Here is a 51,137-nt window from a genome sequence, read left to right on the forward strand (position 1 = left end):
CAGAGGTTTCGGCGAGGTTTCAAAGGTTTTCATACAGAACCTAATCCACACCATCATCAGCGCAGAGCGTCCTGCCCCACATTCAAGTGTAGGGGGACAGTCAGGGCGCTCTGCGGTGTTGATGAATTCTGCCGCCATGCAGCGAGCTTCCATCCAGCGAGGCCCCGAGGAATGAACGGGGCCGATGCCGGTATTGGCACCGGCCATCAACACCATCGCAGGCGAGTCCGAGGGCAACAGCTGGCCAGACTTGACGCATCCCGGGTAGCGCCGGGCGCCTGCCCCTTCCCTTCACTTCGACCGCATTGGACAGGTGCCAGCGAGCTTCACGGCTCGGGTTTGGTCACCTGTGCTGGCATCTGCCTAATGCGGTTGCTCAACCAAACAAGAGGTCGCCATGGGTGCACTTAGAGCCGCACAGTTTGAGTACGACAACCGGATGCCGGCGGCGGTGATCGACGATGATGCCGACCAGCTGGAGTGGGTCGAAAAGCACGCTGCTCAGTTGGTGCTGGGCTATCGGATTAGCTGGGGCTACCGCGGCGAACGCGGCGAGATTACCCAGGCCGACTTCGCCCAGGCTGTGCAGGATCACCTGAACAACCGTCAGATCGACGGCCTGGACACTCGTGACGCCTTTGGCCAGTTGGTCATGGCTGGCATGGGCACCGGCAGCGCGGGCTTCATCATGGAGCTGTGCACCTACCTTCTCGGCGGCACCAAGGTGCTCAAGGAGATCGCCGCCGACCTGGTCAGGCCGGTGGCTGCCAAGGCTGTTGCAGCTGAGCAGCAGCGCGATCAGGAAGTTCAGGAGTGCGGGTTTTGAGCCCGCACGTCCTGATCGACCGGCAGCTGGACGCCCTGGCGCATCCGGCAACGTCCATCAGCTGGAGCGCAACGGTCCAGACGCAGCTCACCGAAATGCTGGCCGACCAGCGCCTCACTATCGAAGAGTTCAACCACTACTGCGGGCGCCTCAACAAAATCGTTGATGGGCGCAAGGAGGTTGTATGACCACGCCAATCGTTCAAACGCTCATCGACGAGCAGGTCGCAGAGTTACCCGAGGCACAGGCCATGCCGGCCGACCGGGTGCTGATGCTGTTCAAGGGGCCGACCTTCGAAGCTGCGGTGCACGAAGCAGAGCTGGCCAGTATCGAGAATCCGCAGGCTTGGAAGTGCCGGGCCTGCATCTGCGGCGAGTGGACGGTCGGGTATGAGGTGCGAGCATGAGCTACTCGCGCACCGACTACTACACCGAAGGCTTGGCGGAAGCCTTCGAAGAGCACGGTGTAGCTGCAACACCCGAGCAGATCCGAGCGATCGCCGATGATGTTGCTGGCTGGACCGAGAACATCGGCATGACCTTCCACACGCCTGTAGGAGACCCGCGCGATAGCGAGCTGGGCGATCTTCGCAAACAGCTGGAACGCGAGCGCAACAAGGTAGCCTGCAAGGCGTGTAATGGCTCAGGAACCCTTCACTTCTCAGGCCCCTACCACGGCTCGACGAGCAGCTGCAACAAATGCAATGGCACAGGCAGGCACGACCCATGACCAACCATCAACGCGGCCGCCGCTTCACCACCTGGCGCGGCTCCTTCATCGCCCTCTTCTTCTGCACTGCCTGGATGCTCGCAAGCGCATTGGCCGGCAGCATCACTTCCTGAATACACACCCGAGCACGGCGGGCCGCCTCGCGGATAGCCGTACCCTGAGTGGAGCGTAAGCCGGCAAGAGCGCGCAACCATCACCGGCAGCCAGGGCGTCCAGTAGACACCCACGGGCGTGACCTGGCATTTCCCTTTTTCAATTGACGGCGCCGGCCTGGCGCGAGGTGTTCACCAATGTCCACTACCAACATGCGCATCTGGGAGCAGGTGCAGACGACCGATACCCGCTTCACCAAGAACGCCGAGGTCGGCGGCCAGAAGATCACCAGCCTGAACGGCACCGCGATGGTCATGAAGGCCACCGAGATGTTCGGCCCGGTGGGCATCGGCTGGGGCTGGAAAGTGCTGGAGGAACGCTTCGACGACGGCCATGAGGTGTTCGCCGGTGAAGGTGACAAGCGCATCTGCTTGGGCCGCGAGATCGGCCACACCGTGAAGATCCAGCTGTGGTTCATGCAGGACGACCGGCGCGGCGAGGTCGAGCAGTACGGATGCACCCGGTACCAGTACAAGACCAAGTACGGCATGACTACCGATGGCGAAGCGCCGAAGAAGTCCCTGACCGACGCCATCAAGAAGGCCCTCTCCATGCTCGGCTTCAGCGCCGACGTGTTCTTGGGCATGTTCGATGACCAGAACTACGTCGAGCACCTTCGCGCCGAGGAGGCAATTGAGCAGGCGGAGGACCGCCAGGCCGAGGTCGAGCGCCAGAAGCAAGAGCGCCTGGACTTCATCCGGGACACCATCGAGACCATGAAGCGCGCGGTCACCCCGCATGAGCGCAAAAAGATCCACGACCACGCAGTGCGCAAGCTCATGGTACGCAAGGACGAGAAAGGCGCCGCCCGCATCTCGCTCGAACTGCGAAATATCGAAGCCGGCAAACCACAGGAGACTGCAGCATGACCCAGCTCTACGCACTCACCGGCCAGATGGCCGAACTGGCCGCCATGTGCGACACCGACGACGAAGGCCTCAAGCAGGCCATCCAGGACACCATGGCGGGCATCCAAGGTGAGTTCGAGGTTAAGGCCGACAACATCGTCATGCTTCGCCGGAACATCGAGGGCGACATAGGCGCAATTGACGCCGAGATCGACCGCCTCAACGAGCTCAAGCGCATCAAGGCCAATAGCGTGACGGCGATCACTGAGTACCTACGCAAAAACATGGACGCGGCGAACATCAAATCTATCAAGCGCCCGCTGTTCACCATCAGCCTGGTGGTCGGCAAGGAAAAGGTGATCGTCGACAACGAGGAGGCAGTTCCCGACGAACTGACCTCGGTCGCCACCAAGATCACGCCGGACAAGAACGCCATCGCCGCCAAGCTCAAGGCAGATCGAGAGCACAACGATTCCGTCCGCAAGCGCATGACCGCCGGTGAAGACTGCGAACACGAACTCATCCCAGAGCCAGGTTGGGCACACCTTGAACGCGGCGAAAGCTCAATCCGAATCAAGTAAGGAGGCCGCATGGCTCGTGGTATCAACAAAGTCATCCTGGTCGGCACCTGCGGCCAGGACCCAGAAGTCCGATATGCCCCCAATGGCACCGCGATCACCAACCTCAGCCTTGCCACCAGTGAGTCGTGGAACGACAGGCAGACCGGGCAGAAGGTCGAAAAGACCGAATGGCACCGCGTCACCCTGTTCGGGAAGGTAGCCGAGATAGCCGGGGAGTACCTGCGCAAGGGCTCCCAGGTTTACATCGAGGGCAAACTGAAAACCCGCGAGTGGGAGAAGGACGGGATCAAGCGCTACGTCACCGAGGTGCACGTCGACATCAACGGAACCATGCAGCTGCTCGGTGGCCGCCCACAGAACCAGCAGCAGAGCGGCGACCCGTACAACCAGGGCGGACAGCAGCAGTACAACCAGGCGCCGCGTCAGCAGGCACAACGCCCGCAGCAGCCGGCCCCGCAGCCAGCCGCCGAATTCGACAGCTTCGACGACGACATCCCGTTCTGAGGTGCGCCATGAGCCGACGAATTCGACGATCGCTGCGGCTGCATAAGCGCCGCGACCAGTTCAACTTGCCGCCCAGCGGATTGAAGGAGGTGCCGTATGGCGATGTCACAGCAGGCTCGGGACGAGAAGCGACGAGCCAAGGCCGAGCGCCTGCAGGAAGAAGACCTGCGCTTGAAGGTTCGACCAGGGACTAAACAGGCCCTGCTGGAACTGATGGAGTGGGCCGGGATTGAGGAGCAGGGCGAGGCGATGACACTGATGATTCATCGGCTTCATGAGCTGGCCCGCGACGAAGCAGTCAAGCTGCTAAAACCTCCGCGCCACAAGATTGAATTGAGCCCTTCTGTGGCGCGAAAGCTAGATCGGTTCCGAATCAGTCGGGAGCTTCGCACGCCAGACCTGCTGCTTGGCGACGACCCGGACGATACCGGCCTGATCCTCCTCGCAGAGCGGGCCTGAACCAGGCGGCCCCTTTCACCGGATCAGCATGCTGATGATTCAGCAGGAACCGGGGTAGGTGGTCTTCCCTGTTCTATCTTAGCAGCCAACTGCAGCGCAGTTGAATTGTCTCCATAGGCCGCCTTCTCCATAAAGACAACGTGCTCTTCCGCAGCAAGAAGGGTAACGTCTAAGTTATCGAACAGCGCATGCGCAACGGCAAATCTCTTGAATTTCTCACCATCACCAGTTAAACAATTATAATACAGCATAACCAATTCATAGTCCGAAAGCAGAGAGCGAACAACTAGCGGAAAACCTTTTTTATCAGAATAATCAGAGCTCTCAACAAACCTAAAAATAGAATAGAGACTCCTATAATAAAGACCTAAGTCCCCTTTGTTTTCCACCATGATAGACCCATAAGCCTTCACAGCCCTTTCTTGAGAATCAGCAAAATCAAATTGCTTACCCCAACCTGAGTATTCTTTTTTAATTTTGTTAACCCATATCCTGAAGCAATCTCGACCAACCGCAACTCGGCCTTTGTCGCCACGCCCATGCAAGTCAAAAGCCTGCACAATTTGCTGCTGCAAAGAAAGCATATTATAGAACTGTGACTCAATCTGCTGCCTAGCGCTCTGCTCTCGTGCTTCAAGCAAATCTTTCCGTTGAATCAGTAGCGTTATCAACACGCCTGAAAAAGCCAAGCCTGAAAAAAGAGCATTTAGAGTTCCAAAGCTATCCCCAAACTCCCCTTTCCGTAGGGAGTCAGGAACATCTACAAATGGCACATTCCAAACCAAAAAACAGAAAAACATCAAGTAACCAGCAAGAACCGCCGATAAAACCAAGGCCACCTTCAGGAAACTACTAGCTTTAAAGCCCATCCTTTTGATCAGCCATGACGACACCAAAGCCAAAGCCAAAGCCAAAGCCAACAAAACTACCGACACAGGCACTATCCGCCAGCCGACACCTGAGAGCGACTGATAAGTAGGTTCGGACAAAATCGACTCGGCAGCACTAATGGCATCTCCGAGATATCTACCGTTTTGGTCAACATCTAATTTCAAACTAAACCAACTCATAAATTTTATACCCTTGCGTCCACGAACAAGTTGTAGGTGGGATACCAAATACTCCACCACAATCCAAATTGCCACCATGCCGCCACCAGCACGGAGGCCAGTGTATTCAGACCAGGATGTATCGGCCATGACGGAGCAGAAGAAAGGAGCCGCCAAGCACTCAGCGGACTACCGCGAGCGCGAGAAGACGAAGGCCGCGAAGCTGGGCATCGAGAAGGTGTTCTTCAACATGCCTGCCGGGATCAAGTCTGCGTTGGCTGCCGAGGTCGAGCGTCACGGCTACGACCAAGTGCAGGAGCTCTGGCAGGACCTGGCCCTGTCGTGGATCGCGCAGGATCCTGTAGAGCGGGCGCGCCGACTTGAGCGGCCTGACGCGCCAGCTTTTTACATCTCGCCGAAACTAGCGCGACAGTTCGAAGAAGCCAGCTTGGCGGAACTGAGGCGTGATCCTAGCGATTAGGCACAGAGACCTACGCCAGTTTTCTGACCTTCACAACTGCGCCCTCAACTTCGTTCCACGCGTTTGAAACATGAGGATGCTCTGCCTGCCGATACTTCGAGTTGTCGAGTATCAGGGTCTTGGCCTTTTGGCTGATGTTTACCAGGTCTAAATCAAGATCCTGCGCAGCCCCAAGCACCGCAACGAGAGCCTGCTCCAACGCGATTTCGCGATCAGTTGCCATTTTCACTCCTTGTGCCCGGCCTCATGCCGGTCACCCGTAATACCCCATCCCACCCCAAAATGCCACCATGCCGCATCCAAGCAAGAAGGAGGCCAAGCTCCAAGTGCTGAATCAGGTAATCGGCGACACAAATCAAAAAGGCTTCAGAGTGAACATCAGCGTGCCTCGAAGCGTTCGCCCCTCTATGCCGTGAAACACCCCGACCAAATCACCGTTGTGGGTTTCGTCGGTTATTTGCTCACCGCAAATGTCATAGATCACTTTCCCCCGATGCTTGACGTGTCGCTGGTTCTCGATTGTCCCAATCTCCCTGCCGGTGTCGCTGATCACTCTGAATCGGCCTTTTGGGACCTGAACATCAAACATATCCATAACTACTCCTTGTGAGCCTCACGCAAAACCTAATCGTCCAATTTACCACCATGCCGCCACCAGCACGGGGAGCGACGCATGCAGTGAAAACATAAATCACAAATATTTCTTCTCAGCTACCAGACTTGAATCCCCCGCAATGCAGTCCCTACAAACCTCAAACTGTTGCCACCCAGAAGTACCATTTAACTTAAGATAGGAGATATCAAAGTCATAGTAGATATTATCAATAAACGTATCATCGATTTCAAAACCGAACGTCTCCGCGCTGGCAAGTCCAGGACACCCCACTACTGAAACCTCATCTCCATTCAGACTCACACGGATAACAAGGTTCTCACAGCATGCTCCTAAGTTACTTAGAACGAATTCATCTCTATCGACAAAACCTTGCCTAGTCATTACAGGGTGCGAGGACTTAAAGACCAGCTGCAATATTGGTTCCAATGCCTTTTCGTTGTTCCTCAATGACAGCTTTGTTGCCTCTGCCATTTCAGTTTGCTGACGAACCGACTCTTTAAGCTCCTGAGCCTGCAATAGAAGCGCCTCAGTGCCTTGTCTAAGCTCCTCGCCTTGCTGAAAGTATCCAAATACCAACCAGGCAAGCGCTAACGGCCCAAAAGCACCAGCCAGAAAGTCACCCAGCTCATTTAGGGAAAGGCTGGCTAACTCATCTTGTCGATAAATCGCGATAAACAAAAAGCCGCACATATAGATAAAAGTAAAAAGCAAAGCCAAGACTGTTCTGAAACTCATGCGTTGGCGCCCTGCCTAAATCAATTTTCCTAATATAGCGGCGAGGAGCCACCATGCACAATCGAATCGTCTGCCAGTTCAGTTGCGGTGCCGCTTCGGCGGTGGCCACCAAGCTGGCCTTGGCTGAATACAGCGACACCCATGACGTCCAGATCGTGAACGCCTTCATCGCCAACGAGCACGAAGACAACCGCCGGTTCGCCCAGGACTGCGAAGCCTGGTTCGGCCAGCCGATCACCGTCCTGCGGGACGAGAAGTACAGCGCCGATGCCCATGAGGTGTTCCGGCGCGAGCGCTACATGAAAGGCCGTTCCGGCGCACCGTGCACCAAGATCCTCAAGAGGCGCCTCCTCGACACGTGGAAGCAGCCGGGTGACGTAATGGTGTTCGGCTACACCGCCGAAGAGTCCGACCGCCTGGATGACTTTCGGGAGCGCAATCCAGACCGCCCAGTGATCGCCCCGCTGATCGATCGCGGCCTAGGCAAGGACGACTGCAAGGCCATCCTGTTGCGCGCTGGCATCGAGCTTCCGCTGATGTACCGCATGGGCTACGACAACGCCAACTGCATCGGTTGCGTGAAGGGTGGCGAAGGCTATTTCCGGGCTATCCGTCAAGATTTTCCCGATCAATTCGAGGCGCTATGCGCCATTCAGGATGATCTGGGCGAAGGCTCCTACCTATTCCGCAACCGCACCACCAATGTTCGTTTCTCCCTTCGCGAACTCGGCAACGGTCCGATTCGCCGCAACGAAAAACTTCCGGCCTGCTCGTTCTTCTGCGAGCTTGCCGAAGCCGACATCATCGCTCGCGCCTGACACGGAAATCACAATGACAACAGCAATCGACCTGTTCGCCGGCCTCGGCGGATGGAGCACCGGCGCGCGCGCCGCAGGTGTCCAAGTTCTCTGGGCGGCAAACCACTGGCCTGAGGCAGTGAAGTGGCATGCGGCCAATCACCAAGATACCGACCACGTATGCCAGGACCTGCACCAAGCCAACTGGGCAGCAGTTCCGCGCACCGATATCGGCATTGCCTCCCCATGCTGCCAAGGCCACGCAAAGGCCCGCGGCAAGAAAAACGGAAACCCAGAGCATGATGCGTCGAGATCCACGGCCTGGGCTGTGCCTTCAGCGGCCGAGGTGCTCCAGCAGGACGCTTGGGTGATCGAGAACGTGCCCGAGTTCGTGAACTGGGTGCTCTACCCCAGCTGGGTGGATGCGATGCAGCGCCTAGGCTACCAAGTCGCGCCGCACATCGTGGACTGCGCCGACCTCGGCGTGCCGCAGCATCGAGTGCGTCTGTTCCTGATCTGCACCAAGAGCAAGGCGCCGATCCAGCTTCAGCTCCAGCAGTGCTCGCATGTGCCGGCGAGCAGCTTCCTCGACTTCGACGCCGGGCGCTGGTCGCCGATCGAGAAGCCTGGTCGGGCCCAAGCCACGCTCGACCGCGTTCGCAACGGGCGCCAGCGCTTCGGCGATCGGTTCATCATGCCCTACTACGGCAAAGGCTCCGGCACTACCGGCCGAGACATCAACCGGCCGATCGGCACCATCACAACCCTGGACCGCTGGGCACTGGTCGACGGTGACCGCATGCGGATGCTCAGCGCCGAAGAGGCTTTGGCCGCGATGTCGTTCCCGGCAGACACCCTGCGGCCGGACAACCACCGGCTGACCATGCACATGGCCGGCAATGCGGTCCCGCCCCTTGCGGGCCAGCGCGTAATCGAGGCGCTGCTGAAGGCCGCTTGACATCAGCGTGGGTCTTCCGGGTCTCGCTTGAATCGCCCTTCTCCAAGTTGATAGCTGATCAAGTCGGAAACCTGACTCCGCAGTTCAGACACCTCACCTTGCAAGCTTTGCAATTGCTCTTCACGGTGATTGTTGAACCAGGCGCGATCAACTTCAATTGCATCGATACGGTTCGACATCTTACGGATATTGGTGAGAACTGATATCCCAACGGCTAACGCCCCCAGCGCGACGACAAAGGTCAACAGCGGCAATAAATCGTCCATTCCGAGAACTCCATCTGTTTCGCGCGAATGTAGCGCAGAGGTATCCCCATGCCCACAGAAAACCAATCCAGCATAGAGCCGAGCGCAAAGCAGATCTTCCGCGACTACTGCGACCGCTGCGCCGAGAAAGTGTCGACCTGGCCGGCTTGGAAGCGTGAGGCGATCAAGTCGCCCCCCGTGCTGGCGGTCGTGTGCAGGGGTGACGAGGCGCTGGGCACGGCATGCGGCAGGTGCATCAGGTGCGAACGCATCGCCCGGGAGAGCAAGCCATGAAAATCCATTGGGCGGCCCACATCGACTACGACCACGACGGCAACGACGACGAACACTTCTCAACATGCGGTGTTGGCCGTGGCCAGCGCGACGGCGAAGAGTGGGAGTCGGCCAGGTTCAAGTCCGAGGTGACTTGCAAGGCCTGTCTTAAAGCCATCGCCAAACAAGAGCGCAAATCCTGACAGGAGCACATTTGTACTCCACCCCGCTGTAACCCCTCTCCCCTCTATTCACTGCCGCGATATGGTGGCCAAGGAATCGTCATGCCTGAAGAAATCAAGCTAATCCAACGTGTGGTCGTCGAGCGCGACGCAGATGGCTGGTGGGATCACCCCGATCTGCCGGAATTCGACGAGGACCACGCGGCCTTCAGCGCTTGGCTGGTGCAACAGGGCCTCGAGCTGAAGCAATGGCACATGGAAGCGGACATCATCGACCATCACCCCTACGATGACGGTGAATGCCATTGCCTCGGGTGGGAGCCGGAATGCCCCGGGGCAGAGTGGTTCTTGCTCGGGATCTTCGACACGGAGGACGGTCCGTGCGTCAGCTGGGCACGCCGCAAATCTAATGAGGCCTGGTCGCTAAATGGCGACGACGGCTCTTGGGACTACCCGAGCTTGGCCGCCCTGCTGCGCGACAACTACGGAAACGTGGTTGATGGAACCAACTTCGGCCCAGGCCTGGGCAATGATCTTCAGGTGGGAGACACCGTGTTCCGCGGAGTCGAGTGCAAGGCCGATCCTGCAGTGTTTCTGCCTGATTCTGACGATCTCATGAATCACATGTTCGAAGCGGCGGCCGGCAGCGACGCGGGCGAATGGGCAGACAACTACCCTGACCTCGACGACGAGGCGAAAGCAGCTCTCGGGCAGGCTTTGGAACCACTGAAGGCCTGGGCTCGAGAGTTCTGCCAACCCAACTTTTTCACGATCGAGAGCACGGCCGAGCACGTCATTACCGAAGAAGACGTGCGCCTCGCCAAGGCAGGCGGGGTGCTCCTGTGACCCGCCTAGCCCTCTGCATCCTGCTGCTGGCCACCGGCGCCAGCGCTGAGCAACTCACCGATGACATCAAGGTCGTGCACGACCAGAAGCGCGGCGCGACCTGCTGGGTGCTGTACGGAAGCTATGGCAGCCAACAAGCGATCTTCTGCATCCCCGACAGCCAGCTCAGCACAGGCAACGAGCGCCAGCTCTCCCCGCACGAACAACAGGACAGCGGGCCAACCCCGGCCGGCGCCCAGGCGCAATGGATCGAAGAGAGGTATTCGCTGTGAAGGTGCTTTCAATTCGCCAGCCATGGGCCTGGCAGATCATCTACGGCGGCAAGGACATCGAAAACCGGAGCTGGCACACCAAGTTCCGTGGGCGGTTCTTGGTGCACGCCGCCCAAGGCATGACCCGGCGCGAGCTGCGCGAAGCCAACAGGTTCTGCATGCTGCGCAACCTGCCGATCCCTATGGAGCTGTCCAGCCTGAAACGTGGCGGAATCATCGGCTCAGTTGAACTTGTCGACAGCGTCGAACGCAGCGAATCGCCCTGGTACATGGGAGAGAAAGGGTTCGTCCTGCGTGATCCGCGACCGTTGCCGTTCGTGCCGATGAAGGGGCGCTTGGGGTTCTTTGATGTGCCTACGGAAGCGTTGTGCACATGTCCATCAGGCAACGGCTCACTCCGCTGGCCGTGCCCTGTTCATCCACCGAAGGAGCTGATGCCATGAAGACACTCGGCGAAATCATCGAGGCCGCCAAGTCTGGCGAGCGGCCCGACTATGACGAACTCCGCTTGGCTGTCTGCGCCATGGACGGGCTCATGACGTTCGACCGCCAGGCCATCTGGAAGCTGGCCGAGGGCGAGGAGAAGGGCAAGAAGCAAATCCTGGTATGGAGCAGCCTATGGCAGCGCGATGAGCAGTTCGATCGTATCAAGCGGGCCATGGCCACAGACCCGAAAACGTGGCTCGGCCCCAACTACGACCCCGACAGCCCGGAAGTCCAGGAGCGGCGGCGTGTGTCGATCGCCATCATGGAAAGGGCTGCCCGACGCGCACAGGAGAAGAACCAATGATCGCCCTCGCCTACATGGCCTACCTGATCTATAGGGCGCCGCGGTGAATAGCCACCAGTACCAGCCATTCTCTGCTCGGGGCTTCGGTAGCTGGCACACCTGCAGCGCCTGCGGAACATCCAAGCACAGCGGCTACTACTGGCTGGCCGGCTATAAGAGCAAGACCGAACCGCCCTGCATAGCCTGGAAGATCGACCAAGAGTGGAAGGCCCAGGCCATCCCCGCGCCCATCACCGAAGCCTAATCCCCCCCCAACTACTCAAGCCCGCCTCGCGCGGGCATGGAGAGCTATTGCAATGCCAAACCACATCACCAACAAAGTAAGCGCGCCAGCTCACGTGCTCGCCTCGATGATCAACGAAGAAGGTCACATCGACTTCAGAGTACTCATCAAATTTGAGGGCGATTTCTCTTGGGACATGATTTGCGGTGCTGCAGAAACCGCTGCAGAGGCCGCAATCAATCTGCCACTTAGCAGCCACCCAATGCTTTCCACAATGCAGCGGCACAGCCGCGAGACTTCGTCTGTGACGAAGCTCAGCGATGAAAGCTTCGAGCAGTTCGTGCAGATGCTGCGCAACCACCGTAAGTGCGGCTACCTGCATGACATGGACTTCGGCCGTCAAGCCTGGGGCACCAAATGGAATGCGTACGGCCAGAAGGTTGACCTTGAAGGCCTCTGCCTGTCGTTCGATACAGCCTGGAACGCGCCCATCCCCATTTTCAAAGCACTCTCCGCCCTGCATCCAACGGAAGAAATCACAGTCGTGTTCGCTGACGAGGACATCGGCAGCAACTGCGGAACCCTGAAACTCAAGGCAGGCGAACTGGTAGAGCAGGACTGCGCGGGGTCATGGAACGGAATGAGCGAGGCCGAGCAGGCGAAGTGGCGGGCTTTCGCTATGGAAGTGACAGGCCGAACCGAAGAAGACGACGAATAACAAACCTGCCGCCACCGGCGGCGTGGAGACCATCCCATGGAAACCGAGATCCTTTCGGACGAAGAGCTGGCCGACCTGACCGGCTACAAGGCCAGAGGTTGGCAGCGCCGCTGGCTCAATGATCGCTGCTGGCACTTCGTCGAGAGCCGCGGCGGCCGCCCTCTGGTGGGTCGCCAGTATGCCCGCATGAAGTTGGGCGTAACCCTTGAGGTAGCGCCCCTAGCTCCCCTCCCCCCACCAGCCGCCGCCGCTTGGACACCAGACTTTTCGAAAGTGAGATGACATGCGCCCGCGCAAGACTGAGAACCGCCACCTCCCACCCCGACTGTACGAACGAAAGCGCAAGCGCAAAAGCGGCAAGGTTTGGGTCAGCTACTACTACCTAGATAGGTCGGGAAAGGAGATTGCCCTAGGCGCCGACCTGAACATCGCACGATTAAAGTGGGCTGAGCTGGAAGCGAAAGACAAGCCGCGTGATCTGCTGCTGATGAAAGCGATCTTCGATAGGTACCAACGCGACGTAATCCCCAAGAAGGCTGAACGGACACAGAAAGACAACCTAGCGGAACTTCGTCAGCTTCGCCCCTTCTTCGACGAGGCGCCAATTGACGCAATAACGCCGGCACTGGTCGCACAGTACCGGGATGCCAGGTCAGCGCCTGTGAGGGCAAACCGGGAAATCGCTCTTTTGTCCCACGTGTACAACCTGGCCCGCGAGTGGGGTTTCACCACGAAGGAGAACCCTTGCCAGGGCGTGCGTAAAAACAAGGAGACGCCCCGCGACTTCTACGCCAATGACGCGGTCTGGCGGGCGGTGTACGGGAAAGCGGTTGAAGAGCTGAAGGTCGCCATGGATTTGGCGTACTTGACGGGCCAGCGTCCTGCGGACGTGCTGGTGATGAGGAAGGACGACATCGAGGACAAGGCCCTCGGCGTGAAGCAAAAGAAGACCCACAAGAAACTGCGGATCCTGCTGGAGGTGGACGGATTGGCCAGCGGCCTGGGCGTCCTCATCGAAGAGATCTTGAAACGCAACGCGGCGCACGGATCACCTTACTTGATACTTACCGATGCGGGGAAACGAGTTACTGCGGCGATGCTACGGCACCGTTGGGATGATGCTCGGGAGGAGGCCGTGAAGGAAGCGACCGCCGCAGGGGACCAGGTGCTGGCCAGCCGAATCAGTCAGTTTCAATTCCGCGACATTCGCCCAAAGGCGGCCTCGGAAATCGCCGATGTCGACCATGCCAGCCTGCTGCTTGGCCACACGAAGGGAGACATAACCGAGAGGGTTTATCGACGCGTCGGGGCGCTCGCCAAGCCGACCAAATGAGCAAAGTATTAGGACGCGTCCTAATTCAAAGTATCTGGCGCCATTCCCAAGGGTGTTCCCACGGGTGGTTTTTCTGCACCCCGAAAACGCAAAAAGCCCTGAATAATCAGGGCTTTGAATGTGGCGGAAGCGTAGAGATTCGAACTCTAGGATAGTTGCCCATCGACGGTTTTCAAGACCGTTGCCTTAAACCACTCGGCCACGCTTCCAGCTGGTTTTGCGGCGGCAATAATACCTTAATGAAACACGCTGTCAAACTCTCTGTGTCGCGGGTTGTGGCAGCTCTGGTATGCTTCAGCCCATACGTTCCAATACCATGGGTCCCGACCCACCGGTTTAAACACCAAAGGAGTGCGCCATGCGCGAACAGGATTACGCCATCCAACACGGCCAGCAGGCCGAGCAGCAGGAAGTCAGCAAGGTCCTGCGCAACACGTACAGCCTGCTGGCGCTCACCCTCGCCTTCAGCGGCATCATGGCCTTCGTCGCCCAGCAGATGCGTGTCGGCTACCCGAACATCTTCGTGGTGCTGATCGGCTTCTACGGCCTGTTCTTCCTCACCAACAAGCTGCGTGACTCGGCCTGGGGCCTGGTATCCACCTTCGCCCTCACCGGTTTCATGGGCTTCATCCTCGGCCCGATCCTCAACCGCTACCTGGGCATGGCCGGTGGCGCCGAAGTGGTCAGCTCTGCGTTCGCCATGACCGCCCTGGTGTTCGGCGGCCTGTCCGCCTACGTGCTGATCACCCGCAAGGACATGAGTTTCCTCAGCGGCTTCATCACCGCCGGCTTCTTCGTCCTGCTGGGCGCAGTGGTGGCCAGCTTCTTCTTCCAGATCAGCGGCCTGCAACTGGCGATCAGCGCTGGCTTCGTGCTGTTCTCGTCGGTCTGCATCCTGTTCCAGACCAGCGCCATTATCCACGGCGGCGAGCGCAACTACATCATGGCGACCATCAGCCTGTATGTATCGATCTACAACCTGTTCGTCAGCCTGCTGCAGCTGTTCGGCATCATGGGTCGCGACGACTGATCCAACCGTTCGCATCACCTCGAAAAGCCCGCCTCGGCGGGCTTTTTCGTGCCTGATCGAAACTGGAATTTGCCAACAAAGCAATTGACCTAAAAGTCAGCTTATTCGCTGATTCCTCCGCGATTATGCGGCCATCGTGCTTGCCACTACCCCTCTGCGATTTCACCCCGTAGAATGCGCTCCTTTTTTCATCCAGGGCAGCAATTTCCATGAGTTCACTCGAGCAAGGCCCAGGCGCCACGGCGCCAGCCAATGAACTGGTTCTAGGCCTCGAAGACAAGCCACGCCTGATGATCGGCCTGCTGGCCGCCCTGCAGCACTTGCTGGCGATCATCGTACCGATCGTCACACCCGGTTTGCTGATCTGCCAGGCGCTGGGCGTATCCGCCCGCGACACCAACCTGATCGTGTCGATGTCGCTGGTGATCTCGGGGATCGCCACCTTTGTCCAGTGCAAGCGCTTCGGGCCATTCGGTGCCGGGCTGCTGATCGTCCAGGGCACCAGCTTCAACTTCGTCGGGCCGCTGATTGCCGGTGGCGCGCTGATGGTCAAGCAAGGGACGCCGGTGGAAAGCGTGATGGCGGCGATCTTCGGCGTGGTCATCGCCGGTTCGTTCGTGGAGATGGGCGTCTCGCGCATCCTGCCCTTCGTCAAACGCCTGATCACCCCACTGGTGACCGGCATCGTCGTGCTGATGATCGGCCTGACCCTGATCAAGGTCGGCCTGATCAGCATGGGCGGCGGCTTCGGCGCCATGGCCGACGGCACCTTTGCCAACGGCGAGAACCTGCTGTTGTCGGGCGTGGTGCTGGCGATCATCGTCATCCTCAACCGTATCCCGGTGGTGTGGATGCGCAGCTGCGCCATCGTCATCGCACTGGCCGTCGGCTATGCCCTGGCCGGTTACCTGGGCCGCCTGGACTTCACCGGCATGCACCAGGCCGCGCTGTTCCAGGTACCCACGCCGCTGCACTTCGGCCTGGGCTTCTCCTGGGCGCTGTTCATCCCGATGCTGGTGATCTACCTGGTCACCTCGCTGGAAGCCATTGGTGACGTCACCGCCACCAGCAAGGTCTCGCGCCAGCCGGTCGAAGGCCCGGTGTGGATGCAGCGGATCAAGGGCGGCGTGCTGGTCAACGGCGCCAACTCGTTGTTGGCGGGTCTGTTCAACACCTTCCCCAGCTCGATCTTCGCCCAGAACAACGGCGTGATTCAGCTGACCGGCATCGCCAGCCGCCATATCGGTATCTGGATCGCGGCCATGCTGATCCTGCTGGGCCTGTTCCCTAGCGTTGCCGGCGTGATCCAGGCCGTGCCGGAGCCCGTGCTCGGTGGCGCGGCCATGGTGATGTTCGGCGCGGTGGCCGCCTCGGGTATCAACATCCTCGCCAGCACCCGCCTCGACCGCCGCGCCCTGCTGATCATCGCCGTCTCGCTGGCCCTGGGCCTGGGCGTGGCGCAGGTGCCGGAGTTCCTGTCGCACATGCCGTCGGCACTGCGCCATGTACTGGAGTCGGGTGTCGCCACCGGCGGCATCTGCGCCCTGGTGCTCAACTGGTTCCTGCCGGAGAGCAAGGAAGCGGCCTGAGCCATGCCCTGCTGAACCGAAAAGCCCGCGCCCACCAGCGCGGGCTTTTTGCTTTATCATGGCCACATTCCTCTGTACGAGCTTTCCATGAAATTCGCCATCGCGGTTTTTTCCCCAGCCCATGCGCCCTCCTCGCGCCGCGCCCTGCGCTTCGCCGAGACGGCGCTGGCCGGCGGGCATGAAATTGCCCGGCTGTTCTTCTACCAGGACGGCGTGCACAGCGCTTCGGCCAACATCGTCACACCGCAGGATGAGCTGGATGTGGCGGCTCAGTGGCGTGCGTTCGTCAGCGAACACCGGCTCGACGCCGTGGTGTGTATTGCCGCCGCCCTGCGCCGTGGCGTGCTGGACGACTCGGAGGCCAACCGTTACCAGCGTCCGGCCGTAAATCTGCCCATGCCCTGGGAACTGTCAGGCCTGGGCCAGCTGCACGAGGCGGCGCAACTGGCCGATCGCCTGGTCTGTTTCGGAGGGGATTGAGATGGCCAAGGCGCTATTGATCATCAGCCGCCAGGCGCCCTGGAACGGCCCGTCCGCTCGCGAGGCACTCGACATCGCCCTGGCTGGCGGGGCCTTCGATCTGCCCTTGGGCATGCTGTTCCTCGATGACGGCGTGTTCCAGCTCGCTGCCGGCCAGCAACCCGATGCCTTGCAGCAGAAGAACCTTGCCGCCAACCTTCAGGCCCTGCCGATGTTCGGTGTCGAGGAATTGTTCGCCTGCGGCCATAGCCTGGCCCGTCGCGGGCTGGATGATGACTCGCTGAGCCTGCCGGTCGAGGTGCTCGACGATGCCGCGCTGGCTGCGCTGATTGCCCGTTTCGACCAGGTGGTGACGCTCTGATGACGACCCTGCATGTAATCGCTCATTCGCCGTTCGGTGACGAGCGCCTGGCCAGTTGCCTGCGCCTGCTGGGCCCGCAAGACGCACTGCTGCTGTGTGGCGATGCCACTTATGCACTCAAGCCCGGCGGCGAGCCCTTCGCAGCCCTGCAAGCCGCCCATCTCGGCGACCGCCTGTTCGCGCTCACCGAGGACCTGCAGGCCCGCGCCCTCGACAACCAAACGGCCAAGGCCGTGGACTACCCCGCCTTCGTCGAGCTCACCCTGCACTACGACAAGGTCAACAGCTGGCTATGAGCACACTGACTGTCGGTGATCGTTCGATCGCCCTGGACAAGGATGGTTTCCTGGTCGACCTGCAAGACTGGTCCCATGAGGTCGCCGAGTGCCTCGCAGGCCGCGAAGACATCACCTTGACCACGGATCATTGGGAGGTCCTCGAACTGCTGCGCCAGTTCTACGACGAGTACCAGCTGTCCCCAGCCACCCGTCCGCTGATCAAGTACACCGCACTCAAGCTGGGCGTGGAAAAGGGCAACAGCCCGCACCTCAACCGCCTGTTCAACGGCACTCCCGCCAAACTCGCCGCCAAGCTGGCGGGCCTGCCCAAGCCGACCAACTGCATATGACCGAACCGCTTGCATTGACCCTGGAAACCCCGGCCGAACATCCCTTCGCCGAATTCGTGCGTATTCTCGGCAAAGGCAAACGTGGCGCCCGCGGGTTGACCCGCGAAGAGGCCCGTGCCGCCATGACCTTGCTGCTTGAAGGCAAGGTGGAGGACACCCAGCTCGGCGCCTTCCTGATGCTGCTGCGGCACAAGGAGGAAAGCGCCGAGGAGTTGGCCGGTTTCACCGAGGCCCTGCGTGTGCACTTGCAAGCACCACGGATTGCCGTCGACCTCGACTGGCCGAGCTACGCCGGCAAGAAACGCCACCTGCCCTGGTACCTGCTGGCTGCCAAATGCCTGGCGGGCAACGGCCTGCGCATCCTGATGCACGGCGGTGGCGCACACACCGCAGGGCGGCTTTACACCGAGCAACTGCTTGGGCTGCTGGACATCCCCCTGTGCCGCGACTGGGCATCGGTCGAACAGACGCTGAACGCTCGTCGACTGGCCTTTGCTCCACTGCTGGACTGGGCCCCACAACTGCAGCGCATGATCGACCTGCGCAACACCCTCGGCCTGCGCTCGCCGATCCACTCGTTGGCCCGCGTGCTCAACCCCCTTGGCGCGCGCTGCGGGCTGCAAAGCATCTTCCACCCCGGCTACCAGGCCGTGCATCGCGAAGCCAGCCGCCTGCTCGGTGACCATGCGCTGGTGATCAAGGGCGATGGTGGCGAGATCGAGATCAATCCGGACGTGATCAGCCATCTCTACGGCACGTCCGCCGGCGAGGCGTGGGATGAGGAATGGCCAGCCTTGAGCGCCCAGCGCCATGTCAAACCCGCCAGCCTGCAACCTGAGCACCTGCTGGCCGTGTGGCGCGGTGAGGCCGACGACAGCTACGGCGAACTGGCCGTCATCGCCACCATGGCCCTGGCCCTGCGCGGGCTTGGACAAAACCGCGAGCAGGCCTTCAGCACCGCACAAACCTACTGGGCAACCCGGAAAAGCATCGAATAATCAGATCTGATTAGTGCAGTATTTGCGCTATTTATTCGAACGTTTTTATCTAGACTGAGTTCCAACGACAGACAACTTTGTTCGAGGAGCTCCAGCATGGGCCTTTTGATCGACGGCCACTGGCATGACCAGTGGTACCAGAGCAGCAAGGACGGCGCCTTCCAGCGCGAAAACGCACAGCGCCGCAATACACTGCCCGCTCCAGAGGCTGGTCGCTATCACCTGTACGTGTCGCTGGCCTGCCCCTGGGCCCACCGCACCCTGATCTTTCGCGCCCTCAAGGGCCTCGATCCGTTGATCGACGTCTCGGTGGTCAGTTGGCTGATGGGCGAGCACGGCTGGACCTTCGACCAGCAGGAAGGCTCAACGGGCGACCACCTGGACGCCTTGCAGTACCTGCACCAGCGCTATACCCAGGACGACCCGCACTACACCGGGCGCGTGACCGTGCCGGTGCTGTGGGACAAGCAGGAGAAGCGCATCGTCAACAACGAGTCGGCGGAGATCATTCGCATCTTCAACACGGCATTCAACGAACTCACCGGCAATACGCTGGACCTGTACCCAGAGCCCCTGCGCGCCACCATCGATGCGCTCAATGAACGTATTTATCCTGCAGTGAACAACGGCGTGTACCGCGCAGGCTTCGCCACTTCGCAACCCGCCTACGAGGCGGCCTTCGATGACGTGTTCAACGAGTTGGATCATCTGGAGGGGTTACTGGGCCGCCAGCGCTACCTGGCCGGCGAGTACCTGACCGAAGCCGACGTTCGCCTGTTCACGACACTGGTGCGTTTCGACGCGGTGTACCACGGTCACTTCAAGTGCAACCTGCGCCGCCTGAGCGATTATCCGAACCTGTCCAACTGGCTGCTCGAGCTGTATCAGTGGCCGGGCGTGGCCAAGACGGTGAACATGGAGCATATCCAGAAGCACTATTACATGAGCCACAAGACCATCAACCCGAATGGGATCGTGCCCAAGGGGCCGCTGCAGGATTTCAACTTGCCGCATGATCGCCAGCGGTTGCCTGGCAAAGGCATCTGGCAAGGCTGAAGCACCTGGGGCCGCCTTGCGCCCCATCGCCGGCAAGCCGGCTCCTACGGGGATGGTGCAGGAGCCGGCTTGCCGGCGATGGGCTGCAACGCAGCCCCAGTTGTTTCAGCTATTTTGTACCCCTTCGAACCACGCCAGCTTGTCGCGCAACTTCACCACTTCCCCGACGATCACCAGGGTCGGCGCATGCACTTCATGGCGGGCCACCAGCTCGGGCAGGTCTGCCAGGGTACCGGTAAACACCCGCTGGTTACGCGTGGTGCCTTGCTGCACCAACGCCGCAGGCGTACTTGCCGCGCGGCCATGGCGGATCAGCTCGGCACAGATGGTCGGCAACCCGACCAGCCCCATGTAGAACACCAGGGTCTGGGCCGGCGCCACCAGGTCGTGCCAGGGCAGGTTGCTGGTGCCATCTTTCAAGTGCCCGGTCACGAAACGCACTGACTGGGCATAATCCCGATGGGTCAACGGAATCCCACCATAGGCGGAGCAGCCACTGGCCGCCGTGATCCCCGGCACCACCTGGAACGGAATCCCTTCATCGGCCAGTTCCTCGATCTCCTCGCCACCCCGGCCGAAGATGAACGGGTCGCCGCCCTTGAGCCGCAGGACGCGCTTGCCCTGGCGTGCCAGGTCCACCAGCAGGCGGTTGATCTGATCCTGGGGAACCGCATGGTCGGCACGGCGCTTGCCGACATAGATGCGTTCGGCGTCACGCCGGCACATCTCGATGATGGCCGGTGCCACCAGACGGTCATAGAGCACCACATCGGCCTGCTGCATCAGGCGCAAGGCGCGGAAGGTCAGCAGGTCCGGGTCACCTGGACCGGCACCGACCAGGTAGACCTCGCCCCCTTGCTGCACTGGCGCGCCGTCGACCATTGCCTGCAACAGGCGCTCGGCTTCCGCGCCCTGCCCGGCCAACTGGCGCTCAGCGATCGGCCCCTGGAACACGTTCTCCCAGAAACCACGACGCTGGTTGACGTCCGGATACAAGGCCTTGACCTTGTCGCGAAAACGCGCGGCGAGCCCGGCCAGTTCGCCATAGGCGGATGGAATCCACGCTTCCAGCTTGGCGCGGATCAACCGCGCCAGCACCGGGGCGTCGCCACCGCTGGACACCGCCACCACCAGGGGTGAACGGTCGACGATGGCCGGGAAGATCACCGTGCACAGGGCCGGTGCATCCACCACGTTGACCGGCAGGCTGCGCGCCTGTGCGTCTGCCGAGACCTGGGCGTTGAGCCCAGGGTCATCGGTGGCCGCGATCACCAGGCGACAGCCCTCCAGATCCGACGACTGATAGCCACGCACCAGGACTTCGCCACCGCCCTCACGGGCCAGCGTGGCGAGCTGGCCGTCGACTTCCGGCGCCACCACCCGCAGCGCGGCGCCGGCATCAGCCAGCAGACGCGCCTTGCGCAAGGCGATCTCGCCACCGCCGACGACCAGCGCGCGGCCACCCTGCAGCTTGTGGAACAGCGGCAGGTAGTCCATTCAGCGAATGACCTCGACACCGCCCATGTAGGGCTTGAGCACTTCCGGCACACGGATGGAACCGTCGGCCTGCTGGTAGTTCTCCAGCACCGCGACCAGGGTACGGCCGACGGCCAGGCCCGAACCATTGAGGGTGTGTACCAGCTCTGGCTTGCCGGTTTCCGGGTTGCGCCAGCGGGCCTGCATGCGGCGGGCCTGGAAATCACCGCAGTTGGAGCAGGAGCTGATCTCGCGGTATTTGTCCTGGCTTGGGACCCACACTTCCAGATCGTAGGTCTTCACTGCGCCGAAGCCCATGTCGCCGGTGCACAGGGCCAGTACGCGGTACGGCAGTTCCAGCAATTGCAATACGCGCTCGGCGTTGGCGGTCAAGCCTTCCAGGGCTTCCATCGACTTCGACGGCTCGACGATCTGCACCATCTCGACCTTGTCGAACTGGTGCTGGCGGATCATGCCGCGGGTGTCACGACCCGAGGCGCCGGCTTCGCTGCGGAAGCACGGGGTGTGGGCGACGAGCTTGATCGGCAGCTGCTTGGCGTCGATGATTTCACCGGCCACCAGGTTGGTCAGCGACACTTCGGCGGTCGGGATCAGGTAGAAGTCGGCCTCGCCTTCTCGGCTGATCTTGAACAGGTCTTCCTCGAACTTCGGCAACTGGCCGGTGCCCTGCAGGGCCGGGGCCTGCACCAGGTACGGGGTGTAGTGCTCCTCGTAGCCGTGCTCGCCGGTATGCAGGTTGATCATGAACTGCGCCAGGGCGCGATGCAGGCGCGCGATCGGGCCGCGCAGCACGGCGAAACGGGCACCGGACAGCTTGGCCGCGGCTTCGAAGTCCAGGCCACGGCTGATCTCGCCCAGGGCGACGTGGTCCTTGATCTCGAAGTCGAAGGTGGTCGGGGTGCCCCAGCGGCGCACTTCGACATTCTCTTCTTCACTGGCGCCGACCGGCACGCTGGCGTCCGGCAGGTTGGGGATGGTCAGCAGGATCGCGTCCAGTTCCGCCTGGATGCCGTCCAGTTCGGTCTTGCCTTCGGCCAGTTCGTTGGCCATGCGTTCGACGTCGGCCATCAGTGGCGCGATGTCCTCGCCCTTGGCCTTGGCCTGGCCGATCGATTTGGAACGGGCGTTACGCTCGGCCTGCAGTTGCTCGGTGCGGGTCTGCACCGATTTGCGGCGCTCTTCCAGCGATTCGATGCGCGCGACATCCAGGCTGAAGCCACGGGTGGCCAGGCGGTCCGCCACTACCTGAAGTTCAGTGCGTAACTGTTTGGAATCGAGCATGTCGTTCTCTCGTTATGTGTAGAAGTTGGTTCAGAATCGGGTCAGGGACAAGCCGGCCCAGGTCGCGAGCAGGCCGCCTACCACGCTGATAATGGTATAGCCCATGGCCAGCGGTACTTGCCCGCTTTCCATCAGGCGCACGGTATCGAGCGAGAAAGAGGAAAAAGTGGTCAGACCGCCCAGAAATCCGACGATCAATCCGGCGCGCAACTCGACCGGCGCCAGGGGCTTATGCAGGAACAGCCCGTAAAGCAGGCCGATCAGCAGGCAGCCGACCAGGTTGACCGCCAGCGTACCGGCATAGAAGTGCCGTGGCCAGTGGGCCGCCACCCAGTTGGCGGTGGCGAAGCGCAGCAGCGTGCCGGCAATGCCGCCTGCGCTGACAGCGGCGATGAGTGCGATCACGGTTTTCTCCGCTGGCGGGGGCTGGTGCGATCGAGCTCGGCCAGGTGGCGCAACTTCTCGCCAATCTTCAGTTCAAGGCCGCGTGGCACCGGTTGATAGTACTGGCGTGGTTCGAGCTGCTCGGGGAAATAGTCCTCGCCAGCGGCATAGGCGTCAGGCTCGTCATGGGCGTAGCGGTACTCCTCGCCGTAGCCGAGCTGCTTCATCAGCTTGGTTGGGGCGTTACGCAGATGCAGCGGCACCTCCAGCGACCCGTGCTCGGCCGCTTCGCGCATGGCCGCCTTGAAGCCCACGTACACCGCGTTGCTTTTCGGTGCGCAGGCGATGTAGGTGATGGCCTGGGCCACCGCTAGCTCACCCTCCGGGCTGCCCAGGCGCTCCTGCACATCCCACGCCGCCAGGCACAGGCTCAGGGCTCGGGGGTCGGCGTTGCCGATATCCTCGCTGGCCATGCGTACCACGCGACGGGCGATATACAGCGGGTCGCAGCCACCGTCGAGCATGCGTGCGTACCAGTACAGCGCGCCGTCCGGGTTGGAACCGCGCACGGATTTGTGCAAGGCCGAGATCTGGTCGTAGAACGCCTCGCCGCCCTTGTCGAAGCGGCGGCGGCTGTCACCGAGCAAGCTCTGCAGCAACTCGACAGCAATCTCACCACCGTCTTCGGCCAGGTCCGAGGCGTTCTCGAGGAAGTTGAGCATGCGTCGGCCATCGCCATCGGCGGCGGCCATGAGCATCTTGAAGGCTTCGTCGCCCACCCGCAGGTTGCGCTTGCCCAGGCCCCGCTCTTCGCTGAGGGCACGATCGACCAGCTTGCGCAGCGCCGCTTCGTCCAGGCTCTTGAGCACGTATACCCGCGCCCTTGAGAGCAAGGCGTTGTTCAGCTCGAACGAAGGGTTCTCGGTGGTGGCGCCGATGAAGATCAGCGTGCCGTCCTCCACGTAGGGCAGGAAGGCGTCCTGTTGCGACTTGTTGAAACGGTGCACTTCGTCAACGAACAGGATGGTGCGACGGCCATACTGCCCCGCCTGCTGCTTGGCCACCTCGACTGCCTGGCGGATCTCCTTGACCCCGGCCAGTACCGCCGAGACCGTCTCGAAGTGAGCATCGCAGAACTGCGCCAGCAACCGCGCGAGGGTGGTCTTGCCCACCCCCGGCGGCCCCCAGAAGATCATCGAGTGCAGGGCGCCCTGTTCCAGCGCCTCGCGCAGTGGCTTGCCACGCGCCAGCAGGTGCTCCTGGCCGACGTACTCATCCAGGTTGGACGGGCGCAGGCGGGCGGCCAGGGGCTGGGCGACGGGTTCGCTACGAAACAGGTCCATGACGGGCTCTGGTTACTCCTGGATGATGTCCGCGCCTTTCGGGACATCGAACTTGAACTTGGTCGCCGGGATGGCTTCGTTGGCCTTGACCCCGTTGAACAGGATGTTGGTGCGTTGGCCGACGCTGTCGATCAGTTGCATGTCGTTGATCAGGCCCTTGCGGAACGACACCCGCAGCGAGTCGAACAGGGTGTCCTTGGTTTTCGGCTTGAGGGTGAAGTCGGTCACCTCGCCCTGCTCCTTCGAGCTGATATCGAAGCTCTGGCTGATCTTCGACACATCACCCGACAGCAGCAGCGCCGGCGTCTGGCTCAGGCGCACATCGAGCTTCTTGATGGTGGCCTGTTCCAGGTCCGGGTCCCACAGGGTGACTTTCTGGCCATCGGACACCACCACCTGCTCCTGGGGTGCGTCGGTGTGCCAGTAGAACAGGCCCGGGCGCTTGACCGCCATCTCGCCGTTGGCTTCCTGCAGGCTGGTGCCGCTGGCGTCCAGGGTCAGCTGGGAGAAGCGCGCGGTGATGGTCTGGGACTTTTCCAGCAGTTGGGTGAGGCGAGCCACGTCTTTATCGTCGGCATGTGCCGACACGGCGCCCATGGCCAGGGCAGAAACCAACAGCATGCGAATCGCGCGCATGGGAATCCTCATTGAGCATTGGAAAGGCCGGGCACCTTCGTTGGTGCCCGGCAGGGTGTTCATCAGTCGCGCGGGCCGCCCGGGGCAATCACTTCCCGCGAGCCGTTGCTGTTCATGGGGGTGACCACGCCGGCCATCTCCATCGCCTCGATCATCCGGGCGGCACGGTTGTAGCCGATCTTCAGCTTGCGCTGCACGGCAGAAATCGAGGCGCGACGGCTTTCTAGCACGAACTGGACGGCTTCATCATACAAGGCGTCGCTCTCGGAATCTTCGCCGTCACCGCCACCACCACCGCCATCGAAGCCGCTGCCGGCCTCTTCGACGCCGTTGAGGATGTCGTCGTTGTAGTCTGGAGCACCGCGCAGTTTCCACGCTTCGACCACGCGGTGCACCTCATCGTCGGAGACGAAGGCGCCGTGCACGCGGATTGGCAGGCTGGTGCCCGGCGGCATGTAGAGCATGTCACCGTGGCCCAACAATTGCTCCGCGCCACCCTGGTCGATGATGGTCCGCGAGTCGATCTTGCTCGATACCTGGAACGCCATGCGGGTCGGGATGTTGGCCTTGATCAGGCCGGTAATCACATCCACCGAAGGGCGCTGGGTGGCCAGGATCAGGTGGATACCGGCGGCACGGGCCTTCTGGGCGATACGGGCGATCAGCTCTTCGACCTTCTTGCCGACGATCATCATCATGTCGGCGAATTCGTCGACCACCACCACGATGGTGGGCAGCGTTTTCAGCGTAGGCGGCTCGTCGTCCATGCTTTCGCGGCGGTACAACGGGTCGTGAACGACCTCGCCAGCTTCTTCTGCATCCTTGATCTTGCGGTTGAAGCCCGCCAGGTTGCGCACACCCATGGCCGCCATCAGCTTGTAGCGGCGTTCCATTTCAGCAACGCTCCAGCGCAGCGCGTTGGCGGCGTCCTTCATGTCGGTGACCACCGGGCACAGCAGGTGCGGAATGCCTTCGTAGATCGACAGTTCGAGCATCTTCGGGTCGATCATGATAAGGCGGGCGTCTTCCGGGCCCGACTTGAACAGGATCGACAGGATCATCGCGTTCACACCTACCGACTTACCGGAGCCGGTGGTACCGGCCACCAGCAGGTGCGGCATCTTCGCCAGGTCGGTGATCACCGGCTTGCCGCCAATGTCATGGCCCAGGGCCAGGGTGACCGGCGACTTGTTCTCATCGAACTGCGTCGACGACAGCACCTCGGAGAAGCGCACCATCTGGCGGTTCTCGTTGGGGATCTCGATACCCACGGTGGTCTTGCCGGGGATCACCTCGACCACGCGCACACTGGTCACCGCCAGGGAGCGCGCCAGGTCCTTGGCCAGGTTGGCGATACGGCTGACCTTCACGCCCGCGGCGGGCTGGATCTCGTAACGGGTAATCACCGGGCCTGGGTGGATCGAATCGACCGAGACCTCGACACCGAACTCCTTCAGCTTGATTTCCAGCAGGTGGCCGACACCGGCCAGCGACTCGGGCGAGTACTCGATCTTCTTCTCTTCGGCAGGGTCGAGGATGGAGATCGACGGCAAGGTGCCTTCCACGGCGCTGTCGATGAACAACGGCGCCTGCTTCTCCTTCATCACCCGTTTGCTTGGCTCCGGCGCCTTGACCGGCGCAGGCGGAATGTTGATCACCGGGGCCGGTTGCTGTTCGCGCTGGGCAACGTGCTTGGTCAACGCTTCGTCGCGCTCGATGATGCGCTCACGAGCCTTGACCTGCTCGCGCTTGTCCGCCACCACCGGGGCAACCACCTCCTCGACCTGCTCATCCACCTCACGCAACTGCGCCACCAGGCGCTTGCGCTCGTTGCGCGCCTCCCACCAGCGGTTGGCGGCACCCTGCATCAGCTCGAACAGGTCGAGGGTGATCTTGCCGGTGACGTCCATCACCTTGAACCAGGACAGGTCGGTGAACACGGTCAGGCCAAACAGGAACAGGGCAATGAACATCAGCGTGCTGCCCTGCACATTGAGCAGGTTGCGCGCCAGGTCCCCCAGGCTCTCACCCAGGGCCCCACCCGCAGAGAACGGCAGGCTGGCCGAAGGGTGGAAATGAATATGCGCCAGCGCCGCGCCTGACAGCACCAGGAATACCAGGCCGATCAGCCGCCAGGAAAACAACCAGCCGCTCCACTGCCAGGGCTGATGACGCTCGCGGAATATCTGCCAGGTCTTGATCGCCAGCAGCAGCGGGAAGATGTAGGCGAAGTAGCCAAGCACCATGAACAGGATGTCGGCGAAATAGGCCCCGGCACGGCCGGCGGCGTTCTGCACCTGGTCGGCGTTGCTGGTGTGGCTGAAGCCTGGGTCGGCGGTGTCGTAGGTGACCAGTGCCATCCACAGGTACAGGCACAGGGCACCAACGGCGATCAGCGCACCTTCCTTCAGACGGTAGTGCAGCTGCTGCCGCCAAAGAGGCACTGGCAAGGGGGCTGGAGTTGCGGTGGATTTCTTCAAAACGCGTCTATTCCTGCGCGTGCTGCGCGTCCAAACAGTGAAAGGCCGTACGCAGGCCTTTGAACCACTACTTTTAACATTACTGCCCGCCAGCCGCCATGGCGGCACGCTGCTGGAGCGTAAACGGGGGCTACTTTCACAATGGTTGCAATTTGAGCATGCATTTTCTTTTGTGACAAAGGCTTATGCTGTGTTTTTGCACAGGTGTGACAGCAAATGTGCCAGATGGTGCCCAACCCAGGGCGAAACGACCTCCAGGTCACCTGGCGTGGGAGCTGGCCTGCCCCTAGATGGCGGCCGTTGACCGCACTCGCGAGCCGCGCCATGCTGGTCGCCCTCCCCTCCCCCGCCGCTCAAGAACACCATGCTCACCTGGCTCACCCGCGACTCGCTGACCTTCCCGCCCCTGGAAAAGGCCCTGCACGACCCCAACGGCCTGCTTGCCGCCGGAGGCGATCTCACGCCTGAACGCCTGGTCGCCGCCTACCGTCACGGCTGCTTCCCCTGGTACCAGGATGGCCAACCGATCCTCTGGTGGTCGCCCGACCCGCGCACTGTACTGTTCCCCGAAGAGCTGCACGTCTCGCACTCGCTGGCCAAGTTCATCCGCCAGGGCCACTACCAGGTCAGTTTCGACAGCGACTTCCCGGCCGTGATCGAGGCCTGCGCCGCCCCGCGTGACTACGCGGACGGCACCTGGATCACCGACAGCATGCGCGCGGCCTACTGCGAACTGCACCGCCGCGGCTTCGCCCATTCGGTTGAAGTGCGTCGAGAAGGTGAACTGGTCGGCGGGCTGTACGGCCTGGCCATGGGCCGCCTGTTTTTTGGCGAATCGATGTTCAGCCGCGCCGACAACGCCTCGAAAGTGGGCTTCGTGGCACTGGTCGAGCACCTGAAACAGGCCGGCTTTGTCCTGATCGACTGCCAGATGCCCACCCACCACCTGCATAGCCTGGGCGCCCGGGCCATCAGCCGCGCCGAATTCGCCGACCACCTGGCGCGCCACCTCGACCAGCCCAACGGTGCCAGCTGGGTTCGCTAGGCGAGTTTCCAGAGCTGGCTTACACTTAGAAACAACGACTCATCGAAGGGGTTGATCATGACAGAGTTGGCGCGGTTGAAGTTCTATGCCACTCAACCCCACTCCTGCAGCTACCTGCCGGATGAGCAGGCCACCACGCTGTTTCTCGACCCGAGCCAGCCGATGGACGTGCATGTGTACGCCGACCTGTCGGAAATGGGCTTTCGCCGCAGCGGTGACCACCTCTATCGCCCGCATTGCCAGAACTGCAATGCCTGCGTGCCGGCGCGCATCCCTGCCGCGCGCTTCATCCCCAACCGCCAGCAGCGGCGCATTCTCAAGCGCAATGCCGACCTGACCGTCAGCGCCGTGCGCCCGGTATTCAAGGAAGAGTATTTCGAGCTGTACCGCCGCTACATCGAGCAGCGCCATGCCGATGGCGACATGTACCCGCCCAGCCGTGACCAGTTCTCGACCTTCCTGGTCCGTGACCTGCCGTTCTGCTGGTTCTACGAGTTCCGCCTCGAGGGGCGCTTGATGGCGGTGGCGGTCTGCGACCTGCTGCCCAATGGCCTGTCGGCGGTGTACACCTTCTACGAGCCCGATGAAGAACGGCGCAGCCTGGGCCGCTATGCCATCCTCTGGCAGATCACCGAAGCCCTGCGCCAGGACCTCGACGCCGTGTACCTGGGATACTGGATCAAGAACTGCAAGAAAATGAACTACAAGACCCAATATCGCCCCATCGAACTACTGATCAATCAGCGCTGGGTCACCCTCAACTGAAAGCATTGGCTTGACACGCAGTTTTCGGGCATACTCCACGCCACTTTTTTTGCCCGGTGCAGTCGTGCGTCGGGCCAACACTGGATACCGAGGGCTTTACTGCATGTCGAAAGAAGACAGCTTCGAAATGGAAGGCACTGTCGTCGACACCCTGCCCAACACCATGTTCCGCGTGGAGTTGGAAAACGGGCACGTCGTTACCGCGCATATCTCCGGCAAGATGCGCAAGAACTACATCCGTATTCTCACTGGCGACAAGGTCCGCGTCGAACTGACGCCATACGACCTGAGCAAGGGCCGCATCACCTACCGTGCGCGCTAAGCTCAAGCCATGAAAAGGCCCGGCCATGTGCCGGGCTTTTTTGTACCTGTTGAAAACGCATCGCGGCTGAAGCCGCTCCTACAGGCACCGCACACCCTGTAGGAGCGGCTTCAGCCGCGATGGGCCGCAAAGCGGCCCCAGCTTACGCGACTTCTGCCGTGGTCTCGTAGTCGAACACCAGCTCACCATCACGCAAGTCGATGTGCACCACGCCACCATGCTCGGCCAGCTCGCCAAACAGGATCTCCTCGGCCAATGGCCGCTTGATCTTGTCCTGGATCAGCCGCGCCATCGGCCGCGCGCCCATCTGCACGTCGTACCCCGAGGCCGCCAACCAGCCGCGCGCGGCATCGGTGACCTCCAGCAGCACGCGCTTGTCTTCCAGCTGCGCCTGCAGTTCGATGAGGAACTTGTCGACGATGCTCTTGATCGTCTCGTGGGAGAGACGGCCAAACTGGATGATGGTGTCCAGACGGTTGCGGAACTCCGGCGTGAAGCTCTTGCGAATGACCTCCATGGCATCGGAGGAATGGTCCTGGTGGGTGAAGCCGATCGAAGCCCGCGCGGCGGTTTCAGCACCGGCGTTGGTGGTCATGATCAGGATCACGTTGCGGAAGTCCGCCTTGCGCCCGTTGTTGTCGGTCAGGGTACCGTGGTCCATCACCTGCAGCAGCAGGTTGAAGACTTCGGGGTGCGCCTTCTCGATCTCGTCCAGCAGCAGCACACAGTGCGGCTGCTTGGTGATGGCTTCAGTCAGCAGGCCACCCTGGTCGAACCCGACATAGCCGGGCGGCGCGCCGATCAGGCGCGACACGGTATGCCGCTCCATGTACTCGGACATGTCGAAGCGCACCAGCTCCACACCCAATGCCTTGGCCAGCTGGCGAGCCGCCTCGGTCTTGCCCACGCCGGTCGGGCCGGCGAACAGGAACGAGCCAACAGGCTTGTCCGGCGCCTTGAGCCCGGCACGGGAAAGCTTGATGGCGGTGGCCAACGAGTCGATCGCCGCATCCTGGCCGAATACCGTGAGCTTAAGGTCACGCTCAAGGTTGCGCAGGAGCTCTTTATCGGAGCTGGTGACATGTTTCGGCGGAATCCGCGCGATCTTGGCGACGATATCTTCGACCTGCGGCACATCGATGCGCTTGACGCGGTTGGCTTCCGGCTGCAGGCGCTGGTAGGCACCCGCCTCGTCGATCACATCGATGGCCTTGTCCGGCATATGCCGGTCATTGATATAACGCGAGGCCAGTTCGGCGGCGGCGCGCAGGGCTTCGTCGCTGTACTCGATGTTGTGGTGGCTCTCGAAGCGGCCCTTCAGGCCACGCAGGATTCCCACGGTGTCCTCCACCGATGGCTCGCTGACATCGACCTTCTGGAAGCGACGCGCCAGGGCACGATCCTTCTCGAAGATGCCACGAAACTCCTGGAACGTGGTCGAACCGATGCAACGGATATCACCGGACGACAGCAGCGGCTTGAGCAGGTTGGAGGCGTCCATCACGCCACCGGATGCCGCGCCGGCACCAATGATAGTGTGGATCTCGTCAATGAACAGGATCGCCTGCGGACGCTTGCGCAGCTCACCGAGCAGCGCCTTGAAGCGCTTCTCGAAGTCGCCACGGTACTTGGTGCCCGCCAGCAGCGCGCCAAGGTCAAGGGAGTAGACGACGCTCTGGGCCAGCAAGTCTGGCACCTGGCCATCGACAATGCGCTTGGCCAGGCCTTCGGCAATAGCGGTCTTGCCCACGCCGGCCTCACCGACCAGCAACGGGTTGTTCTTGCGCCGACGGGCGAGGATCTGCGCGACGCGCTCGACCTCCTGCTCACGCCCCACCAGCGGGTCGATGCGCCCGGCACGGGCCAGTTCGTTCAGGTTGCTGGCATAGGCGTCCAGCGGGTTGCCGGAAGAAGAGGTCTCGCCACCCTCCTCGTCCTGCATGTCTTGTTCGTTTTCAGTATGTGGGCCATGGCCCGGCACTTTCGAAATACCGTGGGCGATGTAGTTGACCACATCGATGCGGGCCACGCTCTGCTGCTTGAGCAGGAACACGGCCTGGCTTTCCTGTTCGCTGAAGATCGCCACCAGCACGTTGGCGCCGGTCACCTCGCGCTTGCCGGAGCTCTGCACGTGGAACACGGCACGCTGCAGCACGCGCTGGAAGCCCAGCGTGGGTTGCGTTTCGCGATCCTCGTCATGCACAGGGATCAGCGGGGTGGTCGAATCGATGAACTCCTGCAGGTCATGCTTGAGTTTGTCGAGATTGGCGCCACAGGCGCGCAGAACGGTCGCGGCAGCCTCATTGTCAAGGAGTGCCAGCAGCAGATGTTCGACGGTCATGAATTCATGACGTTTCGAACGCGCCTCCTTGAAGGCCAGATTGAGGGTGACTTCGAGCTCGCGGTTTAACATAGCTTCACCTCATACCCAAGTGGTCGGCGATTAACCGTCCTTCTCGATTTCACAGAGTAGCGGATGCTGGCTTTCCCTGGCGTATTGGTTGACCTGCATGGCCTTTGTCTCGGCGATGTCACGGGTAAACAATCCGCATACTGCCCGCCCTTCGGTATGGACGGTCAGCATGATCTTCGTTGCCAGCTCGCGGTTCAGACTGAAGAACGTCTCGAGCACTTCGACGACGAAATCCATTGGCGTGTAGTCATCGTTGAACAAAACCACCTTGTACATCGGTGGCGCCTGCAGGATCGGCTTGGCCTCCTGGACCGCAAGGCCGGCGCCATCGTCCTCATGCCCGTCCTCGTTCGACTGCGGGCGATCCTGATTGAATGTTAGTCGAATCTCACTGGGTACATGCATGGAAAGAATTTCATCATGAGCGACAGGTTAAGGTTGTGGGTTGACCGCTTCAGGCAGCTGTCGGCGCGGGCGCCGGCTGACCTTGACTAACGGCAAAACGGTGTTACAACCAATAAGAACCCACCGTGGTCTATAAAGATCCGCGCAGTCAACCAGATTTTCTCGCATGGTTCGTATGCGGATGAAGTGGATGATACTCCAGTGATGGAGTCCTTTGCAGAGGGACATAGGGATGGCAAGCGGTAAAGTCAAGTGGTTCAACAACGCCAAGGGCTACGGATTCATCAATGAGGTTGACCGTTCCAACAAGACGGTGGTTGATGAGAAAGGCAAGGAAATCGATCTGTTCGCCCACTATTCAGCGATCCAAATGGACGGTTACAAGACGCTGAAGGCTGGCCAAACCGTGGATTTCGACATCACCCAAGGCCCCAAAGGGCTCCACGCTTCGAACATCCGCAATTCCAGCGCCACAACGACAGGAAGCTCGCTTTCAGTGGATACCGCTGAAGCCTGATCCGCTGATTGTCCTGAGACACGAAAAAGCCGGCGACCCTTTAAATAATGGTCGCCGGCTTTTTGATCCCTGATTACATATGTTTGATCAACGCATCGCCAAAGCCTGAACTACCCACCAGCGTCGCACCGTCCATCAGGCGTTCGAAGTCGTACGTGACGGTCTTGGCCGCGATCGCGCCATTGGTACCCTTGATGATCAGGTCCGCCGCTTCGGTCCAGCCCATGTGCCGCAGCATCATTTCGGCCGACAGGATCACCGAACCCGGGTTGACCTGATCCTTCCCGGCATACTTGGGCGCGGTGCCGTGGGTGGCCTCGAACATGGCCACGGTGTCCGACAGGTTGGCGCCCGGCGCGATACCGATACCACCCACTTCCGCCGCCAGGGCGTCGGACAGGTAGTCGCCGTTGAGGTTGAGGGTGGCGATCACGTCGTATTCGGCCGGACGCAGCAGGATCTGCTGAAGCATGGCGTCGGCAATGGCGTCCTTGACGATCACCTCACGGCCCGTCCTGGGGTTCTTGAACTTCATCCATGGGCCGCCGTCGAGCAGCTCCGCGCCGAACTCGTCGCGCGCCACCTCGTAGCCCCAGTCCTTGAAGGCACCCTCGGTGAACTTCATGATGTTGCCCTTGTGCACCAGGGTCAGCGATTTGCGGTCGTTATCCACCACATATTGCAGCGCCTTGCGCACCAGGCGCTTGGTGCCCTCCTTCGAAACCGGCTTGACGCCGATGCCACAATCCTGGTCGAAACGGATCTTGGTGACGCCCATTTCCTCCTTGAGGAACTTGATCACCTTGTTCGCCTCGGGCGAGCCGGCCTTCCACTCGATGCCGGCATAGATGTCCTCGGAGTTCTCGCGGAAAATCACCATGTCCACGTCGCCAGGCTTCTTGACCGGGCTTGGCACGCCCTGGAACCAGACCACCGGACGCAGGCACACATAAAGGTCGAGCTGCTGGCGCAGGGCCACGTTGAGCGAACGGATGCCGCCGCCGACCGGCGTGGTCAGCGGCCCCTTGATCGAGACCACATAGTCCTTCACCGCATCAAGGGTCTCCTGGGGCAGCCAGGTGTCCTGATCATAGACTTGCGTCGCTTTCTCGCCGGCGTAGACCTCCATCCAGGCGATCTTGCGCTTGCCGCCGTAGGCCTTCTGCACAGCGGCGTCGACCACCTTGATCATCACCGGCGAGACATCCACGCCGATGCCGTCGCCTTCGATGTAGGGAATGATGGGGTTGTCGGGAACATTGAGCGAATGGTCTGCATTGACGGTGATCTTGGCACCGTCAGACGGCACCTTGATTTTCTGGTATCCCATGCTGCACTACTCCGCTTTTCCTGGTGTGATTGGAAATCGTGCGATCCACTGAGCCTAAACCACATCCGTCGACCTGCAAGGTGGCACCCGTTGGCAGCAACTGTTTTGGATTGACCGCAGCGCCGCATTCGCCGGCAAAGCCGGCGCCAACAGGCACCGTGTCGGGCTTGCCCCCTGCGGCAACACGTCACATTGCTCCTACGTCTTTGGTCTTATAAATGCGCTGATACGACTTCACCTTGCTGATTAGCCCAAAGGGTTTGATATACTCCGGCGCGACCGAAGGGTCATCGGGGCGAATCCCAGGAAAATGCGGCTCGCCCTCGGCCAGGAAATGGCCATAAGCCTGGGTTGTTACCGCAGCCCAGCACTTGACGCTCGACTGATGCATCCACCATCACCGCTCGCAGCCTCTCGACTTTCCGCTCATGGCGTCGCCAGGGCGAAGCGCCTACCCTGCGCACCTCGAGACTCGAGTACGCTCAGCACATAGAGAGTTAACCCGCATGCCCACCCGTTCCAAGATCATCTATACCTTCACCGACGAAGCCCCCGCCCTCGCCACCTACTCGCTGCTGCCGATCGTCGAAGCGTTCACCGCTTCGGCCGATATCGCCGTCGAAACCCGCGACATCTCCCTGGCCGGCCGAATCCTCGCGGCCTTCCCGGAGCAACTGGGCAGCGCGAAGCAGGTAGGCGATCACCTGGCGGAACTGGGCCAGCTGGCCACCACCCCTGAAGCCAACATCATCAAGCTGCCGAACATCTCTGCTTCGGTTCCACAGCTGAAGGCGGCGATCAAGGAACTGCAAGCCAAGGGTTTCAACATCCCCGACTACGCCGACGAGCCGGCCTCTGCTGAAGAGAAAGAGTCCCGCGCCCGTTACGACCGCATCAAGGGCAGCGCCGTGAACCCGGTCCTGCGCGAAGGCAACTCCGACCGCCGCGCCCCGCTGTCGGTCAAGAACTACGCACGCAAGCACCCGCACAAGATGGGCGCCTGGGCCGCCGACTCCAAGTCGCACGTCGCCCACATGACCCACGGCGACTTCTACGGCAGCGAAAAGGCCGCGCTGATCGAGGCTGACGACAGCCTGCGCATTGAACTGGTCGGCAAGGACGGCACCACCACCGTCCTGAAAGAGAAAACCGCGGTCAAGGCCGCCGAAGTCATCGACTGCGCCACCATGAGCCGCAAGGCCCTGAAGGCCTTCATCGCCGAGCAGATCGCCGATGCCAAGGCCTCCGGCGTGCTGCTGTCGGTGCACCTGAAAGCCACCATGATGAAAGTCTCCGACCCGATCATGTTCGGCGTGATCGTCGAGGAGTTCTACAACGACGTGCTGGCCAAGCACGCCGCGGCGCTGACCGAGGTTGGCTTCAACTCGAACAACGGCATCGGCGACCTGTACGCCCGCATCAAGGACCTGCCTGCTGAAAAGCAAGCCGAGATCGAAGCCGACATCCAGGCCCTGTACGCCGTTCGCCCGGCGCTGGCCATGGTCAACTCGGACAAGGGCATCACCAACCTGCACGTACCGAGCGACGTCATCGTCGACGCCTCGATGCCTGCGATGATCCGCGACTCGGGCAAGATGTGGAACACCGCCGGCGAGCTGCAGGATGCCAAGGCCGTGATCCCGGACCGCTGCTACGCCGGCATCTACCAGGCCACCATCGAAGACTGCAAGCAACACGGCGCCTTCGACCCGACCACCATGGGCAGCGTCCCCAACGTCGGCCTGATGGCCCAGAAAGCCGAAGAGTACGGCTCCCACGACAAGACCTTCCAGATCAAGGCCGACGGTGTCGTGCGCGTGGTCGACGGCAAGGGCAAGGTCGTCCTGGAACAGAACGTCGAGGCAGGTGACATCTTCCGCATGTGCCAGACCAAGGACGCGCCGATCCAGGACTGGGTCAAGCTGGCCGTCAACCGTGCCCGCCTGAGCAACACCCCGGCGGTGTTCTGGCTGGACCCGGCGCGCGCCCACGACGGCGTGATGATCGAGAAGGTGCAGGCGTACCTGAAAGACCACGACACGTCCGGCCTGGACATCCGCATCCTGGCCCCGGTCGACGCCATCAAGTTCTCCCTGGCCCGCATCCGCGAAGGCAAGGACACCATCTCGGTGACCGGCAACGTGCTGCGCGACTACCTGACCGACCTGTTCCCGATCATGGAGCTGGGCACCAGCGCCAAGATGCTGTCGATCGTCCCGCTGATGAACGGCGGTGGCCTGTTCGAAACCGGCGCCGGCGGTTCGGCACCGAAGCACGTGCAGCAGTTGGTTGAAGAGAACTTCCTGCGCTGGGACTCGCTGGGTGAATTCCTCGCGCTCGCCGCTTCGCTCGAGCACCTGGGCAACACCTACGACAACCCGCGCGCCAAAGTACTGGCCAACACCCTGGACCAGGCCACCGGCAAGTTCCTCGACACCAACAAGTCGCCTTCGCGCAAGGTCGGTGGTATCGACAACCGCGGCAGCCACTTCTACCTGACCCTGTATTGGGCTGAAGCCCTGGCCGCCCAGAGCGACGACGCCGCCCTGCAGGCGCGCTTCGCCCCGCTGGCCAAGACCCTCAGCGAGAACGAAGCGACCATCGTCGCCGAGCTCAACGCCGTCCAGGGCAAGCCGGCCGACATCGGTGGCTACTACGCCCCGGATGCCGAGCTGACCGCTAAAGTGATGCGCCCGAGCCAGACCCTGAACAGCGCCATTGCCGCACTGTAAGGTTCGCTTGACGTAACAGCACAAACCCCGGCCACGCACCGGGGTTTGTGCTTTTTGGGATTGGGGCTGCCTTGCAGCCCTTTCGCGGCACAAGGCCGCTCCTACAGGAGACCGCGACCCATTGTAGGAGCGGCCTTGCGCCGCGAAAGGACCGCACAGCGGTCCCAAGATCGAGAAGGACAACACACATGACCTGGCAACCCCACATCACCGTCGCCACCATCGTCGAACACGAGGGCAAGTTCCTCTTCGTCGAGGAATTCAAGGCCGGCCAGCACGTCTTCAACCAACCCGCCGGCCACCTCGAAGCCAACGAAACCATCACCCAGGCCGCCCTGCGCGAGACGCTGGAAGAAACCGCCTGGGAAGTCGAACTCACTGGCGTGGTCGGCATCTACCTCTATACCGCCCCAAGCAATGGCATCACCTACCAGCGCATCTGTTTCGCTGCCCGCCCCGTGCGCCACCACACCGACCTGGCCCTGGACCGCGACATCATCCGCGCCGTATGGCTGAGCCGCGAAGAGCTGCTGGCCGAGCCATCACGCTGGCGCAGCGAACTGGTGCCCCGTTGCCTGGACGACTACCTCAAAGGCCCATTGCACAGCCTCGACCTGCTGCGCGACTGACGCCAGCCTGCGGGTTTGATAGAATCGGCGTTTTTCCCTCTGATACACATTCGGTAGCCATGACCAGCCCAGCACTCAAAGACCCCGCCAAGACCCGCGTCATCGTCGGCATGTCCGGCGGCGTGGACTCTTCCGTCTCCGCCCTTCTGCTCATGGAGCAGGGCTACCAGGTGGAAGGTCTGTTCATGAAGAATTGGGAAGAGGACGACGGCACCGAATACTGCACCGCCCGCGAAGACCTCGCCGACGCCCAGGCGGTGTGCGACCGCATCGGCATAAAGCTGCACACCGCCAACTTCGCCGCCGAATACTGGGACAACGTGTTCGAGCACTTCCTCGAAGAGTACAAGGCCGGCCGCACACCCAACCCGGACATCCTGTGCAACCGCGAGATCAAGTTCAAGGCGTTCCTCGACTACGCCCTGTCCCTGGGCGCCGACCTGATCGCCACCGGCCACTATGTGCGCCGCCGCGACACCGGCGAGCTGACCGAGCTGCTCAAGGGCCTGGACCCGAACAAGGACCAGAGCTACTTCCTGCATGCCGTCGGCGGCAAGGAGATCGCCCGCACCCTGTTCCCGGTCGGTGAGCTGGAGAAGCCTGAAGTGCGCGCCATCGCCGAGAAACACGGCCTGGCCACGGCAAAGAAGAAGGACTCCACCGGCATCTGCTTCATCGGCGAGCGCCGCTTCAGCGATTTCCTCAAACAGTACCTGCCGGCCCAGCCGGGTGAGATCCAGACCACCGAAGACGAAGTGATCGGCCGCCACCACGGCCTGATGTACCACACCATCGGCCAGCGCCAGGGCCTGGGCATCGGTGGCCTGAAGGACGCCGGCGATGAGCCGTGGTACGTACTGCACAAGGATCTCACCCGTAACGTGCTGGTAGTTGGCCAGGGCAACGAACACCCATGGCTGTTCTCCCGCGCCCTGCTCGCCTCGGACATCTTCTGGGTCAACCCGATCGACTTGAGCAGCCCGCGCCGGCTCACGGCCAAGGTGCGTTATCGCCAGGGCGACCAACAGTGCACCCTGGAGCGCACCGAGAACGGCTACCGCGCGGTGTTCGACGAACCTCAGCGCGCCGTTACCCCCGGCCAGTCGGTGGTGTTCTACGACGGCGAGGTGTGCCTGGGCGGCGGCGTGATCGAGACCGCCGAGCCGTGGAGCCCGCGTCAATGAACAACCTCCAGGAGCAGCTGATCGCCCTGGGCGGCGTGTTCCAGGCCGCCGTGCTGGTCGACCGCATCGCCCGCACGGGCCAGGCCAGCGAGGCCAACATCGGCTGTATGCTCGGCAGCCTGCTGGTGCGCGACCCGAAGGATACGCTGGAGGTGTTCGGCGGCGACGACCTCAACCTGCGTGACGGCTATCGTGCGCTGGTCGGCGCCCTGGAGCGCGACCCCAGCAGCCTGCAGCGCGAGCCGCTGCGCTACGCCCTGTCGATGCTCGGCCTTGAGCGCCAGCTGAACAAACGCGGCGACATGCTCGACATCATCGGCAATCGCCTGCCGCAGATTCAATCGCAGGCCGATCATTTCGGCCTGGTTCACGAAAACGTCATCGCTTCCAGCGGAGCCTTGTACCAGGACACCCTGAGCACCCTGCGCCAGCGCATCCAGGTGCATGGCGACATGCGCTTCCTGCAGCAGGCGAGCAATGCCTCGAAGATCCGCGCCCTGCTGCTGGCCGGCATCCGTGCCGCGCGCCTGTGGCGCCAGCTGGGTGGGCATCGCTGGCAACTGGTGTTCAGCCGGCGCAAGTTGCTCAACGAGCTTTACGGGATGATGCGTACCAACGACTGAACGAACACCGTGCCCCTGTAGGAGCGGGTTTGCCCGCGAATGCGTCAGTGAATCCAGCATTGCATCGCGGGTAAACCCGCTCCTACAGGGGCTCAAGCAAGACTCGAAATGGCCCGACCTTTGGTCAGCCACCCGACTCGGGCGCGTTTTTCATGTATGATATGCGCCCTTCCAAAAGCCTGACTGTCCGAGAACACCCCATGCAGCTCTCTTCGCTCACTGCGGTTTCCCCTGTAGACGGCCGTTATGCCGGCAAAACCCAGGCCCTGCGCCCCATCTTCAGCGAATTCGGCCTGATCCGTTTCCGCGCCCTGGTCGAAGTGCGCTGGCTGCAGCGCCTGGCCGCCCACCCGCAGATCGGCGAAGTGCCGGCGTTCTCCGCCGAAGCCAACGCCGTGCTGGACAGCCTGGCCACCGATTTCAAGCTCGAGCACGCCGAACGCGTCAAAGAGATCGAGCGCACCACCAACCACGACGTCAAGGCCATCGAGTACCTGCTCAAGGAGCAAGCCGCTCAACTGCCTGAACTGGCCAAGGTCAGCGAGTTCATCCACTTCGCCTGCACCAGCGAGGACATCAACAACCTGTCCCACGCCCTGATGCTGCGTGCTGGCCGCGACGACGTGCTGCTGCCGCTGATGCGCCAGATCGCCGAATCAATCCGCGCCCTGGCCCACGCCCACGCCGAAGTACCCATGCTGTCGCGCACCCACGGCCAGCCGGCCTCGCCGACCACCCTGGGCAAAGAACTGGCCAACGTCGTCTACCGCCTGGAGCGTCAGATCGCTCAGGTGGCCGCCGTGCCGCTGCTGGGCAAGATCAACGGCGCCGTGGGCAACTACAACGCCCACCTGTCCGCGTACTCGCAGATCGACTGGGAGCAGAACGCCCGCGCCTTCATCGAGGACGAGCTGGGCCTGGTGTTCAACCCCTACACCACCCAGATCGAGCCGCACGACTACATCGCCGAGCTGTTCGACGCCATCGCCCGCTTCAACACCATCCTCATCGACTTCGACCGCGACGTCTGGGGCTACATCTCGCTGGGCTACTTCAAGCAGAAGACCGTCGCCGGCGAAATCGGCTCCTCGACCATGCCGCACAAGGTCAACCCGATCGACTTCGAGAACTCCGAAGGCAACCTGGGGATCGCCAACGCGCTGTTCCAGCACCTGGCCAGCAAGCTGCCGATTTCGCGCTGGCAGCGTGACCTGACCGACTCCACCGTGCTGCGCAACCTGGGCGTGGGCTTCGCCCACAGCGTCATCGCCTACGAAGCCAGCCTGAAAGGCATCGGCAAGCTGGAAGTCAACGCCGCCCGTATCGCCGCCGACCTGGACGCCTGCTGGGAAGTCCTGGCCGAGCCGATCCAGACCGTGATGCGCCGCTTCAACATCGAGAACCCCTACGAGAAGCTCAAGGAGCTGACCCGTGGCAAGGGCATCACCCCTGAAGCGCTGCTGACCTTCATCGACGGCCTGGACATGCCGGCCGAAGCCAAGGCCGAGCTCAAGCAACTGACCCCTGCCACCTACATTGGCAACGCCGTGGCCCAGGCCAAACGCATCTGACCTGCGCCCCGCGCTTAACGCCCGGCCTGGCCGGGCGTTTTTATTCCCGTCTGAAAATTACGTTTTTTCAATAGGTTGAACATGAATTCTGATACTCCACTGCAACTGCTGGGCGGCCTGACGGCCCGTGAATTCCTGCGCGACTACTGGCAGAAGAAGCCGCTGCTGGTGCGTCAGGCCTTCCCCGACTTCGTCAGCCCCATCGATGGCGACGAGCTGGCCGGCCTGGCCCTGGAAGAAGAAGTCGAGTCGCGCCTGGTGCTTGAACATGGCGAGCGCCCGTGGGAACTGCGCCGCGGCCCGTTCGCCGAGGACGCCTTCGCCGACCTGCCCGAGCGTGACTGGACCCTGCTGGTGCAGGCGGTGGACCAGTTCGTGCCGGAAGTGGCCGAGCTCCTCGAAGAGTTCCGCTTCCTGCCCAGCTGGCGTATCGACGACGTGATGATCAGCTACGCGGCGCCCGGTGGCAGCGTCGGCCCGCACTTCGACAACTACGATGTGTTCCTGCTGCAGGCCGAAGGCAAGCGCAACTGGAAAGTCGGCCAGATGTGCAACAGCGACAGCGCGCTGATCGACCATGCCGACCTGCGCATCCTCGCCGATTTCGAGCAGAGCGACGAGTGGACCCTGGAGCCCGGCGACATGCTCTACCTGCCGCCGCGCCTGGCCCACTACGGCGTTGCCGAGGGCGAGTGCATGACCTACTCGGTGGGCTTCCGCGCCCCGAGCGCGGCCGAAGTGCTGACCCACTTCACCGACTTCCTCGGCCAGTTCCTGCCGGACGAAGAGCGCTACAGCGATGCCGACGCCCAGCCGGTCAGCGACCCGCACCAGATCCAGCACGATGCCCTGGACCGCCTCAAGGCCCTGATCGACAAGCACATGGCCGACAAGGACCTGCTGCTGACCTGGTTCGGCCAGTTCATGACCGAGCCGCGTTACCCGGAGCAGGTGGTGGGCGAGGAACTGTCCGAACAGGAGCTGCTCGACTACCTCGGCCAGGGCGCCATCCTGATCCGCAACCCGAGCGCACGTATGGCCTGGTCGGAGTTCGGCGACGACCTGCTGCTGTTCGCCAGCGGCCGCAGCTGCCCGCTGCCGGGCAAGCTGCGCGAGCTGCTGAAACTGATCTGCTCCGCCGACGCCCTGCACAGCGAAAACCTGGCCCAGTGGCTGCAGGACGAAGACGGCCTGATGCTGGTGCAGCAACTGGTCATGCAAGGCAGCCTGGGGTTCGCCGATGAATAAGATCAGCGTTCGACTGGCCGACTGGCACAAGGACAACGCCGATATCCACCGCATCCGCAGCGCCGTGTTCGTCGCCGAGCAGCATGTGCCGCCGGAGCTGGAGTTCGACGCCGAAGACCCGAGTGCCGTGCACTTCCTGGCCATGGAAGGCGACTACCCGATCGGTACCGCGCGCCTGTTGCCCGACGGCACCATCGGCCGGGTGTCGGTACTCAAGGACTGGCGCGGCTTGAAGGTGGGCGATGCGCTGATGCAGGCGGTGATCGTCGAGGCGCAGAACCGCGACCTCAAGCAGCAGATGCTCAGCGCCCAGGTGCACGCCACACCGTTCTATGAGCGCCTGGGGTTCCGCGTGGTCAGCGAGGAGTTCCTCGAAGCCGGGATTCCGCACGTGGACATGGTGCGCGACTCGCGCGAGATCGCCTGAGCCGCCAGTCGCCGGCAAGCCGGCTCCTACAGCGTTACCCGTAGGAGCCGGCTTGCCGGCGAACCGTTTGGTCAGGCAATCACGACCTGGCCATCCCCCAGTGACTGCGCGGCAATGCCCACCAGCGTCACGCTGTCCGCACCGAACTTCAGTACCAGGTCATTGCCCACCTGGCTGGCATGATCACGCCAGGCCGGCGCAGCCGTGCCGCCCTCCACGCCCATGAACACCAGGCGGTCCTGGCCGGTGAAATCCAGCACCCGGTCCAGACCGAAGTGCCCGCTGAACAGGAACGTATCGCGCCCGGCACCGCCACTGAGCACATCGTTGCCGGTACCACCGACCAGCACGTCATTGCCCGCGCCGCCCTGCAGGCGATCATCCCCGCCCAGGCCGAACAACCACTGCCCCTGGTTCCCCGCCAGCAGTTGGTCACCCGCCTGGCTGCCACTGATCGACGCTGCGTAGGGGTTGAGCTTGCCACTGTTCAGCAACCCATCCACCCCTAGCTGATGGGTCACCTCCTTGGTGAAGATCACCAGGTTCGGCTCCTTGCTGACCAGGTTCTCGACGCTGTGCAACTGGCTGATGCCGCCCGCGGCATCCTGCACATACACCGTGCCCTCGCCGTCGCGGGCGATGCTCAGGCTGGCCAGTGAATCCTGCAGCTTGAGCGTGTCATGCCCGTCGCCGCCATCGATCAGGTTGAAGCCGCCATCATCACGGAAGGTGTCGTTGCCGGCACGCCCTTCGAGGTAGTCGTTGCCACGCCCGCCATGGATCAGGTCGTCCTTGTCGGTGCCGATGATGAAGGTGCTGCCCTTGTGCGGCTCGGCGTTGCGGTTGAGGTCCTCGACCCAGGTCGAGCCCCGGGTCGTATCGGACAGGTTGCTGACCACCACGGTCGAGTCGCGGGTGGTCCATTGATAGAAGGAAGAGTCCACCACCCGTCCAAGGCCATCGGTGTAGGCGGCCGGCAGGTGCGACAGCCAGGTGGCGATGTTGGCGATGGAGAACGGCAACAGGTTCCAGGCGTCGGAGGCGTAATGGTCGTTGAAGTTGACGATGTTGTTGGTGGCCGAGGCCTTGGCGCCGTCATGCACGCCGGCGGTTCCCCAGGTGACCGAGGTGCCGTCGAGCACGCGGAACACCGGGTCGTTCTCGTAGCCGATGTTGAGCACCTTGTCGGCGTCGGCGGCCTGGGTCGGCGAGGCGAAGGCGACGTAGCGCGAATCCTGGTAGAAGCCGCCCCAGCGCGAGGTGCTGAGGTCCGCCAGGCTGTTCACTGCCAGCCCGCCAAGGCTGTGGCCACTGACGGTGACATCGGCGCCGGTCAGGCCGTTGGCCTTGGCAAACGCCGCCACATTGTCGAGCAGGCGGCCGTAGGCGTTGCCGGTGTAGTCGCGGGCATAGCCCGGTGGCCCGAACGCCGCCAACAGGTCGTTGATCACATCGCCGATGGTGTCGCCAACCAGCACTTCCCGTGGCCCACCGGTACCGCGAAAGGCGATGCCGATGGCCGTCAGATGACCGTCAGCGTCGTAGCGACCCATGACTTCAGCCTGTGCCGTGGTATAGCCGGCGTTTTCACCATAGAAGGTTCCCCGTGCATCGGTCTTGCCCTGGTAGCCCAGCTGCGCGGCGCTGATAGGGTTCCAGCCAATCGCCTTGGCGTTGGCCAGGGCCTTGGCTTCGGCGTCCGGGTTCCAGGGGATGCCGGGGATCACGCCCTGGCTGTCGGTGCCACCGATCAGTGCCTTGGCCAGCGTTGCCGGCAGGCCCAGGCCGAAGCCATGCTGCTGGTAGCCTGCGGCGAATCCATCGTCGATACCGTGGTAGGCGTACATCGCCAGGGCCATGGCATCCTTGTAGAGGGCGGAAGAGGCAGAGCTGCCAAGTTGGCGGTAATCAAATACGGGCATTGGATACATCCCTGTTCGTTGTAGGTAGGACGCCCCAGCGACATCGTCCTTTGACACGACTGACGGGCGAAAGGCAAAACTGGCACGCCAGTGCCACAAGATTCAAGCCCCTGGGAGTGGCAACCCTGCCAAAATCACGGATAAAAAAACTGTACATGCATACAGATAAAACTTGCCTGCGCGCCCTGCCTTGCGCATCCTAGTGCCCATTCCCACCGATCAAGCGTTGCGGCCATGCGCCTCTTTCTCTGCGAAAAACCCTCCCAGGCAAAAGACATCGCCAAAGTGCTCGGCGCCCAGCGCCGGGGCGACGGCTGCTGGCAAGGCACCGATGTCTGCGTGACCTGGTGCATCGGCCACCTGCTGGAAACCGCCCCGCCCGACAGCTACGACGAGCGCTACAAGCGCTGGTCGCTCGACGACCTGCCGATCATCCCCGAGAAGTGGAAAATGACGGTCAAGCCCAAGACCGCCAGCCAGTTCAAGGCGGTCAAGCGCCTGCTCGGCGAGGCCCGCGAACTGGTGATCGCCACCGACGCCGACCGCGAGGGCGAGATGATCGCCCGCGAACTGGTCGAGCACTGCCGCTACCGGGGGCCGATCCAGCGCCTGTGGCTGTCGGCCCTGGACGACGCCTCGATCCGCAAGGCACTGGCGCGCCTGCTGCCCGGCCAGGAAACCTTCAACCTCTACCACTCCGCCCTGGGCCGCTCGCGGGCCGACTGGCTGATCGGCATGAACATGAGCCGCCTGTTCACCCTGCTCGGGCGTCAGTCCGGCTATCAGGGCGTGCTGCCCGTGGGTCGGGTGCAGACACCGACGCTGCGCCTGGTGGTGGACCGCGACCGCAGCATCGCCGATTTCGTGCCGGTACCCTTCTGGGCCATCGACGTGCAGCTGGAAAGCGCCGGCAATGTGTTCAACGCTCAATGGCGCGCGCCGGAGGATGCCTGCGATGACCAGGGCCGTTGCCTGAAGCAGGCCCTGGCGCAGCAGGCCGCCCATGACATGCAAGCTGCCGGCAGCGCCCGGGTGATGAAGATCGCCACCGAGCGCGTCCGCGAGGCCGCGCCCCTGCCCTTCGACCTGGGCACCCTGCAAGAGCTCTGCTCGAAGAAACTGGGGCTCGGTGCCCAGGAGACCCTGGACATCGCCCAGGCGCTGTACGAAACCCACAAACTGATCACCTATCCGCGCAGCGACAGCGGTTACCTGCCACTCAGCCAGCATGGCGAGGCGCCGGGCATCCTCGCCGCGCTGCAACGCGCCGATGGCAGCCTTGCACAGCTGCAACCGTACCTCGACCCGCAACGCCGCTCGCGGGCCTGGAACGACCAGAAGGTCAGCGCCCACCACGGCATCATCCCTACCTCCGCCGCCAGCGACCCGTCGCGCCTGCCACCCAAGTACAAGGCGGTGTACACCCTGATTCGCGCCCGCTACCTCGCCCAGTTCCTGCCCAACCACGAGTACGACCGCACCCAGGCCGACTTCGATTGCGCCGGGCACACGCTGCGCTCGGTCGGCAAGCAGATCATCGAGCCGGGCTGGCGCCGTGCGCTCCCCGAAGCGTTGACCCCCACGAAGGGCCGCGAGGCGCCACCGGCCCAGGTGCTGCCGGCACTGCGCGAGGGGCAGGACTGCGCGGTGCGGGGCTTGCAGCTCAAGGACCTGTGGACCCAGCCCCCTAAACCGTTTACCGAAGGCGATCTGATCAAGGCGATGAAGAACGTCGCCAAGCTGGTGGAGGACCCACTGCTCAAGCAGAAGCTCAAGGAGACCACCGGCATCGGCACCGAGGCGACTCGCGCCAGCATCATCCAGGGCCTGCTCGACCGCGGCTACCTGGTCAAGAACGGCAAGGCACTGTCGGCCACGCCAGCAGCCTTCAGCCTGATCGATGCCGTGCCCCGGGCCATCGCCGACCCCGGCACCACGGCGATCTGGGAACAGGCGCTGGACATGGTACAGAGCGGCGAGATGAGCCTGGACGAGTTCGTCACCCGCCAGTCGGCGTGGATGGGCAAGCTGGTGCAGCGCTGCAGTGGCATGCGCCTGAACATCACCGGGCCAGCGGCAGGCAAGGCCACGGCGCCCTGGAAGAAGAAGCGCAAGGGGGCGGCCAAAGGCAAGGCAGCAACCAGCAAGCCCCGACAGCCTCGGCGCAAGGCAGCAACCTAGCGCGGCTTGCCTCGAATAATGCCCTCGACTGGCGATATGAAAATCCTCTGCTATTTTTTCATGAAAATAATCATAAAAAATTTCACGAGGCCCCGGCATGTTCAAGCAATCCGCCCAGCACGTCGCCAGCTACTACGCCCAGACCTACCCCGCCCCCATCCCCCTGCGCCCTACCCTGCAAGGCTCCGTCGACACCGATGTACTGATCATCGGCGCCGGTTTCAGTGGCCTGCACACCGCCCTGCGCCTGGCCCTGGCCGGCACGCGCGTGACCCTGCTGGAGGCCAGCCGGGTGGCATGGGCGGCGTCCGGTCGCAACGGCGGCCAGGCGTTGCTCGGCTGGTCGTGCGACATGCCGCCCCTGCTCAAGGCCCTTGGCCTGGAACGCGGGCGCCGCCTGTGGGACAGCATGTGCTGGGCCGCTCGGGAAATGCGCGAGTTACCCCAACGCCACGGCTTCGATATCGACTACCGCCTCGGCAGCCTGTGGGCCGCGGTGCTGCCGCGTCGCGTCAAGCTGCTGGAGGAAGCTCGTCGTGAAGCGCAGGACACGCTCCACTACGATTGCCTGCGCTTGATCGGCCGCGATGAGCTGCCCGAATGGATCGACAGCCCGCGCTATCAGGCCGCGCTGTACGATCCCAACGGCGCCCACCTCAACCCGCTGAAACTGGCCCAGGGGCTGGCGGCCACGATCGAGCGGGCCGGGGGCGACATCTTCGAACAGAGCCAGGTGCTCGACTACCAGGAACACGCAGACGGCTTCGTCGCCCGCACCGCCAGCGGTGAAGTGCGCAGCCGCGTGTTGGTGCTGGCCTGCAATGCCTACATCGACGGCCTCGACCGCGCCCTCTCGCGCCGCTTGCTGCCGGTAGGTTCCTACCAGGTGGCCACCGCGCCGCTCGATACGGGCCTCGCCGCCTCGCTGCTACCCCGCAACAGCTGCGTGATCGATAACCAGTTCATCCCCGACTACTTCCGCCTCACCCCCGATCACCGCCTGCTGTTCGGTGGCGGCTGCACCTATCTGGGCGGCATCCCCAAGGATGTCGCCGCCGCCACCCGCCCTTGCCTGGAGCGGGTGTTCCCACAACTCAAGGGTGTGGCCATCGAGCACGCCTGGGGCGGGCATATCGACTGCAGCCTCCAACGCACGCCGGATATCGGCCGCCAGGGCCAGCGCTATTGGCTGCAGGGTTTCTCCGGGCATGGCGTGCTGCCGACCCTGGCCGGGGCGCGCGCGGTCAGCGACGCGATCCTCGGCGACGAGGACCTGCTGGCGTTGTACCAAGGCATCGACAACGGCCGCTTCTTCGGTGGCGACCTGCTGGCGGCCCCGCTGGAGGCGGCGGCCAAGGCCTGGTACAGGATGCGCGATCATGTCTGAACCACGTGAAGCACGCGAAGACCTGGCGCGCCTGGTCCGCGACCTGCGCAAGCACCGGAGTCTCACCCTGGATGACCTGGCCACGCGGGTGAACCGTTCCGTGGGCTTTCTCTCCCAGGTGGAGCGCGGCCTGTCACGCCCCACCGTGGCCGATCTCACCGCCATCAGCGAAGCGTTGCAGGTACCCACCACCTATTTCTACCAGGCGGTGCCGCCGAGGGAGATCGACTGGGTCACCCGCCCCGGCGAACGGCGCACCCTGTATTACGCCGCCGGGGTCACCGATGTGCTGGTCTCGCCCACCCTCAACGGCCGCTTCGCCATGCTCGAAAGCCACTTGGCACCGGGCGCCAGCAGTGGCGAGGGGCACTTGGACGACAGCTCGGAGCAGGGTGGTTTCGTCCTCGAAGGCGAGCTGACCCTATGGCTGCACGGCCATGAAGCGGCCGTGACCTTGCATCCCAACGACAGCTTTCAGCTGCCGCCGCATAGCCAGTTTCGCTATGCCAACCTGACGTCCCTGGTGACACGTGTCCTTTGGGTGTTCCGTTGACGGCACGGCTTTGCCTGCGCGGGCCCATTCGCCGGCAAGGCCGGCTCCTACAGGCGCGGCGTTGACCTTGAAGCTGGCGCATGGCCACTGATCACCGAATCATGTTTCATTGCAATGGAGCACACGATGACCACCAACCACAGCTTGCCCGACGAAGTCCGTGCCTTCCGCTCACGGCATCCGGACGTGCGCTACGTCGACTTGATCAGCCTGGACATTCCTGGCCACTTCTACGGCAAACGCTACCCCATCGACATGCTGGAAAAGGTCGCCGCCGGCAGCCCCTTGAAGCTGCCGCAGAACTGCGTGTTGCTGGGTGTCCAGGGCGGGCTGTTCCCGATTGGCGACTACTGCTTCAACGACGGCGACCCGGACGCCGTGCGCCGCCTGGTACCGGGCACGCTCAAACCGGTGAGCTGGGAGCGCGAGCCACTGGGCCAGATGCTGATCACTTCCGACGGCACTGCCGCGCCCATCGAGTTCGAACCCCGCGAAGTGCTCGCCCGTGTGTTGCAGCGCCTGGCACGGCGCGGTATCCGCCCGGTGGTGGCGTTCGAGCTGGAGTTCTACCTGTTCGATCGCGCACTCAAGGAAGGCCTGCCACAGTTTCCCCACGACCCGTTCAGCAATGACGCCGACGACCAGCCCAACCTGCACATCGAACGCCTGTCGCGCTTCTCCGACGTGCTGCGCGAGATGGTCGAGGCCGCCAACGCCCAAGGCGTGGACGCCAATGTGATCACCGCCGAACTGGGGCCGGGCCAGTTCGAGATCAACTTCGGCCACTGCGACGATGGCCTGCGCGCCGCCGACTGGGCGGCGATGTTCTGCCGCAGCACCCGTGGCGTGGCGCTGAAACACGGCTTGCGCGCCTCGTTCATGAGCAAGCCCTACCTGCAGGCGCCGGGCAGCGGCATGCATGTGCACGTCAGCCTCTACGACCGGGATGGCAACAACCTGCTCGCCGCCGACCAGCAACGCCCGCTGCGCCACGCCGTGGCCGGCTGCCTGGCGCTGCTGCCGCACTGCATGCCGATCTTCGCCGCCAACCACAATGCGTTCCGCCGCTATGGCGCCATGGTCAACGCCGCCAGCCGTGCCAGCTGGGGCTACGAGGATCGCGATGCGTGTATCCGCATTCCCGAATCGGACCCGCGCAACCTGCGTATCGAGCATCGATTGGCGGGGGCGGATGCCAATCCGTATCTGGTGCTGGCGGCGATCCTGTGTGGGATGGAGCATGGGCTCGATGCCGCGCGGGAACCCATTGCGCCACTGAACGAGAACCGTGGCAGCGGCATCGATTTTCCCAAGGACATGCTTGGCGCGGTGGCTGCCATGCGCGGGCATCCGGTGGTGAATGATGGGTTGGGCGCGGAATTCGTCATGGTGTATTGCGAGAACAAGCGCCAGGATCATCTGGCGTTCATGCAGGAGGTCAGTGCGCGGGAGTATCGGTGGTTCCTGTAGTGCCCTGTTCGCCGGCAAGCCGGCTCCTACGGGACCTCTGTAGGGGCCGGCTTGCCGGCGAACAAGACCGGTGCTGGCAACACAACGTTACGAGGATTACCATGTACCGCCTCTAGCGCGGCCTTTTGCCGCACCCCGCCGTCCAGCCAGCCCAAGCCCCCATGCCCTTCGAACTCACCGTAGAACCGCTCACCCTGCTGATCCTCGCCCTGGTCGCCTTCGTCGCCGGTTTCATCGATGCCATTGCCGGCGGCGGCGGCCTGCTGACCACACCCGCTCTACTGACCGCCGGCATGCCCCCGCACCTGGTGCTGGGCACCAACAAGCTCAGCTCGACCTTCGGCGCGGCCACCGCCAGCATCACCTACTACCGGCGCAAGCTGTTTCACCCGGCGCAATGGCGCCTGGCGATTCTCGGCACGCTGGTGGGCGCGCTGATTGGCGCGGTGGCCGCCCACTACATGCCGGCCGAATGGCTGAACAAGATGCTGCCGGTGATCGTCTTCGCCTGCGGCGTGTACCTGCTGTTCGGCGGCACGCCCAAGGCGCCGCTGGACGCCGATGCGCCGATCAAGCGGAAATGGCAGTTTCCCCAAGGCTTCTCGCTGGGCTTCTACGACGGCGTGGCTGGCCCCGGCACTGGCGCGTTCTGGACCGTGAGCACGCTGCTGCTCTACCCCATCGACCTGGTCCGCGCCAGCGGCGTGGCACGCAGCATGAACTTCGTCAGCAACATCGCGGCGCTGACGGTGTTCGTCATTTCCGGGCAGGTGGACTACGTCGTCGGCCTGTGCATGGGCCTGTCGGTGATGGTCGGCGCCTTCTTTGGTGCGCGCACGGCGATCAGCGGCGGCAGCAAGTTCATCCGCCCGGTGTTCATCACCGTGGTGCTGGCATTGACAGTGCGCCTGGCCTGGCAGCATTGGTTCGGTCAGGCCTGATACGGCGTGGGGGCAACAGCCTTGCAGATGTTCGGGATTTACGCTCCCCCCTGTAATTGAATGGACTCGCCCCCGCCGAGGCATCACAGTG

General features: G+C 62.4%; 60 protein-coding genes and 1 tRNA gene. 45 read left to right on the plus strand and 16 right to left on the minus strand.

Annotated elements, in window-relative coordinates:
* Window positions 1–397 precede the first annotated feature (397 nt).
* The 8 genes from P5705_RS17920 to P5705_RS17955 all read left to right on the plus strand — a co-directional run bounded on the left by P5705_RS17920 (window position 398) and on the right by P5705_RS17955 (window position 4,100).
* Window positions 398–826, plus strand: a complete 429-nt coding sequence (locus tag P5705_RS17920) for a hypothetical protein (RefSeq protein ID WP_277462210.1) — start codon at window positions 398–400, stop codon at window positions 824–826.
* Window positions 823–1,014 carry a hypothetical protein gene (locus P5705_RS17925; protein ID WP_277462211.1) on the plus strand — a complete coding sequence of 64 codons (192 nt, stop codon included), beginning with the start codon at window positions 823–825 and terminating at the stop codon, window positions 1,012–1,014. The genes P5705_RS17920 and P5705_RS17925 overlap by 4 nt, the downstream gene beginning before the upstream one ends.
* Complete coding sequence (locus P5705_RS17930) at window positions 1,011–1,232, plus strand: hypothetical protein (RefSeq protein WP_277462212.1); 222 nt, start codon at window positions 1,011–1,013, stop codon at window positions 1,230–1,232. Before P5705_RS17925 ends, P5705_RS17930 begins: the two co-directional genes overlap by 4 nt.
* Window positions 1,229–1,555 (plus strand): hypothetical protein, encoded by a 327-nt coding sequence (locus tag P5705_RS17935; protein WP_277462213.1) that lies wholly within the window; start codon window positions 1,229–1,231, stop codon window positions 1,553–1,555. The genes P5705_RS17930 and P5705_RS17935 overlap by 4 nt, the downstream gene beginning before the upstream one ends.
* Window positions 1,556–1,845: 290 nt before the next feature.
* Window positions 1,846–2,577: a hypothetical protein gene (locus tag P5705_RS17940; protein WP_277462214.1), complete on the plus strand. Its 732-nt coding sequence runs from the start codon at window positions 1,846–1,848 to the stop codon at window positions 2,575–2,577.
* Window positions 2,574–3,137 carry a siphovirus Gp157 family protein gene (locus tag P5705_RS17945; protein ID WP_277462215.1) on the plus strand — a complete coding sequence of 188 codons (564 nt, stop codon included), beginning with the start codon at window positions 2,574–2,576 and terminating at the stop codon, window positions 3,135–3,137. Before P5705_RS17940 ends, P5705_RS17945 begins: the two co-directional genes overlap by 4 nt.
* 9 nt (window positions 3,138–3,146) lie before the next feature.
* Window positions 3,147–3,641 (plus strand): single-stranded DNA-binding protein, encoded by a 495-nt coding sequence (locus P5705_RS17950; RefSeq protein ID WP_277462216.1) that lies wholly within the window; start codon window positions 3,147–3,149, stop codon window positions 3,639–3,641.
* 96 nt (window positions 3,642–3,737) lie between these two features.
* The gene (locus P5705_RS17955) at window positions 3,738–4,100 is read left to right on the plus strand and encodes a hypothetical protein (RefSeq protein WP_277462217.1); all 363 of its coding nucleotides are present in this window, start codon (window positions 3,738–3,740) and stop codon (window positions 4,098–4,100) included.
* A 23-nt stretch (window positions 4,101–4,123) separates the two neighbouring features.
* Here P5705_RS17955 and P5705_RS17960 read toward each other — a convergent pair whose 3' ends face one another.
* On the minus strand, window positions 4,124–5,299 hold the full coding sequence (locus P5705_RS17960; protein ID WP_277462218.1) for a putative phage abortive infection protein: 1,176 nt from the start codon (window positions 5,297–5,299) through the stop codon (window positions 4,124–4,126).
* Between P5705_RS17960 and P5705_RS17965 the strand changes: the two genes are divergently transcribed.
* Entirely contained in the window at window positions 5,298–5,630 is a 333-nt protein-coding gene (locus P5705_RS17965; protein ID WP_277462219.1) for a hypothetical protein, read from the plus strand. The two genes, P5705_RS17960 and P5705_RS17965, sit on opposite strands and share 2 nt — an antisense overlap.
* Before the next feature lie 10 nt (window positions 5,631–5,640).
* Here the strand turns inward: P5705_RS17965 and P5705_RS17970 are convergent, their stop codons facing one another.
* The 3 genes from P5705_RS17970 to P5705_RS17980 form a co-directional block, all read right to left on the minus strand.
* Window positions 5,641–5,853: a hypothetical protein gene (locus P5705_RS17970; protein WP_277462220.1), complete on the minus strand. Its 213-nt coding sequence runs from the start codon at window positions 5,851–5,853 to the stop codon at window positions 5,641–5,643.
* A gap of 132 nt (window positions 5,854–5,985) precedes the next feature.
* Window positions 5,986–6,225, minus strand: a complete 240-nt coding sequence (locus P5705_RS17975) for a hypothetical protein (RefSeq protein WP_277462221.1) — start codon at window positions 6,223–6,225, stop codon at window positions 5,986–5,988.
* A gap of 96 nt (window positions 6,226–6,321) precedes the next feature.
* Complete coding sequence (locus tag P5705_RS17980) at window positions 6,322–6,981, minus strand: hypothetical protein (RefSeq protein ID WP_277462222.1); 660 nt, start codon at window positions 6,979–6,981, stop codon at window positions 6,322–6,324.
* Between the two features lie 53 nt (window positions 6,982–7,034).
* Here P5705_RS17980 and P5705_RS17985 point away from each other — a divergent pair, with 53 nt between their 5' ends.
* On the plus strand, window positions 7,035–7,799 hold the full coding sequence (locus P5705_RS17985; RefSeq protein ID WP_277462223.1) for a hypothetical protein: 765 nt from the start codon (window positions 7,035–7,037) through the stop codon (window positions 7,797–7,799).
* A gap of 13 nt (window positions 7,800–7,812) precedes the next feature.
* Entirely contained in the window at window positions 7,813–8,736 is a 924-nt protein-coding gene (locus P5705_RS17990; RefSeq protein WP_277462224.1) for a DNA cytosine methyltransferase, read from the plus strand.
* 2 nt (window positions 8,737–8,738) lie between these two features.
* On the opposite strand, the gene P5705_RS17995 is transcribed toward P5705_RS17990, so the two are convergent.
* Window positions 8,739–9,002, minus strand: coding sequence for a hypothetical protein (locus P5705_RS17995; RefSeq protein WP_277462225.1), 264 nt, complete (start codon window positions 9,000–9,002; stop codon window positions 8,739–8,741).
* Between the two features lie 48 nt (window positions 9,003–9,050).
* On the opposite strand from P5705_RS17995, the gene P5705_RS18000 reads away from it, so the two are divergent.
* The 10 genes from P5705_RS18000 (at window position 9,051) to P5705_RS18045 (ending at window position 13,618) form a co-directional block, all read left to right on the plus strand.
* Window positions 9,051–9,275 carry a hypothetical protein gene (locus P5705_RS18000; RefSeq protein ID WP_277462226.1) on the plus strand — a complete coding sequence of 75 codons (225 nt, stop codon included), beginning with the start codon at window positions 9,051–9,053 and terminating at the stop codon, window positions 9,273–9,275.
* The gene (locus P5705_RS18005) at window positions 9,272–9,457 is read left to right on the plus strand and encodes a hypothetical protein (protein WP_277462227.1); all 186 of its coding nucleotides are present in this window, start codon (window positions 9,272–9,274) and stop codon (window positions 9,455–9,457) included. The genes P5705_RS18000 and P5705_RS18005 overlap by 4 nt, the downstream gene beginning before the upstream one ends.
* Window positions 9,458–9,538: 81 nt before the next feature.
* A complete protein-coding gene (locus tag P5705_RS18010; RefSeq protein WP_277462228.1) occupies window positions 9,539–10,282 on the plus strand; it encodes a hypothetical protein in 744 nt (247 codons plus the stop codon).
* A complete protein-coding gene (locus P5705_RS18015) occupies window positions 10,279–10,554 on the plus strand; it encodes a hypothetical protein (protein ID WP_277462229.1) in 276 nt (91 codons plus the stop codon). Before P5705_RS18010 ends, P5705_RS18015 begins: the two co-directional genes overlap by 4 nt.
* Window positions 10,551–10,997, plus strand: coding sequence for an ASCH domain-containing protein (locus tag P5705_RS18020; protein WP_277462230.1), 447 nt, complete (start codon window positions 10,551–10,553; stop codon window positions 10,995–10,997). Before P5705_RS18015 ends, P5705_RS18020 begins: the two co-directional genes overlap by 4 nt.
* Window positions 10,994–11,344, plus strand: coding sequence for a hypothetical protein (locus P5705_RS18025; protein ID WP_277462231.1), 351 nt, complete (start codon window positions 10,994–10,996; stop codon window positions 11,342–11,344). Before P5705_RS18020 ends, P5705_RS18025 begins: the two co-directional genes overlap by 4 nt.
* Window positions 11,345–11,387: 43 nt before the next feature.
* Window positions 11,388–11,588, plus strand: coding sequence for a hypothetical protein (locus P5705_RS18030; protein ID WP_277462232.1), 201 nt, complete (start codon window positions 11,388–11,390; stop codon window positions 11,586–11,588).
* A gap of 52 nt (window positions 11,589–11,640) precedes the next feature.
* Entirely contained in the window at window positions 11,641–12,285 is a 645-nt protein-coding gene (locus P5705_RS18035) for a hypothetical protein (RefSeq protein ID WP_277462233.1), read from the plus strand.
* 36 nt (window positions 12,286–12,321) lie between these two features.
* The gene (locus P5705_RS18040; protein WP_277462234.1) at window positions 12,322–12,567 is read left to right on the plus strand and encodes a DUF4224 domain-containing protein; all 246 of its coding nucleotides are present in this window, start codon (window positions 12,322–12,324) and stop codon (window positions 12,565–12,567) included.
* Between the two features lies 1 nt (window position 12,568).
* On the plus strand, window positions 12,569–13,618 hold the full coding sequence (locus P5705_RS18045; protein ID WP_277462235.1) for a tyrosine-type recombinase/integrase: 1,050 nt from the start codon (window positions 12,569–12,571) through the stop codon (window positions 13,616–13,618).
* Between the two features lie 121 nt (window positions 13,619–13,739).
* Here the strand turns inward: P5705_RS18045 and P5705_RS18050 are convergent.
* Window positions 13,740–13,827, minus strand: a tRNA-Ser gene (locus P5705_RS18050).
* A gap of 149 nt (window positions 13,828–13,976) precedes the next feature.
* Here P5705_RS18050 and P5705_RS18055 point away from each other — a divergent pair.
* The 8 genes from P5705_RS18055 (at window position 13,977) to P5705_RS18090 (ending at window position 19,760) form a co-directional block, all read left to right on the plus strand.
* Window positions 13,977–14,648 (plus strand): Bax inhibitor-1/YccA family protein, encoded by a 672-nt coding sequence (locus tag P5705_RS18055; RefSeq protein WP_248919704.1) that lies wholly within the window; start codon window positions 13,977–13,979, stop codon window positions 14,646–14,648.
* A gap of 209 nt (window positions 14,649–14,857) precedes the next feature.
* The gene (locus P5705_RS18060; protein WP_240063393.1) at window positions 14,858–16,237 is read left to right on the plus strand and encodes a nucleobase:cation symporter-2 family protein; all 1,380 of its coding nucleotides are present in this window, start codon (window positions 14,858–14,860) and stop codon (window positions 16,235–16,237) included.
* Between the two features lie 87 nt (window positions 16,238–16,324).
* Window positions 16,325–16,717 carry a sulfurtransferase complex subunit TusD gene (gene tusD, locus P5705_RS18065; protein WP_277462236.1) on the plus strand — a complete coding sequence of 131 codons (393 nt, stop codon included), beginning with the start codon at window positions 16,325–16,327 and terminating at the stop codon, window positions 16,715–16,717.
* A 1-nt stretch (window position 16,718) separates the two neighbouring features.
* Window positions 16,719–17,078 carry a sulfurtransferase complex subunit TusC gene (tusC, locus tag P5705_RS18070; protein WP_277462237.1) on the plus strand — a complete coding sequence of 120 codons (360 nt, stop codon included), beginning with the start codon at window positions 16,719–16,721 and terminating at the stop codon, window positions 17,076–17,078.
* Window positions 17,078–17,374: a sulfurtransferase complex subunit TusB gene (tusB, locus tag P5705_RS18075; RefSeq protein ID WP_277462238.1), complete on the plus strand. Its 297-nt coding sequence runs from the start codon at window positions 17,078–17,080 to the stop codon at window positions 17,372–17,374. Before tusC ends, tusB begins: the two co-directional genes overlap by 1 nt.
* Entirely contained in the window at window positions 17,371–17,706 is a 336-nt protein-coding gene (locus P5705_RS18080) for a TusE/DsrC/DsvC family sulfur relay protein (protein WP_277462239.1), read from the plus strand. Before tusB ends, P5705_RS18080 begins: the two co-directional genes overlap by 4 nt.
* A gap of 14 nt (window positions 17,707–17,720) precedes the next feature.
* Window positions 17,721–18,704: a glycosyl transferase family protein gene (locus P5705_RS18085; RefSeq protein WP_277462274.1), complete on the plus strand. Its 984-nt coding sequence runs from the start codon at window positions 17,721–17,723 to the stop codon at window positions 18,702–18,704.
* Between the two features lie 96 nt (window positions 18,705–18,800).
* On the plus strand, window positions 18,801–19,760 hold the full coding sequence (locus P5705_RS18090; RefSeq protein WP_277462240.1) for a glutathione S-transferase family protein: 960 nt from the start codon (window positions 18,801–18,803) through the stop codon (window positions 19,758–19,760).
* Between the two features lie 105 nt (window positions 19,761–19,865).
* On the opposite strand, the gene cysG is transcribed toward P5705_RS18090, so the two are convergent.
* The 6 genes from cysG to ftsK all read right to left on the minus strand — a co-directional run bounded on the left by cysG (window position 19,866) and on the right by ftsK (window position 27,381).
* Window positions 19,866–21,257, minus strand: a complete 1,392-nt coding sequence (gene cysG / locus P5705_RS18095; protein ID WP_277462241.1) for a siroheme synthase CysG — start codon at window positions 21,255–21,257, stop codon at window positions 19,866–19,868.
* Complete coding sequence (gene serS, locus P5705_RS18100; protein WP_213660648.1) at window positions 21,258–22,538, minus strand: serine--tRNA ligase; 1,281 nt, start codon at window positions 22,536–22,538, stop codon at window positions 21,258–21,260.
* A gap of 30 nt (window positions 22,539–22,568) precedes the next feature.
* Window positions 22,569–22,943, minus strand: coding sequence for a fluoride efflux transporter CrcB (gene crcB, locus P5705_RS18105; RefSeq protein ID WP_011533436.1), 375 nt, complete (start codon window positions 22,941–22,943; stop codon window positions 22,569–22,571).
* Window positions 22,940–24,265 carry a replication-associated recombination protein A gene (locus P5705_RS18110; RefSeq protein WP_277462244.1) on the minus strand — a complete coding sequence of 442 codons (1,326 nt, stop codon included), beginning with the start codon at window positions 24,263–24,265 and terminating at the stop codon, window positions 22,940–22,942. Before P5705_RS18110 ends, crcB begins: the two co-directional genes overlap by 4 nt.
* A 12-nt stretch (window positions 24,266–24,277) precedes the next feature.
* Window positions 24,278–24,901 (minus strand): outer membrane lipoprotein chaperone LolA, encoded by a 624-nt coding sequence (gene lolA, locus P5705_RS18115; protein ID WP_277462245.1) that lies wholly within the window; start codon window positions 24,899–24,901, stop codon window positions 24,278–24,280.
* A gap of 62 nt (window positions 24,902–24,963) precedes the next feature.
* Window positions 24,964–27,381 (minus strand): DNA translocase FtsK, encoded by a 2,418-nt coding sequence (gene ftsK / locus P5705_RS18120; protein WP_277462246.1) that lies wholly within the window; start codon window positions 27,379–27,381, stop codon window positions 24,964–24,966.
* A gap of 364 nt (window positions 27,382–27,745) precedes the next feature.
* Here ftsK and aat point away from each other — a divergent pair, with 364 nt between their 5' ends.
* From aat to infA, 3 genes are all read left to right on the plus strand, one after another.
* Entirely contained in the window at window positions 27,746–28,426 is a 681-nt protein-coding gene (gene aat, locus P5705_RS18125) for a leucyl/phenylalanyl-tRNA--protein transferase (RefSeq protein ID WP_277462248.1), read from the plus strand.
* Between the two features lie 57 nt (window positions 28,427–28,483).
* On the plus strand, window positions 28,484–29,191 hold the full coding sequence (locus tag P5705_RS18130) for an arginyltransferase (RefSeq protein WP_277462249.1): 708 nt from the start codon (window positions 28,484–28,486) through the stop codon (window positions 29,189–29,191).
* Window positions 29,192–29,294: 103 nt separating this feature from the next.
* The gene (gene infA / locus P5705_RS18135) at window positions 29,295–29,513 is read left to right on the plus strand and encodes a translation initiation factor IF-1 (RefSeq protein ID WP_002553999.1); all 219 of its coding nucleotides are present in this window, start codon (window positions 29,295–29,297) and stop codon (window positions 29,511–29,513) included.
* 142 nt (window positions 29,514–29,655) lie between these two features.
* On the opposite strand, the gene clpA is transcribed toward infA, so the two are convergent.
* Entirely contained in the window at window positions 29,656–31,926 is a 2,271-nt protein-coding gene (gene clpA / locus P5705_RS18140; protein ID WP_011533430.1) for an ATP-dependent Clp protease ATP-binding subunit ClpA, read from the minus strand.
* Window positions 31,927–31,956: 30 nt separating this feature from the next.
* A complete protein-coding gene (clpS, locus tag P5705_RS18145) occupies window positions 31,957–32,331 on the minus strand; it encodes an ATP-dependent Clp protease adapter ClpS (protein WP_277462250.1) in 375 nt (124 codons plus the stop codon).
* A 232-nt stretch (window positions 32,332–32,563) separates the two neighbouring features.
* Here clpS and P5705_RS18150 point away from each other — a divergent pair, with 232 nt between their 5' ends.
* Window positions 32,564–32,848: a cold shock domain-containing protein gene (locus P5705_RS18150; protein WP_277462251.1), complete on the plus strand. Its 285-nt coding sequence runs from the start codon at window positions 32,564–32,566 to the stop codon at window positions 32,846–32,848.
* A gap of 73 nt (window positions 32,849–32,921) precedes the next feature.
* Here the strand turns inward: P5705_RS18150 and icd are convergent, their stop codons facing one another.
* Window positions 32,922–34,178: an NADP-dependent isocitrate dehydrogenase gene (icd, locus tag P5705_RS18155; protein WP_277462252.1), complete on the minus strand. Its 1,257-nt coding sequence runs from the start codon at window positions 34,176–34,178 to the stop codon at window positions 32,922–32,924.
* Window positions 34,179–34,684: 506 nt separating this feature from the next.
* Between icd and P5705_RS18160 the strand changes: the two genes are divergently transcribed.
* The 7 genes from P5705_RS18160 to P5705_RS18190 all read left to right on the plus strand — a co-directional run bounded on the left by P5705_RS18160 (window position 34,685) and on the right by P5705_RS18190 (window position 42,592).
* Window positions 34,685–36,910, plus strand: coding sequence for an NADP-dependent isocitrate dehydrogenase (locus tag P5705_RS18160; RefSeq protein ID WP_277462253.1), 2,226 nt, complete (start codon window positions 34,685–34,687; stop codon window positions 36,908–36,910).
* A gap of 188 nt (window positions 36,911–37,098) precedes the next feature.
* On the plus strand, window positions 37,099–37,539 hold the full coding sequence (locus P5705_RS18165; protein ID WP_277462254.1) for an NUDIX hydrolase: 441 nt from the start codon (window positions 37,099–37,101) through the stop codon (window positions 37,537–37,539).
* A gap of 59 nt (window positions 37,540–37,598) precedes the next feature.
* Complete coding sequence (gene mnmA / locus P5705_RS18170) at window positions 37,599–38,723, plus strand: tRNA 2-thiouridine(34) synthase MnmA (protein ID WP_277462256.1); 1,125 nt, start codon at window positions 37,599–37,601, stop codon at window positions 38,721–38,723.
* Window positions 38,720–39,346 (plus strand): high frequency lysogenization protein HflD, encoded by a 627-nt coding sequence (gene hflD, locus P5705_RS18175; RefSeq protein WP_277462257.1) that lies wholly within the window; start codon window positions 38,720–38,722, stop codon window positions 39,344–39,346. The genes mnmA and hflD overlap by 4 nt, the downstream gene beginning before the upstream one ends.
* A gap of 200 nt (window positions 39,347–39,546) precedes the next feature.
* The gene (gene purB, locus P5705_RS18180; RefSeq protein WP_277462259.1) at window positions 39,547–40,917 is read left to right on the plus strand and encodes an adenylosuccinate lyase; all 1,371 of its coding nucleotides are present in this window, start codon (window positions 39,547–39,549) and stop codon (window positions 40,915–40,917) included.
* A gap of 81 nt (window positions 40,918–40,998) precedes the next feature.
* Window positions 40,999–42,165, plus strand: coding sequence for a cupin domain-containing protein (locus tag P5705_RS18185; RefSeq protein WP_277462260.1), 1,167 nt, complete (start codon window positions 40,999–41,001; stop codon window positions 42,163–42,165).
* Window positions 42,158–42,592: a GNAT family N-acetyltransferase gene (locus tag P5705_RS18190; RefSeq protein ID WP_252088691.1), complete on the plus strand. Its 435-nt coding sequence runs from the start codon at window positions 42,158–42,160 to the stop codon at window positions 42,590–42,592. Before P5705_RS18185 ends, P5705_RS18190 begins: the two co-directional genes overlap by 8 nt.
* Window positions 42,593–42,663: 71 nt before the next feature.
* Here the strand turns inward: P5705_RS18190 and P5705_RS18195 are convergent, their stop codons facing one another.
* Window positions 42,664–44,514 carry a polyurethane esterase gene (locus P5705_RS18195; RefSeq protein WP_277462263.1) on the minus strand — a complete coding sequence of 617 codons (1,851 nt, stop codon included), beginning with the start codon at window positions 44,512–44,514 and terminating at the stop codon, window positions 42,664–42,666.
* A gap of 234 nt (window positions 44,515–44,748) precedes the next feature.
* On the opposite strand from P5705_RS18195, the gene P5705_RS18200 reads away from it, so the two are divergent.
* From P5705_RS18200 to P5705_RS18220, 5 genes are all read left to right on the plus strand, one after another.
* Window positions 44,749–46,695: a DNA topoisomerase III gene (locus P5705_RS18200; protein ID WP_277462265.1), complete on the plus strand. Its 1,947-nt coding sequence runs from the start codon at window positions 44,749–44,751 to the stop codon at window positions 46,693–46,695.
* Between the two features lie 97 nt (window positions 46,696–46,792).
* Window positions 46,793–48,082, plus strand: coding sequence for an NAD(P)/FAD-dependent oxidoreductase (locus P5705_RS18205; RefSeq protein ID WP_277462266.1), 1,290 nt, complete (start codon window positions 46,793–46,795; stop codon window positions 48,080–48,082).
* Window positions 48,075–48,635 carry a helix-turn-helix domain-containing protein gene (locus P5705_RS18210; protein ID WP_277462268.1) on the plus strand — a complete coding sequence of 187 codons (561 nt, stop codon included), beginning with the start codon at window positions 48,075–48,077 and terminating at the stop codon, window positions 48,633–48,635. Before P5705_RS18205 ends, P5705_RS18210 begins: the two co-directional genes overlap by 8 nt.
* A gap of 126 nt (window positions 48,636–48,761) precedes the next feature.
* Window positions 48,762–50,105, plus strand: a complete 1,344-nt coding sequence (locus P5705_RS18215) for a glutamine synthetase family protein (protein WP_277462271.1) — start codon at window positions 48,762–48,764, stop codon at window positions 50,103–50,105.
* 161 nt (window positions 50,106–50,266) lie between these two features.
* Entirely contained in the window at window positions 50,267–51,046 is a 780-nt protein-coding gene (locus P5705_RS18220; RefSeq protein WP_277462272.1) for a TSUP family transporter, read from the plus strand.
* Window positions 51,047–51,137: the final 91 nt, after the last annotated feature.

The sequence above is a fragment of the Pseudomonas entomophila genome (assembly GCF_029478665.1).
GTDB classification, from domain to species: domain Bacteria; phylum Pseudomonadota; class Gammaproteobacteria; order Pseudomonadales; family Pseudomonadaceae; genus Aquipseudomonas; species Aquipseudomonas entomophila_F.

What these genes read in the sequence shown, in the direction of transcription:
- P5705_RS17920 (WP_277462210.1), top strand. Translation starts at nt 398, where the DNA reads ATGGGTGCACTTAGAGCCGCACAGTTTGAGTACGACAACCGGATGCCG.
- P5705_RS17930 (WP_277462212.1), top strand. Translation starts at nt 1,011, where the DNA reads ATGACCACGCCAATCGTTCAAACGCTCATCGACGAGCAGGTCGCAGAG.
- P5705_RS17935 (WP_277462213.1), top strand. Translation starts at nt 1,229, where the DNA reads ATGAGCTACTCGCGCACCGACTACTACACCGAAGGCTTGGCGGAAGCC.
- P5705_RS17940 (WP_277462214.1), top strand. Translation starts at nt 1,846, where the DNA reads ATGTCCACTACCAACATGCGCATCTGGGAGCAGGTGCAGACGACCGAT.
- P5705_RS17945 (WP_277462215.1), top strand. Translation starts at nt 2,574, where the DNA reads ATGACCCAGCTCTACGCACTCACCGGCCAGATGGCCGAACTGGCCGCC.
- P5705_RS17950 (WP_277462216.1), top strand. Translation starts at nt 3,147, where the DNA reads ATGGCTCGTGGTATCAACAAAGTCATCCTGGTCGGCACCTGCGGCCAG.
- P5705_RS17955 (WP_277462217.1), top strand. Translation starts at nt 3,738, where the DNA reads ATGGCGATGTCACAGCAGGCTCGGGACGAGAAGCGACGAGCCAAGGCC.
- P5705_RS17965 (WP_277462219.1), top strand. Translation starts at nt 5,298, where the DNA reads ATGACGGAGCAGAAGAAAGGAGCCGCCAAGCACTCAGCGGACTACCGC.
- P5705_RS17960 (WP_277462218.1), bottom strand. Translation starts at nt 5,299, where the DNA reads ATGGCCGATACATCCTGGTCTGAATACACTGGCCTCCGTGCTGGTGGC.
- P5705_RS17970 (WP_277462220.1), bottom strand. Translation starts at nt 5,853, where the DNA reads ATGGCAACTGATCGCGAAATCGCGTTGGAGCAGGCTCTCGTTGCGGTG.
- P5705_RS17975 (WP_277462221.1), bottom strand. Translation starts at nt 6,225, where the DNA reads ATGGATATGTTTGATGTTCAGGTCCCAAAAGGCCGATTCAGAGTGATC.
- P5705_RS17980 (WP_277462222.1), bottom strand. Translation starts at nt 6,981, where the DNA reads ATGAGTTTCAGAACAGTCTTGGCTTTGCTTTTTACTTTTATCTATATG.
- P5705_RS17985 (WP_277462223.1), top strand. Translation starts at nt 7,035, where the DNA reads ATGCACAATCGAATCGTCTGCCAGTTCAGTTGCGGTGCCGCTTCGGCG.
- P5705_RS17990 (WP_277462224.1), top strand. Translation starts at nt 7,813, where the DNA reads ATGACAACAGCAATCGACCTGTTCGCCGGCCTCGGCGGATGGAGCACC.
- P5705_RS17995 (WP_277462225.1), bottom strand. Translation starts at nt 9,002, where the DNA reads ATGGACGATTTATTGCCGCTGTTGACCTTTGTCGTCGCGCTGGGGGCG.
- P5705_RS18000 (WP_277462226.1), top strand. Translation starts at nt 9,051, where the DNA reads ATGCCCACAGAAAACCAATCCAGCATAGAGCCGAGCGCAAAGCAGATC.
- P5705_RS18005 (WP_277462227.1), top strand. Translation starts at nt 9,272, where the DNA reads ATGAAAATCCATTGGGCGGCCCACATCGACTACGACCACGACGGCAAC.
- P5705_RS18010 (WP_277462228.1), top strand. Translation starts at nt 9,539, where the DNA reads ATGCCTGAAGAAATCAAGCTAATCCAACGTGTGGTCGTCGAGCGCGAC.
- P5705_RS18025 (WP_277462231.1), top strand. Translation starts at nt 10,994, where the DNA reads ATGAAGACACTCGGCGAAATCATCGAGGCCGCCAAGTCTGGCGAGCGG.
- P5705_RS18035 (WP_277462233.1), top strand. Translation starts at nt 11,641, where the DNA reads ATGCCAAACCACATCACCAACAAAGTAAGCGCGCCAGCTCACGTGCTC.
- P5705_RS18040 (WP_277462234.1), top strand. Translation starts at nt 12,322, where the DNA reads ATGGAAACCGAGATCCTTTCGGACGAAGAGCTGGCCGACCTGACCGGC.
- P5705_RS18045 (WP_277462235.1), top strand. Translation starts at nt 12,569, where the DNA reads ATGCGCCCGCGCAAGACTGAGAACCGCCACCTCCCACCCCGACTGTAC.
- P5705_RS18055 (WP_248919704.1), top strand. Translation starts at nt 13,977, where the DNA reads ATGCGCGAACAGGATTACGCCATCCAACACGGCCAGCAGGCCGAGCAG.
- P5705_RS18060 (WP_240063393.1), top strand. Translation starts at nt 14,858, where the DNA reads ATGAGTTCACTCGAGCAAGGCCCAGGCGCCACGGCGCCAGCCAATGAA.
- tusD (WP_277462236.1), top strand. Translation starts at nt 16,325, where the DNA reads ATGAAATTCGCCATCGCGGTTTTTTCCCCAGCCCATGCGCCCTCCTCG.
- tusC (WP_277462237.1), top strand. Translation starts at nt 16,719, where the DNA reads ATGGCCAAGGCGCTATTGATCATCAGCCGCCAGGCGCCCTGGAACGGC.
- tusB (WP_277462238.1), top strand. Translation starts at nt 17,078, where the DNA reads ATGACGACCCTGCATGTAATCGCTCATTCGCCGTTCGGTGACGAGCGC.
- P5705_RS18080 (WP_277462239.1), top strand. Translation starts at nt 17,371, where the DNA reads ATGAGCACACTGACTGTCGGTGATCGTTCGATCGCCCTGGACAAGGAT.
- P5705_RS18090 (WP_277462240.1), top strand. Translation starts at nt 18,801, where the DNA reads ATGGGCCTTTTGATCGACGGCCACTGGCATGACCAGTGGTACCAGAGC.
- cysG (WP_277462241.1), bottom strand. Translation starts at nt 21,257, where the DNA reads ATGGACTACCTGCCGCTGTTCCACAAGCTGCAGGGTGGCCGCGCGCTG.
- serS (WP_213660648.1), bottom strand. Translation starts at nt 22,538, where the DNA reads ATGCTCGATTCCAAACAGTTACGCACTGAACTTCAGGTAGTGGCGGAC.
- P5705_RS18110 (WP_277462244.1), bottom strand. Translation starts at nt 24,265, where the DNA reads ATGGACCTGTTTCGTAGCGAACCCGTCGCCCAGCCCCTGGCCGCCCGC.
- lolA (WP_277462245.1), bottom strand. Translation starts at nt 24,901, where the DNA reads ATGCGCGCGATTCGCATGCTGTTGGTTTCTGCCCTGGCCATGGGCGCC.
- aat (WP_277462248.1), top strand. Translation starts at nt 27,746, where the DNA reads ATGCTCACCTGGCTCACCCGCGACTCGCTGACCTTCCCGCCCCTGGAA.
- P5705_RS18130 (WP_277462249.1), top strand. Translation starts at nt 28,484, where the DNA reads ATGACAGAGTTGGCGCGGTTGAAGTTCTATGCCACTCAACCCCACTCC.
- infA (WP_002553999.1), top strand. Translation starts at nt 29,295, where the DNA reads ATGTCGAAAGAAGACAGCTTCGAAATGGAAGGCACTGTCGTCGACACC.
- clpA (WP_011533430.1), bottom strand. Translation starts at nt 31,926, where the DNA reads ATGTTAAACCGCGAGCTCGAAGTCACCCTCAATCTGGCCTTCAAGGAG.
- clpS (WP_277462250.1), bottom strand. Translation starts at nt 32,331, where the DNA reads ATGCATGTACCCAGTGAGATTCGACTAACATTCAATCAGGATCGCCCG.
- P5705_RS18150 (WP_277462251.1), top strand. Translation starts at nt 32,564, where the DNA reads ATGGCAAGCGGTAAAGTCAAGTGGTTCAACAACGCCAAGGGCTACGGA.
- icd (WP_277462252.1), bottom strand. Translation starts at nt 34,178, where the DNA reads ATGGGATACCAGAAAATCAAGGTGCCGTCTGACGGTGCCAAGATCACC.
- P5705_RS18160 (WP_277462253.1), top strand. Translation starts at nt 34,685, where the DNA reads ATGCCCACCCGTTCCAAGATCATCTATACCTTCACCGACGAAGCCCCC.
- P5705_RS18165 (WP_277462254.1), top strand. Translation starts at nt 37,099, where the DNA reads ATGACCTGGCAACCCCACATCACCGTCGCCACCATCGTCGAACACGAG.
- mnmA (WP_277462256.1), top strand. Translation starts at nt 37,599, where the DNA reads ATGACCAGCCCAGCACTCAAAGACCCCGCCAAGACCCGCGTCATCGTC.
- hflD (WP_277462257.1), top strand. Translation starts at nt 38,720, where the DNA reads ATGAACAACCTCCAGGAGCAGCTGATCGCCCTGGGCGGCGTGTTCCAG.
- purB (WP_277462259.1), top strand. Translation starts at nt 39,547, where the DNA reads ATGCAGCTCTCTTCGCTCACTGCGGTTTCCCCTGTAGACGGCCGTTAT.
- P5705_RS18185 (WP_277462260.1), top strand. Translation starts at nt 40,999, where the DNA reads ATGAATTCTGATACTCCACTGCAACTGCTGGGCGGCCTGACGGCCCGT.
- P5705_RS18190 (WP_252088691.1), top strand. Translation starts at nt 42,158, where the DNA reads ATGAATAAGATCAGCGTTCGACTGGCCGACTGGCACAAGGACAACGCC.
- P5705_RS18195 (WP_277462263.1), bottom strand. Translation starts at nt 44,514, where the DNA reads ATGCCCGTATTTGATTACCGCCAACTTGGCAGCTCTGCCTCTTCCGCC.
- P5705_RS18200 (WP_277462265.1), top strand. Translation starts at nt 44,749, where the DNA reads ATGCGCCTCTTTCTCTGCGAAAAACCCTCCCAGGCAAAAGACATCGCC.
- P5705_RS18205 (WP_277462266.1), top strand. Translation starts at nt 46,793, where the DNA reads ATGTTCAAGCAATCCGCCCAGCACGTCGCCAGCTACTACGCCCAGACC.
- P5705_RS18210 (WP_277462268.1), top strand. Translation starts at nt 48,075, where the DNA reads ATGTCTGAACCACGTGAAGCACGCGAAGACCTGGCGCGCCTGGTCCGC.
- P5705_RS18215 (WP_277462271.1), top strand. Translation starts at nt 48,762, where the DNA reads ATGACCACCAACCACAGCTTGCCCGACGAAGTCCGTGCCTTCCGCTCA.
- P5705_RS18220 (WP_277462272.1), top strand. Translation starts at nt 50,267, where the DNA reads ATGCCCTTCGAACTCACCGTAGAACCGCTCACCCTGCTGATCCTCGCC.